The organism is Microvirga sp. jy35 (assembly GCF_056148915.1).
Genome location: NZ_JBWBEW010000010.1, coordinates 1 through 57,671, shown reverse-complemented (window position 1 = coordinate 57,671; position 57,671 = coordinate 1). Strand labels below are relative to the sequence as shown.

Here is a 57,671-nt window from a genome sequence, read left to right as displayed (position 1 = left end):
GCTGGCTGGACGCCTGCGGTCGCTCACCACCGCGGGGATCACCGGCTTCCGCTGCCTTCATTGGGACAGGGTTCCCGCATCCGCATTGAGGCGCTTCATCGCTGACGTCAGAGGAGATGCGTCCGAAATACGCTTTCTGGCCTGGACTCCCGGCACGAATGTTCAGGCGAGGCAAGCGCTCCATGGAGCGGGTTTCGATGGGACATTTTCTTCGCTGCGTTGGTGGGACCTGAAGGAAAGCTGGATTACGGACGAGCATGAGCAGCTGAGAAGCATCGGCTACGAGATCGCTTTTCCGGAGGTCCCATTCGACAAACGCATCACCCATGAGGTTGAGCCTCTCGATGTGCTGGAGCGGCGCGCCACCCGCGCCTTGCAGCTTGCCGCTTCGGTAGGGGACGGCCTCCTTGTTCCCATGGGCTTCGAGTTCGGCTGCCGGGACAGGTTCGACCCGGCCCGCGGCGATGGAATGGGGCTGAGAGGGTTGAGAGAACGAGGGAGCCTCGATCTCACGGGAGAGGTCCGCGCGGCGAACCAGTTGCTCGCTCAGAACATAGGGAACTTCGTGCGCAAGCCGGTGAACCTCGTGGTGGGGCAGGCGTCCCCGGTGACCGCTTTGCTGAGGATCGATGCAGAGGATGTGCGTCAAAGCAAGGCAGCCCGCCTGATCATCGCAAATTCCGATCTCCGCCGGACAGCACAGGCCACAGGTGCGTTTCTGGCGTCGGAGAGCGGCGCACCGTTCATGCCATTCCGCGAGGTGGGTGAAGGAGGCCTCGAACTCACCCCGACCAGTGTCGTCAAACTTCAGCCAGGCGAAGTCCGGATTCTCGAAGGGCATCCGCCGAGGCCGATCCGAGGGGCAGTGCCGGTACCGGCTGTCGAGCAGGCCATCACGGCACCGCGGCTCGTCATCGAAAATGTGACGCCCGCCGTCGATGGCGGCGAGTTCCCGGTCAAACGGATTGTCGGCGAGGTGGTCCGGGTCGAAGCCGACATCTTCGGTGACGGTCACGACCCTCTCGGCGTCGCGCTGGCGTGGCGGGCCGTGGATGAGGAGCAGTGGCGTGAAACCCGCATGACCTTCCTGGTCAATGATCGCTGGAGCGCGGAATTTCCGCTGGAGCGGCTCGGCCGTCATGAATTCGCCGTCCTGGCCTGGCGCGATCCCTTTGTGATCTTCCGATCAGAACTGGAGAAGAAATACGCTGCCGGTCTCGACGTGACCCTGGAGCTGGAGGAGGGGCGCCTTCTGGTCGAAGAGGCGAGGGCTCAAGCCCAGGCCGACATCGCCGAACGCGTCCGCGCTCTGGCCGATAGGCTCGTGGAGGCCGATTACGACGCGCGTCTCGACATCCTTCTCGCGCCGGAGACGTCAGACATCATGACGGCTGCGGATCGGCGGCCGTTCATGGTGCGCTCCCGGGTGATCCCCGTCGATGCTGAACGAACGGCGGCCGGGTTCGCAAGCTGGTATGAGCTGTTCCCGCGCTCCATGAGCGATGATCCCAATCGGCATGGCACATTCGATGACGTGATCCGCAAGCTTCCCTATATCCGCGACATGGGATTCGACGTTCTCTATATGACGCCGATCCATCCCATCGGCCGAACGCACAGGAAAGGACGCAACAACAGCCTGACGGCCGGTCCGGACGATCCGGGAAGCCCCTATGCCATCGGTTCCGAGGCGGGCGGCCATGACGCCATTCATCCCGAACTCGGCACCTTCGAGGATTTCCGCCGTCTCGTCGCGGCTGCAGCCGAACATGGGCTGGAACTCGCGCTGGACATTGCGGTACAGGCCTCCCCGGATCACCCTTGGCTGAAGGAGCATCCGGACTGGTTCGACTGGCGGCCGGACGGAACGATCAAGTACGCCGAGAATCCTCCAAAGAAGTACGAGGATATCGTCAACGTGGATTTCTACGCCAAGGGTGCGATGCCGTCCCTCTGGATCGAACTGCGTGACACCATTCTGCTCTGGGTCGAGCAGGGCGTGAAACTCTTCCGGATCGACAATCCCCATACGAAGCCATTTCCCTTCTGGGAATGGCTGATCGGAGAAGTGCGCCGCGATCACCCTGACGTCGCCTTCCTCTCGGAGGCCTTCACGCGGCCGAAGATCATGTACAGGCTCGCCAAGATCGGCTTCTCACAATCCTATACCTACTTCACGTGGCGCAATGAGAAGTGGGAGATGGCGGAGTACTTGACCGAACTCTCGCAGACGGCGCCGAAGGACTTCTTCCGCCCTCATTTCTTCGTGAACACGCCCGATATCAACCCGGATTTTCTGCAGAATGCGCCTCGATCGGCCTACCTGATCCGCGCGGCGCTTGCGACGACGCTTTCCGGGCTGTGGGGAATGTACAGCGGCTTTGAACTCTGCGAAGGCCGTCCGGACGCCAAGAAGAAGGAATACGCCGACAGCGAGAAGTATGAGATCCGCGCCTGGGATTGGGATCGGCCCGGCAACATCATTCGCGAGATCTCGCTTCTGAACAGGATCCGGCACGACAACCCGGCCCTGCACTCCCACCTCAACGTCTCATTCCTCACTGCTTGGAACGACAAGATCCTCCTCTTCGAGAAGGCGACCGCCGGGCGTGAGAACGTTCTGCTCGTGGCCGTCAGCCTCGATCCCCACAACGTGCAGGAAGCCGACGTAGAGTTGCCGCTCTGGAAGTTCGGTCTCTCGGATCACGGCTCCCTTTCCGTCGAGGATCTCACGCGTCAACACCGCTTCACCTGGTCGGGAAAGCATCAGCGCATCCGCTGCGATCCGGGCGAACTTCCCTTCTCGATCTGGCGCATTGCCCCTAAGGACCAATGAGAATGCTCAAGAAGAACGATACGTCCATCAAGAGCGAAACGTCCCCTGGAAATGATCCTTTCTGGTATAAGGATGCGATCATCTACCAGCTGCATGTGAAGTCGTTCTTCGACGCCAACAACGACGGCATCGGAGACTTCGCAGGCCTGCTCGCCAAGCTGGACTACATCGCTTCCCTCGGCGTCAATACGATTTGGCTGCTGCCTTTCTACCCGTCGCCGCGGCTCGACGACGGATATGACATCGCCGAGTACCGCGACGTCAGTCCAGACTATGGCACTCTGAAGGAATTCAAGACCTTCGTGCGTGAGGCCCATGCCCGAGGGTTGCGCGTCATCACGGAGCTGGTGATCAACCACACCTCCGACCAGCATCCCTGGTTCCAGCGCGCCCGCCAAGCAAAACCCGGCTCCCGCGAACGGGACTTCTATGTCTGGTCCGATACGGATCAGAAGTACCCCGAGACCCGGATCATCTTCCTCGACACCGAGAAGTCGAACTGGACCTGGGATTCGGCGGCAGGCGCCTATTTCTGGCATCGCTTCTATTCGCATCAGCCGGATCTGAATTTCGACAATCCGCGTGTTCTCAAGGAAGTCCTGAGCGTCATGCGGTACTGGCTCGACATGGGCATCGACGGGCTGCGCCTCGATGCTATTCCATATCTCGTGGAGCGGGAGGGCACCAACAACGAGAATCTTCCCGAAACCCACGAGGTTCTCAAGAAGATCCGTGCAGCACTCGACGCCAGCCATCCGGACCGGATGCTCTTGGCGGAGGCCAATCAGTGGCCGGAGGATACGCAGGAATATTTTGGCGACGGTGACGAATGCCACATGGCCTTCCATTTCCCGCTGATGCCGCGCATGTACATGGCCATCGCGAAGGAAGACCGCTTCCCTATCACGGATATCCTGCGCCAGACGCCTGAAATTCCTGAGAACTGCCAATGGGCGATCTTCCTGCGCAACCATGACGAGTTGACGCTCGAGATGGTGACCGACGAGGAGCGCGACTACCTCTGGAACACTTACGCGGCAGACAGGCGCGCACGCATCAATCTCGGTATCCGTCGCAGGCTGGCGCCTCTCATGCAGCGGGACCGCCGGCGCATCGAGCTGATGAATGCGCTTCTCCTGTCCATGCCCGGAACGCCCGTCGTCTATTACGGCGATGAGATCGGGATGGGAGACAACATCTATCTCGGCGACCGCGACGGTGTCCGCACCCCCATGCAATGGTCGCCGGACCGCAACGGCGGCTTTTCCAGAGCGGATCCGGCAAGCCTTGTGCTCCCGGCGATCATGGACCCGGTCTATGGTTTCGAGTCCGTCAATGTAGAGGCGCAGAGCCGTGACCAGCACTCGCTTCTGAATTGGATGCGTCGCATGCTGATGCTCCGCCGCAATCATCACGCTTTCGGCCGTGGCACCTTCCGTCTTCTCTATCCGGCGAACCGCAAGGTCCTGGCCTACTTGCGCGAACACGAGGACGAGACGATCCTGTGCGTTGCGAACCTGTCGCGGACGCCGCAGGCGGTTGAGCTTGATCTGTCGTCATTTGCCGGTCGGGTTCCGGTAGAGATGACAGGCCCGTCGCCTTTCCCGCCCATCGGCCAGCTGACCTACCTGCTGACCCTTCCGCCATATGGCTTCTACTGGTTCCAGCTGACGACGGAAGTTGAGAGTCCGCAGTGGAGAACGGCTCCTCCGGAGCAGTTGACCGAGTTCGAAACCCTGGTTCTGCGAAGCGGCTTGCAGGCAGGTATGGAAGAGAGGCACATCCAGCTGATCGCCCAGAACGTCCTGCCGACCTATCTGCCGATCCGGCGCTGGTTTGCTTCCAAGAACGAGACGCTGCATGAAGCACGCATCCCGTGGACTGTCCCGATGCCGTTCGCCGACGATGTCCTGATGGCGGAGATCGAGGCGAGCGTCGGCAAGCGCACGGAACGCTACTTCATGCCGTTCGGCATCGCATGGGAGAGCGACGGTGCGCTGCCGCTGCCTCAGCAGCTCGCCTTGGCCCGCGTCCGCAGAGGACCTAGAGTGGGCTTCCTGACCGATGGCTTCGCCATCGACCGATGGGCGCAGGCGGTCCTGCAGGCCTTGTGCGAGAGGTCCAGAGTGGAGACCCCGGATGGAGAAATCCGGTTCGAAGGCACCCCCGAACTCGACTGCATGCAAGTCACATCGGATGCTCCGATCCGCTGGCTCTCGGCTGAGCAGTCGAACAGTTCGCTGATCATCGGCGACCTTGCGATGATCAAGCTCGTACGCCGCGTGTTCGGCGGCACCCATCCGGAAGCGGAGATGACGCAGTACCTGACGAAGATCGGCTACCAGAACTCGGCCCCGCTCCTGGGGGAGGTCCTGCGGGTCTCCCAGGATGGGGTGCCTCATACGCTTGCGATCGTTCAGGGGGCGATTCGCAACCAAGGCGACGCCTGGAACTGGATGCTCGAAAACCTGAAGCGCACCCTCGACGAGTATGAGTTGATCGAGAACGAAGCGGTCCCGGAGGATGGGATCTTCACCACCCTCGAGAACTTCGCCGAAGTCGTAGGACAGCGCCTCGGTGAGTTGCATGTGGCTCTGGCGGCAGAGACGGACGATCAGGCCTTTGCACCGGTCGAGGCTGGGGCCGGAGAGATCGATGGCTGGAAGACGAGGGCCCGGGAGCAGCTCGTATCTGCTCTTGATATCCTGGATCGTGTCCGTGGAGATCTGGATCCTGAAACCGGTGCGCTCGCGGATAGCGTTCTGAAACGGCGTGACGAGCTGATCGCGGCGGTCGACCGGCTAGCGGAAACAGGCCGTGGAACGCTCCTGACGCGGATCCATGGCGACTTCCATTTCGGCCAGGTTCTTGTCGCGCAGGGCGATGCCTATATCATCGACTTCGAGGGTGAGCCCGTGCGTGAGCTGGAGGAAAGGCGTGCGAAGACAAGCCCGCTCCGCGACGTTGCCGGATTGCTGCGCTCTCTCGACTACGTGGCCGTCACAGCGTCGATGCCTGACGAGGATATCTCCTCCCCGCAGTTCCGCGGCATCCGGAGCTCGCTGCTCAAGAACTTCTACTCAGGAGCCCAGAAGGCTTTCCTAGACGCTTACTGGGATGCCACTGCTCAAGCCCCGCAGCTTGGGCTCTCGCCCGATCGGCGCGGATCGCTACTTGACCTCTTCCTGCTGGAGAAGGCAGCTTACGAAGTGCAATATGAGGCTTCCAATCGTCCGAAATGGCTCGCGATCCCGCTCCAGGGCTTGTCCGACATTGTTCATCGCCTCGCCGAAGCGGGTCGTGGAGGACATGAATGACGCCCGGACGTGACGATCTCCTCGCTGGCATCGAGCCAGGCAGTGTTGAGGCTTTGGTCGAGGGGCGACATGGGGATCCGTTCTCGATCCTCGGTCACCATCCTGCGGGCAACGGCAGCCTCGTCCGGGTTTTCATGCCGGGTGCCAAGTCCGTCGAGGTTCTGCGCCGGGAGACGGATGCAGAGGCTGAACGGCTCCATCTCGTGCATGCAGATGGGCTGTTTGCCGGCCGCCTCGATCACCAGGCCTCCTACAGGCTACGGGTCCATTGGCCTGATGCCATTCAGGAAATGGAGGATCCCTATAGCTTCGGAATGCTCCTCGGAGACCTCGATCTGCATCTGATCGGGCAGGGCACTCATTACGAACTCGGCTCCGTGCTCGGCGCGCAACCCATGACCATCGACAGCGTGCCCGGCGTGCGTTTTGCAGTCTGGGCTCCCAATGCCCAGCGCGTTTCCGTGGTGGGAGATTTCAACAGCTGGGACGGACGGCGCAGTCCCATGCGGCTGCGCCGGGAGGCGGGTATCTGGGAGCTCTTCATTCCCCGTCTCGGCCCCGGCGAGCGCTACAAGTACGAGGTGATCGGGCCTCACGGACAATTGCTGCAGCAGAAGGCCGATCCCGTTGCCCGTGCGGCAGAGGCCGCTCCCGGCACGGCATCCGTCGTTGCTCGATCGGAGCCTTTCCCGTGGACGGATTCTGAATGGATGAGCGGAAGAGCCGCGCGTCAGACAGAAACCTCGCCTATCTCGGTCTACGAAGTCCATGCCGGGTCGTGGATGCGGCTGGAGAAGGAAGGGAACCGCAGTCTTGACTGGACCGAACTGGCGGATCGCCTGATCCCTTATGTGGCCGGTTTAGGATTCACCCACATCGAGCTCCTGCCCATCACCGAATATCCCTTCGGAGGCTCCTGGGGCTATCAGCCGCTCGGCCTCTTCGCCCCCACTGGCCGCTATGGGACGCCGGAAGACTTCGCGGAATTCGTGAACCGCTGCCATGAGGCTGGGCTGGGCGTGATCCTGGATTGGGTTCCGGCCCATTTTCCGACCGACGTCTGGGGCCTTGCGCAATTCGACGGAACGGCTCTGTACGAGCATCAGGATCCCAGGGAAGGCTTCCATCAGGATTGGAATACCCTGATCTACAACCTCGGCCGCAACGAGGTGAAGGGCTTCCTGATCGCCAGCGCGCTTCACTGGCTGGAGCGCTTTCACATCGATGCGCTTCGGGTGGATGCCGTCGCATCGATGCTCTATCGCGACTACAGCCGCCAAGCGGACGAGTGGATTCCGAACAAGTACGGCGGCAGGGAGAACCTCGAGGCCATCGAGTTCTTCAGGCACCTGAACAGCATCGTCGCCCACCGATGCCAAGGGGCGATCACGATTGCGGAGGAATCCACCGCCTGGCCCGGCGTGACCCGGCCGCCCGAGGAAGGCGGGCTTGGCTTCACCTTCAAATGGAACATGGGATGGATGCATGACACGCTCCACTATGTGGAGCAGGATCCCGTCTACCGGAGCTACAATCACGGCGCCTTCACGTTCGGCATGGTCTATGCGTTCTCCGAGCGCTTCGTCCTTCCGCTCTCCCACGATGAGGTTGTGCATGGGAAAGGATCGCTGATCCGGAAGATGCCGGGCGATGAGTGGCAGCGGTTCGCAAATCTCCGAGCGTATTTCGGATACATGTGGGCCCATCCCGGCAAGAAGCTTCTCTTCATGGGGGGTGAGATCGCTCAGGAGCGGGAATGGAATCACGACGCCTCGATCTCATGGGAGCTTCTGGACGATCCGAGGCACAACGGGGTTCAGAGGCTCATCCGAGATCTCAACCGCGTCTATGCTGCCGAGCCAGCCCTCCACGGCACTGACAGCGACCCCAATGGCTTCGCCTGGGCGGTGGTGGATGATTCCGGGAACTCTGTCTTTGCCATGCTGCGGTTGGCGCGGGATGGGAGTTCGATGATACTTGCTGTCAGCAACATGACTCCCGTTCCGAGAATGTCCTATCGCATCGGAGTGCCGAGCTCAGGGCTCTGGCATGAGATTCTCAACACCGATGCGGGCATCTACGGAGGCGGCAATCTCGGGAATGGTGGCGTTCTGCAGGCCGAGGAGGTTCCCTCCCACGGGCGCCCCTTCTCCCTGAGTCTCGTGCTTCCACCCTTGAGCACTATTCTGCTGCGGTGGGGTTAGCCGATCTTTGAATGCTTGAACCGGCGATGCTCATTAGAGTGTTGCTTGCCGCTGACGATGCGTGATTTGAGGGTGCTTCCTAACCCTCAGAAGACGTCGTCTTTCTGGAAGCATGGAACCGCCCCTTCGTGCTCATGGAACGAGAACGTGCAGCGGTGTTCGAGCGCGAATCCGGCAATGCGTCCGAGCGCCTCCTGCGAGTCATATGAAAGCGTGACTTCGCCGAACATCTGTGCCAGCACATCCTCTGGAACCGTGAGGGTCGCTCCAGGATCCATATTGTCAAGCTTACGAGCCAGATCCTCTTTGGTCATCCAGACCTCCATGTCTGCTCCCCATGATAGCTGATTTCTTGTGGGAGAACGAAAAAGCGGGTTCGTGAACGGCGTCTGCCTGAGGCAGCAGCGTATTCGATAGGAAACATGTTCGCACACCCGGCATTGACCCCGCGTCTGAAGGAGAGAAACCATCATGACCCAGGACAAAACCGGACCAGATGCGACGCCTCGCATCGGACTTGATCTCGGGCGTCAGATTTTTGATGAACCCAATGGTAGCCGCCCCAAGGATCAACAATCAGGCGCCAGCGAGGAGAACATCCGCCAGAGAGCCTACGAGATATGGGAGAGCGAAGGCCGGGCCGGCGACCCGCAGGATCACTGGTACAGGGCAGAGCGCGAACTGAACGAAAGCCACCAGGAGCAGTCCTTAGCAACTTCGGAGGAGACCTCCCCGGATGCGACTGTGAGCGCAGTGCAAGCTGTGAGTGAACAGACTGGCGGAGAAGGGGCCGCGCAGAAGAAAGCCCGCCGTAAGCGCACCACCTAGAAGTTCAAGCCCAGGCCAAATCCGGCACGTGTCAGTCACGGGTGCTGTCGTTCGGCATACGCCCCCGGGCGACGATGCGCCGTCTAGCGTCTGATCCTGACAGGGCGGACAGGCGGCAGCGGCGCCCGTCCGGCGCCGCCTCTATCTGGCTTAGGCTTAGGAGGCGGCAGCGGTACTTCCTTGTCATAGGCCAGCTTCCAGACGGCTCTCCTGTTCCCGCGCCGTCCGGCCGCGAGTTCACCGGCAATCCATCGGGTCATCAGCGGTGCGGCGACGCTCGTGCCGTTCATGGCAGTGACGGAGCCACTGTGTGTTCCAGCCGCGAGAACGCCGGATTGGACGGTCGAGTCGTCGCTCACCGTCAGCGCGTCGGGCCCGCAGCGATGGGGCCAGGTGGCGCCGGCCGGCTTCGTGATCGGCCCGCCGGCGGAATAGGCGGGCGGCCGCAGCTCACTGCGCAGCAGGCCGCCGATCACGATCGTGTCCTTGCCCGTGGCGATCGCGTTCATCGAGCCTGAGCGCTTGACAGGGCATGCTGGATCGTCCTCCTCCAGTGGGCGGCCGTCATGGCCGTAGATCTCGTAGCTGGGAACATCGAAATAGGCTTGCCGCCCTCGGCGCGGGTAGCCGACAGGCGCATCGTCCCGCTGAACCCAGGCTTCGATGGTCTCCGGCGGCGACAAGGCCAAGTTGTTCAGACTGAGGTTCCACAACCCCGCCGGCACAACCGGATCGGTGGGAACGGGAGAGTTCTCCGACTCGATCCGCAGGGTCGGCTGAAGAGAGATCAGGAACATGCCGCGTTCCGAGGGCGCAGGGAAGAAATGGTATCTCGCCTCGCAGAGCACCTTCCCGTCCACATCGTATTGGAGAATATAGGTGTCGTTCTCCTCCAGCGGAGGACTGGCGTCGCCCTGCGGGGTCGTGATGGTCAATTCCACACGGTTCCCTGCAGCGGCGGAGGTCGGGAGCCAGACCTCGACGAAACTTGGCGTAAGATCGTCAGGCAGCATGCGCAGGGGCAGGGTCGTCTGCTCGCCTGCGGCTTGGAACGAGACCGTCGCGTGGGCACGCGCCAGATGGCTGTTGCCAGAGGGAATGACGACCCGCATCGGCTTGTTGCCAGGGATGGTGTTGTGCTCGCGCAGGATCTTGTCGAAGGCCAGTTCGATCTCGTGCGTGCCGTCATGAGGGCCGGCGAGCAGCCCATAGCTGAAATTGACCACGACCGGCAGGCTCCGACCCGGCCCCGCAATCGCCTGGGCTCTGTCGCGGATGTACTCCAAAGCCTTGACGGCATAAGGCGCAAGGCTGGCGCCGGACGAGTCGGCTGTTGTTGCAGTGGGCAGTTGAACGCACACAATGCGCCAGTCCGGTGCCTCATCAGGATCCCATCCGCAGGCAAGATCCATCACATGGGCGCCGTGAGAGGCGCGCCAAGCCACGCTCTTGCGACCATCGCGTGTAAAATCGGCAACTCCGGCGCGACGGTAGATCTCATCCTCGTCGATGAAATTCCCGTACCGGCAGGTCACCAGAAGGTTGTCGATTTCTGTCTTGGGAATCTCGAAACCGTTATCGTACCCGATCGGCACGTTACCGGCGGGGCCGTGCTGCACCCACACATACTCGACTCGGGTCGTGCCGTCGGGCTTGCGGAAGCGTTCGTGGGCAAAGGGTATGCCGTCGTCGATGATGCCGATGACGACGGTGCGCGGTGTCACACCCGGCGATGGCGATTGAGGCGGGCGAACCTCTTCATAACTACGGTGCGCCACGGACGAGGAGGGCAGGGGCGGACCGATGGTGAAGCGCTCCAGGCTTTCGAAGAAGCGCCGAAATTTTCGGCTTTGGATCAGCCGAAGCGTTTTTGTGAGGGGCAGAAATTGGACGTCGAAGGGCTGCGCGTCACGAGGCGGCTGCTCCGGCATGTCGGGGTTTTCAGCCGCACTTCGCCAGAGCGCCCAAGCCTCTTCATCCCATTGCGGCGTCTTGCGGCGCAGAAGGATCGGAACGCTCTGTTCCTTGACGGACGGCAGCCGGAAGTCCTGCAACCCCGGCCCGAGAGCCCAAAAGGAATAGGGGTCGACGACGGATCGAGGAATGGGATCGATCTTCGGCTGCACGCGCTTCCAGGCCATGGGACGCTCCTGCTTTCAAGATGTGGAAGGGCCACTTACTCCCATTCCGCCATCGCCTTGTCCCAGAGCCAGGCGAGAACATAGGATTGGTGCGCCGGATCGATCGCCTGATCGTTGGCTTCGTATTCCACGGAGTAGCCCGCGGCCCCCTGCATCGACGTGAGCTTCTCCGTTGTCACGTCGTAGAGCTCGTGCCAGATGAAGTCGGCATCCTCAGGATACTTCTCTCCCTCGAAACGCCATGCCCTGTATCCGGCCGCGCCGCAGCAGCGATTGACGAAGTACTCGCCGAGCGTCAGGCCGAGGACCGCACCGGCGGCACTGTCCACGGGAAAATGCACGCCTGCGATGGTCCGGTTGATGGCGATCCTCGCTGCGAGACGAAGAAGCTGGGTGCGCCAATCCGTGCTGTCGTACCCTGGCCTTCCGGAGGCTTTCATCAATTTCCACAGCACAAGGGCTGCCGCGAACGCCTCCGTAGCGTGCCCGCTCGGAAGCGCTCCATGGGCCGGTGTGACGATCAGCGGTTGGATCTGCGGGGAGTATTCGAGCGGCCGGCGACATGCGAGACCCTGCTTCACTCGAAGGTGCACGAAGAGCGCCAGCCGCAGGACGGCCGCCAGAAGTTCCAGGGTATGGGGCGTACGGTCCGGGTGGAGTTGGGCGACGGAGCTCAAGAACGTGATGCCGCCGCCGATCTGCGCCAGGATCTCGCTCTGCCGATCAGGACGGAGCTCGGCATAGTTGTTCACCAAGGTGAGCTGTGCCTCGAAGACGGCGTCTGTCGGACGGGCCATCAGGATGAGGGGCTTGTACACCGGTGCAGGAGCATTGGCTCCCACAGGCGCTGGGACCTCGAGGTGCCAGACCGCCATGTGGCGCGGATCCATGGTGGCATCTTCCAGCGTGAAGCCGAGACGGGAGACCATCTCCGCATCGATGACAGCAGCACGGACCCAGGGAGACCAGAGATCGAGATTGTCGCTGTCCTCCAAGTCGAGCTGATCGGGGATGGAAGCCGGTGCGCGCCATTGACCGACGATCCCGTCCCGGCTGCGGATGAGAGCATCGCTCATGAGGGGTGAGTCGTAAACACCACCGCCCACGCCACCCACGCCACCCACGCCTCCAACACCCCCGACGCCGCCAACGCCACCCACCCCTCCGACACCACCTATGCCCCCAACACCGCCCACTCCGCCGACCCCACCGAGAGGGCCGATCCCTGCTGATAAGTAGCTCACGTTGGTCCACTCCCTGGTTATCGAAATCCGCCGCTACTCAGGTACCCCCGCCTGGTGCAGCACGGACGCCCATTCTTCCCCCGTCTTGTATCCGGCACTGGGCGAGCGCTCCCGCCAGCTGCGGATGGTGAGATGCGGCTCAAGCTGCATGAGCCTTTCCACCGTGCGGCGAGCATCGTCGTGATGCCCGAGCTCCCACTGGGCGATTGCCATGGCGCGCAGGGTGGAGGTGTGGGTGCAGTTGGATTTCAGTGACCGCTGAGAGAGCTTCAGGGCGCGGTCGAATTGATGAGCCGCGAGGTGAGCGGTCGCGGCAAGCGAATCGTAGAAATAGCGGTGAGGATCGAGCGGCGACAGCTTCCGTGCCCTCTGCGTGCAACTCACAGCCTGCTGCCCTTCATCCTTGAACGCGTGAAGTGTGCCCTTGAGCAGCCAGGCGAGGGAGTCGTTCGGATTGTTCAGGAGAGCGAGATCGTAGCGATCCATGGCGACGTCGAGCTTTTTCAGGAGGTTCGTATGGACGAAGCCGTCGATGGAAAGCGCCAGGGAGCATTGCGGATCGGCATCCAAGGCCTGCTTCGTGCTGCGCAGGGCGAGTTGAGCGTCCTGCCGGGGATCGTCCGACCATCCTTGCTGGACCCGCAGGACGTGCCACTTGGCAAGCCACGCGCGGGGAACAGCCTGACGCGGTGCCCGCTCGATGAGAGCCTCGAGGAGCCTGCGCGCCTCATTGAAATCGTAAGGAGAAAGGCGATGCATCAGGGCTACGGCTGCGAGCAGCAGCGTATAACTTTTCAAGGTTGGCAGAGCCTGGGACTGTGCCCGCTGCAGCTCGCTCACCATGACGGCAGCATTCACATTGGCTGCGATCTCATCGATCAGGTCCCGTTTGCCGGAGATGATACCGCTCAAATTGCCCTTATAACGGGCCGACCATGCAACCTGGCCGGACTTGGCTTCGGCGAGCTCAACTTCCACGATGATCTGCCGGCTTCTGATGTGGTAGAAGCCGGACAGCACGTAATTCGCGTTCAAATTGACACTGACCTGGCTCAGGGACGCCTCCCTGCCTCGGAAGACGGTTGTCGACAGTCGCGATATGACGTGCAGCTCTGGAGAGCGCGAGAGGTCCTGAATGAGTTCCTCCGCAAGAACCTCACCCAGGACGTGATGCGCGTCCTCGGGATCACGCGTCGTGAAGGGGACAACGGCTAACGTCGGAAGCAGATCTTCCAAGGAGGATGCCGCCTCGATCACCGGTCGCGGCCCGGGTGGCCCCACCCGGTAAGCTCGCACGGGCTGCGGCATGTGCTTGAGATAGCATTCGCCGAGATCCTCGATATCTGCGTCGAGATCTGCCGTGAGGCGGTCGCGCACATTAGCCGAGATGACGATTTCGCCAGGACCTGCAAGGGTGAGGATCCTTGCCGCCCGGCTGACACCACGCCCGTAGAGATCGGCCTGATCGATGATCACATCGCTGATCTCGATCCCTATCCTGAGCATGATCTGCTGGGCTGAGGGAATTGCCTGGTTTTGCCGACTGCGTTCCTGCTGGATCGAGAATGCGGCGGAAATGGCCGACCGGACGTCGTCGAAGTCCAACAGCATCCCGTCGCCCAGGCCTTTCGTGAAGTGCCCATTGTGATCAGGAAGGATGCGGCTCCGGACGTGCTCGACGAAGGTCAGCCAACGGGAAATGAACTCCGACTCGTCCTGCTCGACGAGGCGGACGGATTCGACCACGTCGACAATCAGAACCGCCCGCTTGGCTCGTACGGCGGCGGGGAAGGGATCTTCGGATTGGTGGCCGATCTGCATCGAAAAAAGCTCGCAACATTGTTCCTGCCCACAGGGTGGCTCGCTGATGTAACAGACGATGTTGGAAGTCTTTTTGTTTAATCCTAACGCAATCAGGCTCGGTTTGACAGTCCAGGAGTGAGTACCCAACCTTCCTTCATGACGCGACTGAAGAGTTCTTGGCTCGTTAGGACAATATCGGTTGGCTGCGGTGCGTCGCTCTCTGGTGAGGCTCTGCCGATATGAAAAGGCCCGGCATCTGCCGGGCCTTTTCATCCGAAGACGTGATCAGTTGGCGCTTCGTGTGCCACGCTCCAGGACCAGGCCTGCGGCCGTGCGGGCTGCGAAGCCTTTCCAGTAGGTATGCTCGGGCTTGAACGAGCCGTCCTTGTTGGCTGCAAAGACGCCTTCTCTTGCCCGCTCCACGGGCAGATCCAAATAGCTCCCGAGTTCCGTGTCTGCCTTGACGTAGCGCCCCAGGAAGGCCGTAACGAAGTGCTGGGTGATGTTGTTCATGCGCACCGTGTCCCACACCGGGTCGGCATAGTGGTTGAAGGGCGTCGAATTTCCACCTTCCGCGGTCTGCCAGCTTTCGACCGGTGCCGGAATCGGGGCCGCCGCGTTGTGGTTGGCATTCTCGAAGGTGAGCATGTAGCGGTCCGCGTTGGTGGTGCCGGTGTAGAGCGCACGCACGCCCTTTTCATAGCCGGAAACATCATCCTTGCTGCCGGCCACATAGAGGATCGGCGTCGTGACCCCGGCGAGTCCCTCCTGGTTCCAGAATCCGCGCTGCATGCCCCAGGGGGCGATGGCGACTACGGCCTTGATGCGCTCGTCCCGCAGCTTCCTGTGGGTTTCGGACCCGGCCAAATGTACGGACAGCATGCCAGCCGGCACACCTGAATCGTAGGCGACTGCTTCCTTGGTGACACCGGCCCCGGCGGTAATCACCGCCCCGTATCCGCCCATCGAATAGCCGATCAGGCCGGTTCGTGAGGTATCGACCAGTCCATTCAGGAAGTGTCCGTTCTCCTTCGACAGTTGATCGATGGCGTTGAGCACGAAAACCTGATCGAGGGGGCGGTTGATCAGAGTCGACCCGAACTTGCCCTGGTCCGTGTAGGTGGAATCCGCATGATCGATGGCTGCCACCGCATAGCCCTTCGTTGCGAGGTTTTCCGCAAGGTGGCTGAGCAGGAAACGGTTGCCCGGGTAGCCGTGACTGATGATCACCAACGGGTAGAGGCTGCCCGACGCCTTCTTGGGATGGGCATCGCGCACCGCTTTGCCATGGAGCGTGACCTGGGTCTTGCCGTCACGCAGGAACACACCGGCATAGTCGCCCGATTGCTTTCCGCCCGTCTCCGCCGGATACCAGACTTCCAGAGTAAGCTTGCGGTCGTAGCGCGGAGGCTCCTGTCCGGCTGCTGCCTTCAGGACGTCGATCTGATTCTTGTTGATCACATCGATGGTGCGGACGCCGATTCCATGCTCGCCATGCTTGGCCAGGGCCGGCGCGTCAGGACGGATCAGATCGATGCGATTGTGATGGGTCAGGTCCTGTGCGGATGAGGGAGAGGGAATGGCAAGCAGGATCAAGGTCGCCAAAGCTGCACTTCTCACGAGGGTTCCTCCTGGATGATTTGTGGATGCCGAACCGGCAGGGTGCTTCCGGAACGCCGATCATGCACCGCCCTGTGACACGATGAAGACGTGTCAGGCGGAATCTGCCGCTCCCTGCGGCGCGAAGAATTTGTATTGTGAGTTGATCAGGGCCTCCGATCCGGCTTTGGACACATCCGCATAGTACCATTGCCTCAGCGCGGCCGAACGCGAGTAGAGCCCAAGTTCGACCCGGCGATCCGGCATCGCATGTCGGAGACGCTGCTGAAGCCCTTCTCGTGTGCCATCTCCTCGGCGCTCCGCGGCTGGCCCGTCTTCGGGCCGAGAACAGGTGGCATCGGTGTCGGAGGATGAGAGGCAAAATCCCTTCCAAGGATGTCCAGGACTCGAAGGAGCGGGTTCTGAGTTAGAGGTTAGAGCACGAGACATCTCTGCTGGCATGTAGGGGCCATATTGGCCGAGAGTGATGTCACATATAGCGGGCGCCGGGTCTAAATTAAGAGACTGTTAACAATGAAAAAGGACGCTTCGAAGTGAAGCAATGTTCCATTGGCAAGACAAGGCAGGACAGCCGCGTCGCGATCGCCTATCGTCTCCGGGAGCATAGCAAGTGGCAGGGGCAGACATGAGCATCGAGGATCTCAAGGCCAAGGTTGCGCGTGAGTTCGGGACGCCCGCTGTGGTGGTCGACCTGGATGTGGTCGAGCGCAACATCGGCAGAGTGCAGGGGCTGTGCGATGCGGCCGGTGTAGCCAACCGGCCTCACATCAAGACCCACAAGAGCCCCGTGATCGCCTCCATGCAGCGGGATGCCGGCGCTCGGGGCATCACCTGCCAGAAGATCGGCGAGGCTGAAGTGATGGCCGAGGCCGGGCACGACGATATTTTGATCGCCTACAACATCCTGGGCGAGGAGAAGCTCGCCCGTCTCGGCAGGCTTCTGTCCCGGACGAAGGTGACCGTCGCAGCCGACAACCCTACTGTAGTGGCCGGCCTGCCGGAGGCTGCCGCCATCGCCGGGCGGGAGTTGGGGGTGGTGGTGGAGTGTGACACCGGGCGCAAGCGGGCTGGGGTCGAGACGGTTGCGGAAGCCGTGGCTTTGGCGAAGCACATCGCATTGCGCCCGGGGCTTTCCTTCGCCGGGTTCATGCTGTACCCGCCGGAAAATGCCATGGACGAGACGCAGGCCTTTCTGGATGAGGCCGTAGCCGGGGTCCGCAGCCTCGGTCTCGAGCCCGAGATCGTGTCATCCGGCGGGACACCCAACCTCCTGAACCTGGGCAGGATCAAAGGTGTGACCGAGCACCGGGCCGGGACATCCGTGTTCAATGACCGGATGATGCTGGCAGCAGGCGTCGCGCAGCTGCAGGACTGCGCGCTGACTGTCTACGCCACCGTGGTGAGCCGGGCTGCACCGGAGAGGGGCATTGTCGATTCAGGGTCGAAAACCCTGACGAGCGACACCGGCGGGCTGGAGGGGCATGGCCTCATCCTCGAACATCCCCAGGCCAAGATTGCCCGCTTTGCGGAAGAGCACGGCTTCCTGGATCTGTCAGGCTGCAATGATCGTCCGAATGTCGGCGACGTGGTCCGGATCGTTCCCAACCACGTTTGTGTTGTGGTCAACATGGTCGATCGTCTTGTTGCGGTGCGCGGCAATGACATCATCGGCGAACTGCCTGTCGCGGCGCGTGGGCGTCTGACATGATGCCAGCCTCATGTCAGGCGAAGGCCGTGCGCAGACGAGATGAACTCTAACGAGCCGCGCCTGCTGGAGCGCCACCCACGGACTGAACGGAGCGGGCTCCCGACTCGATCCCGGCGGCGAGACTTTTGCGAAGGTCACGCCCATTCAACCAGGCATGGAGAAAGCCGGCATTGAATGCGTCGCCGGCACCGGTGGTATCGACGACCTCGATGCGGAGCGCTTCAGCACGGACTATCTCCGAATCGTCGGACGCTATGGCGCCTTCATCCCCGCATTTCAGCACGACCAGGGGAAAGCTCTCCCGAAGTCTTGCCAGAATGACCTCAGGCCTGCTCTCGCCGGTCAGCGCCCGCCCTTCCTCGAAGTTCGGGCAGAAGATATCGATCCCTTTGCAGGTTTCGAAGAACCCAGGATCCTGCCGGATCAGCAGATCGTCCCAGCTCGGGTCGAGGGAGATTGTCAGCCCGCAATCCCGAGCCATGGGGATGACCTCGGGTATGTCATTGAGCGTAGCAAACTCCGCGATGTGCAGATGGGTTACGTCGGGGCTCGAAAGGGCCCGCTCCAGGTCGGCAGGCCTGGATCCGCTGGCGCGACGGGATACGAAGGCCCGCTCGCTGCCTCTGACCAGCGCCACGGTGGGCTGAGGGCCGGCATCTTCAGAGCGCTCCACGAACGAAAGGTCGATGCCGCTGGCGGCAAGTTCCTGTTCAAGCGCGCGTGACAAGGGATCCAACCCTAACCGAGAGAGAAGCGCTGCCGGTCGCTGGAGCGCCGAGAGATGGGCGGCCGTGATATAGGCTCCACCGCCGGCGGCAATCGTCACATCCTGAGCGAATCTTTCCCGGCCCAGCGCCGGCATCTCGCTCAGGCCTGTGAAGATGATGTCGCAGTAGGTTCTGCCAAGACACAGGACCTTGCTTCTCCCGGTGTATGCCGCATTCATCGAGCCGCCAGGGCCTTTTCGGTCGACTTGTCGAAATAATACAGCCGGTCAACCGGTGCATGAAGGGTCATATGCTCGCCGACCTTGGGGATCAGCCGGCCCGGCGCCAAGCCGATGATGGTCTGCCCGTCATTCTCGATGTGAACAAGTGTTTCGGAACCCAGGGTTTCCACGACGACCACGGTGCCTGCCAGGGTCAGACCTGTTGCATCGCCTCCGGCCGGCATGAGATCCTGAGGACGAACGCCGACGAGGATCTCGGGTGTCGTCGCCACAGCTGCCGTCGCCGGCAGGATCCCGCCGGCTGCCAGCTCGATCCGGCCATTTCGAACAGCAGCTGGGAGCAGGTTCATGGTCGGGCTGCCGATGAATCGTGCCGTGAACACATCGACTGGGCTCTCGTATAGCTCCAGCGGAGAGCCGACCTGCAGGATCCGGCCATCTCTCATCACAACGATCCGGTCCGCCATGGTCATGGCTTCCACCTGATCATGGGTCACGAAGACGGAGGTCGTGCCGAGCCGGTGATGGAGGCGTTTGATCTCGATACGCATTTGAGTGCGAAGCTGCGCATCGAGGTTCGAAAGCGGCTCATCGAAAAGGAAGGCCGATGGATCGCGGACCATGGCGCGTCCGATGGCGACGCGCTGGCGCTGCCCGCCTGACAGGGCGGAAGGGCGGCGCTCCAGAAGCTGGGTAAGCCCCAAGGTTTCGGCAACCTGCTCGACGCGGGCTCGCTTTTCGCTCTTCGAGAGCTTGGAGCGGTAGAGACCGAAGGCGATGTTGTCGGCAACCGTCACATGCGGATAGATCGCATAGTTCTGGAACACCATGGCGATGTTCCGCTCCTTGGGCTGGAGATCGTTCACCACGCGCCCGTCGATGCGGATCTGGCCGCCACTGATCTCCTCAAGACCCGCAATCATTCTGAGCGTCGTGGACTTGCCGCAGCCTGAGGGGCCGACCAGCACCACGAACTCGCCGTCCTGTATCGCAAGATCGATCCCGTGAACCACGGTGGTGCGCCCATAAGCCTTGAACAGGCGATCGATTTCAATGGTCGCCATCAGCGATCTCCGAGAAGTGCGATGAAACGGGAATGGAGATCTTCAGATGACGCCGCCTCACGCACTTGGGCTGCCTTCATCCGCGCCTTGATGCCTGAGATTTCTTCACCATAACCGGCAAGAGCCTGCGCGAGAGCCTGGGGTCCAGGGCCGCCGAAGCGATCACGGACAGCGACGAAGTTTTCAGGGGAAACGATCTCTGCAAAGCTCTCCCGTCCCACGGATGGCACGCGACCTGTACAACGCTTGAACGCTGTCTCGAACGCCTCGTAGCCATCTGTCCCTATGTCGCCGCCCGCGCTGACAACGGAGCGGGACACTTCGGCTGCGATCTCGTGAGCCTCCCGGAAGGACAGGCCTTCCAGGCGCACGAGACTGTCGGCGAGTTCCGTGACCGTGATGCAGCTGCGGCGGATGTTCTGGCGAACCCTGTCGGGATTGATGTGAAGGGCCGGAACGAGGGCAGCAAGCAGGTCGAGGACCCGTCCGCCGCTCTCGAAGGCGCCATAGCCGAAGCCCTGGCTCTCGCCCTCGCTGTCATTCATATCCGTGAAGGGCGTGTTGTGCATGATCGTGAGCATGGCCTGCGCCCGCCCGACCGTCTGCGATGCAAGATGGCGCATGTGCTCGATGGGAACGGGATTGCGCTTCTGCGGCATGATCGAACTGATCTGCACGAAAGCGTTGGGCACGTAGACCTGCCCGACCTCGAAGCTCGTCCAGAACTGCAGGTCCTGGATGAAACGGCCGAGATGCAGGAAGACGAGGTCGATCGCCGAATAGGTTGAGGTGATGTAGTCGATGGAGGCGATGCAGCCATAGGAGTTCTGCAGTGGACGGCTGAAGCCGAGGAGGTGCGCCATCAGGTTCCGGTCGATGGGGAAGCCGCTGGTGGTGATGGCGGCAGCACCCATAGGGCTGCGGTCCACGATGTCTCGGGCGGCCTCCAGACGGGCGATGTCGCGCAGCAGGGTTTCCAGAACGGCCGAGAGATAGTGGCCGAAGACGGTCGGCTGCGCAGGCTGGCCGTGGGTGTAGGCGACGATGAGGGTTTTGCTTTCCCTCCGGGCGACGGAGGCCAAGGTTTCGGCCAGGCGCACCAGGCGCTCGAGCAGAGGATCGATCCTGTGTTTGAGGCCGAGCTTGAAGAGGGTGTGGTCGATATCGTTGCGGGATCGTGCCGTGTGAAGGCGGCCTGCGAGATCCGGCCCCAGGCGGGCGCGAAGCTGCTTGTCGATGAGGAAGAAGAAATCCTCCACCTCACCGGTATAGCTGAGGCTGCCGACATCCACCTCCCTGTCGATGGCGTCGAGAGCCTGGGCGATCGGGCGGGCCTGCTCGATGGTGAGAATGCCGGTCTCGTAGAGCATGATGAGATGGGCCCGGTCGATCAGGCGGAAGCCTTCCACGTGATGATCACGGGCACCATCGAAGAGCGGGCGAAGCACGGTTTCCTTGTAGACCGGGTCCGGGAAGACGGAGGTGTCGTTGAAGGTGCCTGCAGTCATCGGCTTTAGCCTTTAAGTCCGGCGAGCATCACGCCCCGGACGATGTAGCGCTGGAGGAACAGGAAGAAGATGAGAGTGGGAAGGGTCGCGATGCTCGCACCCGTCATGATCTTTTCCCACTGGATCGACTGCTCAACGGCGAAGCTCGAAAGGCCCACGGGCAGGGTGTAGAGCTCGGCGCTGGTGGTCACGATGAGCGGCCAGAAGAACGCGGTCCAGTTGCCCAGGAAGGTGAAGATCGCGAGCGCCGACAGGGCAGGAGTGACCAGTGGCATGGCGATCTTCCACCAGATGGTGAATTCGTTCAGCCCATCAATGCGTGCAGCTTCGAGGAAGTCGTCCGGCACACCCTCGAAGAACTGTTTCATCAGGAACGTGCCGAATGCCGTCATCATACCCGGGAACATGATGCCCCAGTAGCTGTCGATCCAGCCGAACTGGCTTGCCATCAGATACCAGGGCAGAACCAGCATCTCGGTCGGGATCATGAGGGTGGACAGGATTGCGATGAACACGATGTACCGGCCCCGGAACCGGAACTTCGCCAAGGTGTAGCCGACGAGGCTGTCGAAGAACACATTGGAGAGGGTGACGATGATCGCCACGATCATCGAGTTGATGAACCAGCGGGTGAAGCGGCCGTCGCTCAGGATCTCGACGTAGTTGTCGAGGGTCGGCGCCTGCGGAACGATGCGCAGATCGTAGACCTGAGAGGCATCCTTGAGGGACGTGGAGAGCATGAAGAGCAGGGGCGTCACCATGATGACGCCACCGATGAAAAGCAGCGTCCAGGCGATGATCCTGCCGGGTCTGACGCGTGACATGGGAAGTGCCCGAGAGGCGGAGGCGTCTTTCATCAACGGTCCCTCATGAGGCGCAACTGGACAACGGAGATCATGAGCAGGATCAGGAACAGCACGACGGTCTGGGCTGCCGCATATCCCATCTCGTAGGAGCTGAAGGCAGTCTGATAGATCATCAGCACGAGAGGCTTGGTGGAATTCAGCGGACCGCCCGGATCGTTCGTGTTGATGTTATAGACCTGATCGAAGATGCGCAGGAAGCCGATCGACGAGAACACGACGAGGAAGACCAAGGTGGGTTTGAGCAGAGGGATCGTGATCTTGCGCAGGATCGCACCTTCCGACAGGCCGTCGATACGGGCCGCTTCGTAGTACGTGACCGGAATTGCGCGGAGGCCCGCGAGGAAGATGATGATCTGGAAGCCGAGCCCTGCCCAGATGGCCGGCGCCAGCACGGCCGGCAGCGCCTGCGTGGTCGAGCGGAGGAACGGCTGCTGGGGTATTCCGAAGCTCGAGAGGATATCGTTGATCACGCCGATGGGAACGGGCTGATAGAACCAGCGCCAGACCCAAGCCATCGCGGCCGCCGTGGTGAGAAACGGGAGGAAGTACAATGCGCGGATGAACGAGTGCATGAAGCGCACACGGTCGAGATAATAGGCGACCACGAACGAGATCAGCAGGCTGATCGGCGTGCCGATGATCAGGTACATGAAGGTGTTGCGGAATACCTGCCAGAAGAGCGGGTCCGCATAGAGCCTCTGGTAGTTCTCCAGCCCCACATAGGAGGCTGGTCGTGTGATCGTCCAATCCGTCACGGACAGGTAGAAGGCCTGGAAGGTCGGCCAGAACCGGATGACGATGTAGAAGAGGAGGGGAACCGCGAGGAAGCCCCAGGCCCATATCAGCCGTTTCTGGCCGAGGCTCATCCTCAACCAGAGGCCGCCGGAGGCGACCTCACGATCTGCAGCAACGGACATGTGCTTCGTCCCCGCGGAGCTTGGCTCAGCGCTTTGCGCGGTCGAGGATGGCCTGCTCGGCTTCCGCCGCCTTGGCGAGCGAGGTTTTGGGATCCTCGTTGCCGATCAGAACGCGGTTGGCCATGTCGATGGCAACCTGGCGCTGGGCTGCCTCGTCCTTGAAGAGGGTGGTATGGGCGTATTCCAGACCCTTCAGGAACGGTCCATAGATCGGATGAGCGATGTTCTCAGGAGTCAGGGCGGCTGTGCGGCGCGCCGGCAATTCGCCGACGACTTCCATCCAGACCTTCATGGCCTCGGGCGAGGAGACGTACTTCAGAAACTTCTCGGCAGCCGCCAGCTTCTCGCCCTCGGCCTTGGTGGTGATCGCATTGGCGAAGTAGCTGGCGTAATTGCTGCGCACGCCTTGCGCATTGGCCGGGAGCTCCGTCACGCCCCATTCGAAGGCCTTGATCGTGCCGAAGGAGCCGAGACGGAAGGTGCCGTCGATGGTCATGGCGGCAAGGCCCGCACGGAAGGCAGCCTGCCCTTCGTCCATGAAGCCCGCCTGGCCGACCTTATGCTTCTTCTGCAGATCCGTGTAGAAGGTCAGCGCCTTCAGACCTGCCTCGTCGTTGTAGGACACCTTTGTATCGTTTTCGGTGTAGGGGACGCCACCGAACTGACGGATCAGGACTTCGCGCCACCATTGGTGATCCTGCCCGCCCATATCGAGGGTCATGCCGGCGGAAATGATGTTGCCGCTGCTGTCGCGCTTGGTGGTCTTTTCCGCGGCGGCGACCAGCTCATCGATGGTCTTCGGCGGATTATTCGGATCAAGACCCGCATCCTTGAAGGCCTTCTTGTTGTAGAACAGCGCCAGGGAGCGCACGGCGGTCGGCAGGCCGTAATACTCGTTCCCGCGCTTCATCGCGCTCACGATCGGGAAGAAGTCACGTTCGATGTCGGCGCCCGGGAACGCTTCCGCGCGGAGCGGGCGGATCATCTTGCCGGCAATGAAATTGTCGGTCCAGCCGTAGAAGAGCTGCACCACGTCGGGGCCCTGACCCGCAAGGATCGCGGCGGCAACCTTCGTCTGGTAGTCGGCGTAGGGGAAGGTCGTCTGCTTGACCTTGATGTCTGGGTTCGCCTCCTGGAACTTGGCGATCAGCTGGTTCATGGCCTTCACGCGCGTGTCGAACACGTACTGCCAGTATTCGATCTCGACCGCCTTGGCTCCGGTAGTGGCTAGAGTGGCGAAGCCCAGGGCGACGCTCGCAAGCATATGACGAAAACGCATATCCCTCTCCATGATCTCAGGCGCCGAGCGCCCACGCTTCTCTGGTCGCGGCCTTCTGGAGGACCGTTCCGAGTGCAAGGCTCCCTTAGAGTGAATGACCTGTCAATAAGATAATTCACTTGAGTTATTCATTGTCTCACGCCATCGTTGTGCGGTGGAGTGGTGGAGATGCCGAGAAAATCCAAAACCGGGGCGCGATCGACGATCGGAAGCAATCCGGAGCGGAACCGCTCCCATAACCGCCGTGTGGTGCTGGACGTCGTTCGTCAACTGGGACCGGTCGGGCGCATGGAGATCTCGCGCCACGCCCATCTGAGCACACAGGCTGTTTCGAATATCGTCGATGAACTGGTCACGGACGGGCTTCTCATCAAGACCGGACGGCTCAGGGCCGGGCGCGGGCTGCCGCCGATTCAGTTCGCAGTCAATCCGAACGGCGGCATGACCGCCGGCATCGAGATTGCGGCCGATCATGTCTCCACTCTTCTTGTCGACATGGGGGGCCTTGTCCGTGCGCAGCGCAGTGTTCCCATCCAGCGGAACGATCCCGGGACGGTGCTCCCGGTCATCAAGGCGGAGATCGCGGCCGCACAGGCGCAACTGAAGTCGCCTGCACCTCAGCTCCTCGGCGTCGGCGTCGTGATGCCCGGTCCCTTCAATGTCGAAGGTATGACGTCTGTCGGACCCACGACTCTGTCGGGCTGGCTCGACTTCGACGCAGTCGCCGGCATCGGGCAGATGCTCGATGTTCCCATCACCCTTGAGAACGACGCCACGGCAGCGGCCGTGGGCGAGCGTCTTCATGGTGCGGCCAAGGAGCTGAGGAACTTCTGTCTCATCTATTTCGGTCAGGGCCTTGGTCTGGGAGTCATGATCGACGGGCGCCCGTATCGTGGGGCCAATGGCAATGCCGGCGAGATCGGACACGTGCTCGTGGAGAAAAGCGGGCGCCTCTGCTCCTGCGGCCAGCACGGCTGCCTCGAGGCCTATGCCTCCATCCAGGCTTTGACCGAGCGCCTCGCCGCGGCGGGGGTCCGGGGGGCCGATTATGCACACTTGGAACGGCTGCACCGTGAGAGGCATCCGGTCGTCACGGCGTGGGTCCAGGAGGCAGCCGACTATCTCGCGCCTCAGATCGCCATGCTCGAAAACCTCTTTGATCCGGAAGCCATCGTGATCGGAGGCGCTCTCCCGCCGGGCCTGCTGGAGGACCTGACACAGGCCATGCAGCCGCTCCCCCTGTCCGTGGCCCACCGTCGGAATCGGAGCGAAGCGCGCCTGATTCATGGGCGGACAGGACGGTTTACTGCAGCCCTGGGCGCTGCTGCCCTGCCGCTCCTCGAGACGATGACCCCACGTCTCGACACGGCTCATGCGGCCCGACGTGAACGACAGAACGAGGAGATCTCCCTTGCTGGATGACCACAGCCGTCTTTCTCGCGCCATCCATCAGCCGGCGCTCGTTCGCCTGCATCGTGCGCTGAGCCGGCTGCAATCCGTGCTGACCGTCATGAACACAGGGGCCCATCCCGACGATGAAATCAACGGCATGCTGGCGGCCCTGCGCTTCGGCTATGGCATGCGCGTCGTCGTCGCCTGCTCCACCCGGGGTGAGGGCGGCCAGAATGCCCTCGGCCCGGAGCGCGGCGGCTTGCTGGGCGTTCTCCGGACAGCCGAGATGGAGGAAGCCGCACGGCGCATCAATGTCGACGTAGCTTGGCTCGGGCACGGGCCCGAGGATCCGGTCCACGATTTCGGCTTCTCCAAGAATGGGGATGATACGCTCAGGCGATGGGGCGAGGAACGCATTGTCGAGCGCCTTGTCCGCGCTTATCGCAAGTATCGGCCCGACATCGTCATCCCGACTTTCCTGGATGTGCCAGGACAGCACGGCCATCACCGTGCGATGACACGAGCCGCCGAAAAGGCGTTCGTCATGGCCGCCGATCGCGCCGCATTTCCGGAACATGCGGAGCTGGACCTCCAGCCCTGGCAGGTTTCGAAGTTCTACCTCCCTGCATGGTCGGGGGCCGGCTATGCCTATGACGACGAAGCGCCTCCGCCGCCGGAGACGCTCAGCCTCCAGGTTGCCGGCCGTGATGAGGTCACGGGTCTGGCGTATCGTCAGCTCGGCGAGTGGTCACGCGCGGCACATGCGTCGCAAGGGATGGGTGTTTGGCGCGACAATCCCATCGATCGGTGGAGTCTCCACCTCAAGCTTCGCGCCGGCGGTCCAGCCGGGCCGGAAGGCGACATCCGCGATCACCTGCCTGCCAATCTGGCCAGCCTTGCTGCTTCGTCGGACTTGGCAGGGGCTGCGGTCACAGCCCTGCGGGGAGCACAGGAGCATCTCGACACGGCACTTGCGGCGTTCCCGAACCGCGGGAGAATTGGCCGGGAACTCGGGCAGGCAGCGCGTCTGATCGAAGAGGCTGGGAAGACCATGGGTCAGGAGCAGTCTGACCGCATGAGGCATCGCCTCGATCGCAAGCTGCGGGAGATCGATGCCGTTCTGTTCGAGCTGCATGCAAATGTGCGTGCAGGTTTCAGGGGCGGGTGTCATCCGGGAGCGAAGGTGGCTCTGGACATTCACGTTGACGCGCCAGGACTTGAAGATGTTGCGGTCGTGCCCCGGCTCCCGATCGGTGTCGAGGCGATGGAGACGGCGAGTGGGGCGGGGCGTTCGGAATATGCCGTTCTGATCCCGGCATCGGCGTCTCATACGGGCAACTATCCTGAGGCTTACGACTCTATGGGCGGTAACGGTGATGGCTGTGTCATCGTGTCGGCTCAGGTGGAAGGGCGAACCATTCACGTTGACGTCGATCCCGAGGTGTCCTTGAGGATCGGCCCCTCGCAGTCCTTGGTGATCGATCCCGCCACGGTCGTCCTCAAGACCGGCGACGAGCCGTCCGGCATACGAGTCAAAGCTATAGGGGCTGAGCCCGGCGAGTGGCAGGTACCGGCCGGCTGGGCCGTTCGAAAGAGTGACGCCGATTGGATCGTCGATCCGCCACAGCAGGCCAGCGCGGGTGTCTCAACGCTCATCCCGATTGTGGATGGGAGACCGGCAAGCCAGGTCCAGCCCGTTGCATACGCACATATACGGCCAACCTCCTTCGTCACGCCGGCTGAGATCAAGATCCTGACCGTCGACGTTGCACTGCCGGAAAACGCACGGATCGGCTATATCGGGGGCGGCAGCGACAATGTGGGTGCCCATATGCGCCGCCTTGGTCTGGATGTAGTGGAACTCGGCGAAGCCGAGCTGAAAGCCGGATCCCTATCTGAGTACACGACGATTCTCGTCGGCATCTTTGCGTTCGGACTGAGGCGGGACCTGCAGGCTGCCACGACACGGTTGCACCGGTTCGTGGACGATGGGGGTCATCTGGTGACGCTCTATCATCGTCCGACCGATGCCTGGGATCCCGATCACACGCCGCCACGCAGGCTTGCCATCGGGTCGCCGTCGCTGCGGTGGCGCGTAACCGATCCTTCGGCTCCGGTAACCGTTCTGCAGCCCGCTAGCCCGCTGCTCACCTACCCAAACCGTATCGCTGCGGCAGACTGGCAGGGTTGGGACAAGGAGAGAGGGCTATATTTCGCGTCCGACTATGATCTGGCTTATGAGGAGCTGCTTTCCCTGAGTGACCCTGGCGAGAGGCCTCTCAGGGGTTCTCTGGTTTCAGCCCGCATCGGACGGGGACGCCACACCCATGTGTCCCTCGTGTTGCATCAGCAACTGGACAAACTCGTTCCCGGGGCCTTCCGGCTTCTCGCGAACCTGGTTCAGCACGCCTAGAACAGCATGACAGCTGACGTGGGCAGCGCCTCGCAGGAACCGGCCGTCCCGCTCTGGCACAGCGCAGGATGGCTGCTGCTCGATATGGCGCTGGTCACGACGATGCAGGCCATCGTCAAGATCCAAGGTGAAACCTATCCGGCCGTCCAGCTTGTTTTCCTTCGGTCTCTTGTGGGACTCCTGACGGTGGCGCCGCTTGTCTGGCGTCACCGCGCTGAACTGACAAATCTGTCGAATCTCCGCGACCATCTGGTACGGGTCGGGTTCAATTCGGCGGCACTCACCCTCAACTTTGCGGCCTTCGCGGCTCTTCCGCTCGCGTTGGTCACCGCCATCGGCTTCACCCGGCCTCTCGTGCTGATGGTTATGGCGGTCGTTTTGCTCGGGGAAAAAGTGAGCAGGACCCGCTTTGTCCTGGCGGGTGTGGGTTTCGTCGGCGTCCTGATCATGGTGCGGCCGGACTCCATTGCATGGAATGCGGGATTGCTCGCCGCGTTCGGATCCGTGATCTTCGGTTCCATGGCAGTGGTGCAGACCAGACGTCTTGCCGGTGAGAGCACCATCGTGCTGATGCTGTTCTACACGGTTGGGCTCACTTTCCTGACTGCGATCCCTGCTGCCATCGTCTGGGTTCCGGTTCCCTGGGCCGGGGCGCCAACCGTCGTCCTCATCGGTGTCTTGGCGCAGCTCGGCCAATATTGCTGGCTCAGAGCCTACCAGAAGCAGGAAGCCAAGTTGCTCGCTCCGATCGGATACCTGTGGATCCTCTTCTCCGGTCTGACAGGCTGGCTTTTCTTTGAGGAGATCCCCACTCTGTCGCTGTGCATCGGTGCCGGAGTGGTCATCCTGACCACCGTGCTGGTTACGCCTGTCGAGCGTTGGTTCGAGGGCCGGCGAGCTTCCTAGTATCCTGCAAATGCCGCCTCTGATGGAGGCGAGCCTACTTGAAGGGCCATGTCTTCCGATCATTTACATAGGCTGGTCGAACGCCGCAGATGAACGGCGTCAAGCGGGAGGCCGCCCCAGATGAGCGATGAGCCGAAGATCAAGCCATATCCCGGTCCTGCGGGTGGATGGGGATCCGTCCGTTCCGTCGAAAGCATCCTGGCAAAGGAAGGGCGCCTCGTCAGCGGCAACGCCATTCTGCTCAAGCAGAACAAGCCTGACGGTTATGCCTGCGTGAGCTGTGCCTGGGCGAAGCCCGCCGACCCGCATCCCTTCGAATATTGCGAGAACGGCGCCAAGGCCACCGCCTGGGAACTCACCACAAAGAGGGTGACGCCCGAATTCTTCAGCAAGCACACCCTAGCCGAACTGCGGACGTGGTCGGATCACGACCTCGAGGAAGCCGGTCGTCTGACCCACCCGATGCGGTATGACAATGAGTCCGATACTTACGTCCCGGTCAGCTGGGACGAGGCTTTCAAGGAGATCGGCCAGGAGCTGAAGGGCTTCGATCCACGTCAGGTGGTGCTCTACGCCTCCGGCCGTGCGTCGCTCGAGACATCCTACATGTGGGCGCTCTTCGCCCGGCTCTATGGCACCAACAACCTGCCGGATTCCTCCAACATGTGCCACGAGAGCACCTCCGTGGCGCTGCCGGAGAGTATCGGCGTTCCTGTCGGCACGGTGATCCTCGACGATTTCGAACTGACCGACTGCATCCTGTTCTTCGGACAGAATGTCGGAACCAACAGCCCGCGCATGCTGCATCCGCTGCAGGAGGCGTCCAAGCGCGGCGTACCCATCATCACCTTCAATCCCCTCAAGGAACGCGGCCTTGAGCGATTCACCAATCCGCAGGCTCCCACAGAGATGCTGACCGGGTCTGAGACCCGCATTTCGTCGCAGTATCATCAGGTGAAGATCGGCGGCGACGTCGCGGCTCTCATGGGGATGGCCAAGATCCTGATCGAGACCGACGATAAGGCACGGGCCATGGGAGGAAGGCCAATCCTCGACCATGCCTTCATCGCCGAGCACACCCACGGCTTCGAGGAGTTCGCGCAGGCCGCCCGCCAGGCTCGGTGGCCTGAGCTGGAACGACGCTCCGGCCTCTCCCGCTCGACCCTAGAGGCGGCGGCTACGGCCTACGCTCGGGCGAATGCCGTCATCGGCATCTATGGCATGGGACTCACTCAGCACAAGGCAGGTGTCGAGAACGTGCAGATGCTCGTGAATCTGCTGCTCTTGCGCGGGAATATCGGCAAGCCTGGCGCCGGCATCTGCCCGGTGCGCGGCCATTCCAATGTTCAGGGACAGCGAACGGTAGGCATCGCGGAGAAGCCTGAACTCGTGCCTCTCGACAAGCTCAAAGAGCAGTATGGTTTCGAGCCGCCGCGCTGGAAGGGCATGACCACGGTGGAAGTCTGCGAAGGGATCATCAAAGGTGAGGTGAAGGCGTTCGTCGCCCTCGGCGGGAATTTCGTGCGCGCCGCTCCTGAGACGGCCGCCCTGGAGGAGGCCTGGCCCCGCATCCGCCTGTCGGTGCAGATCTCCACGAAGCTCAATCGCAATCACCTCATTCCAGGCGAAGTCACCTATATCCTTCCCTGTCTCGGGCGGATCGAAATCGACGAACAGGCGACAGGACCTCAGGCCGTGGCGGTTGAGGACTCGACCGCCTGCATCCATGGCTCCAAGGGCATTGCGAAGCCTGCGAGTCCGGATCTCCTGTCCGAGCCGCGGATCGTGGCCGAACTCGCGAAGGCAACCCTTCCGCTCAATCCCAATGTGCCGTGGGACGAATGGGTTGCGGATTATGCCCGCGTCCGGGATGCCATCGAGGAAACCTATCCCGAGGATTTCCGCGCCTTCAACGAGCGCATGTGGAAGCCGGGCGGCTTCCACCGCCCCATAGCAGCGCGTGAACGTCGCTGGAAAACCAAGACGGGCAAGGCCAACTTCACCGTTCCGCAGAGCCTCGAGGCCGATCTCGGAATCGCCGAGACTGATCGCGACATCTTCAAGCTCATGACAGTGCGCTCCAACGACCAGTTCAATACCACGGTCTATGGCTACTACGACCGGTTCAGGGGCGTCAGGGGCACCCGCATGGTGCTCTTCATGAACCGCAACGACATCGCCCGACTGAGCCTCCAAGAGGGAGACACGGTCACTCTCACCACTGCCGTCGACGACGGCGTCGTGCGGCAGGTGGGCGGATTGCGGGTCACGCCGTACGACATTCCCGAAGGATGCTGCGCGGCTTACTATCCCGAGTGCAACCCCCTGATCCCGGTCTGGCACCATGCGGACAAGAGCAAGGTCCCGGCGGCGAAATCGATTCCGATCCGCATTGCGCTCCAGCAGAAGCAACTGCCGGAGGCTGCGGAATGAGCCTTCACCTGGAACCGGTCATCCGCCTGCCGCAGACCAGCGTCGACAAGGGGGCGTTTGCCGCCGGGGAGCGCGTGCTGCCGGAAGAGACGCCGGTGGCCCTCACTTATAATGGGTCCACTCATGCGGTGATGATGGCCAGTCCCGCGGATCTGGAGGACTTCGCCCTCGGCTTCAGCCTGTCCGAAGGGATTATCACCACGCCGGCTGACCTGACCTCCATGGAGATCGTCGAACACGACCTCGGTTGCGAGGTCAGGATGTGGCTTTCGGAAACCTGTGGCGGAGCGTATCGGACCAGGCGGCGTGCCATGGCAGGACCGGTCGGGTGCGGACTATGTGGGGTGGATTCTCTGGCGGAAGCGGTGCGGCCAGCCCCGAGAGTCGCCGGCACTCTCCAACTGCCTCCCGGGGCCATCGCGGCCGCCATGGCCGATCTGTCGAGGGCGCAGCGGCTCAACAGAGAGGCGAGGGCCATCCATGCCGCGGCTCTGTGGCGCCCTGGACCGGGTTTGATCGCGATCCGTGAGGACGTCGGACGGCATAATGCCCTCGACAAGCTTGCCGGAATCCTCGCGAAGGCCAACGAATCCTGCTCCGCCAGCATGGTGCTTCTGACGAGCCGCGTATCAGTCGAAATGGTGCAGAAGGCGGCCCGCATGGGTGCCCCGATCATTGCTGCGATTTCCGCTCCTACGGCCCTGGCCGTCAGGGTCGCGGATGGCTGCGGGCTTACCCTGGTGGCCGTGGCGCGCGAGGATTCCTTCGAGGTCTTCACCCATCCCGAGCGCGTCCAGCGTCTCGGGTCCTGAGTGAAAAGCGGCGCTGAAGGGCGGGGAACGATCGGGCGCCGAACCGATTGTCCCACAGCGAAGCTTCTCCTCGGGCGCGGAGCCTGACACAACAAAGGGTGCGCGGCACGGGCGATGGCGCAGCTTTTCACACCGGCAGCAACCACCCTGTTCCGGGTGGTTATCGTGCTTACGGGCCTGGGACTCGTGGGGGCGGGCATAACCGCTTATCTGTGGGCCCGTGCGGACAGCACCTGGAATATCGGCAAGCCCGCGCCCCAGCCAGTCCCGTTCCGGCATGATCTTCATACGGGCCAGCTCGACATCGATTGCCGCTACTGCCACTCGACCGTCGAGCGCGCAGCCGATGCGGGCATGCCGCCGGCCCAGACCTGCATGTCCTGCCACTCCCAGGTCTGGGTGGGAGCGAGCGTTCTTGAGCCCGTCCACTCGAGCTTTGCCCTTGGACAACCGATCCAGTGGACCTCGGTGCACCGCCTGCCGGATTACGCGTACTTTCATCACGCAGCTCACGTGACGAAGGGTGTCGCCTGCGAAACCTGCCATGGCCGGGTGGATCAGATGCCCAAGACAGTGAAGACCGAGACCCTCTCCATGGGCTGGTGCCTGGACTGCCATCGCGATCCGGTGCCGCAACTTCGCCCCCGCGAGGCGGTGTTCGCCATGGGTTATGAGCCTCATGGCGATGAGTTGCCTGAGGATGTCCGCGAGTTCTACCGGGAGGCCTCCCGGCGTCTTACCAGCTGCAACACATGTCATCGGTAGGTTCGATGGGCGAGGGAACGACAATCGATCTCGAAGCCTTGAGGGCTCGACTCGCAACCGAGGAGGGGCCGCGTCTCTGGCGCAGTCTCGAGGAACTCGCGGACGTGCCGGACGTGCGCCGCTACGTGGAGGCCGAGTTCCCCGACATCGTGCAGGCTTCGCAGATCGACCGCCGCACCCTGCTCCGGCTGATGAGCGCCTCGCTGGCACTTGGAGGGCTGGCGGCCTGTAACGGCGGCGAGGCGGGAGCAAAGGCACCGCTCCTGTCGCAGAGCCACAACATGCCGGGCTATGTGCCGGGCATGCCGGTGACGATCGCCACCTCTGTGGCCCTGAACGGCTATGGGACGGGCGTGCTCGTCAAGGCTCAGGAGGGGCGGCCGATCAAGATCGAAGGAAACCGGCTTCATCCCGCAAGCCTCGGTGCGACCGACGTGTTCGCGCAGGCCGAAATCCTCTCGCTCTACGATCCCGACCGGTCGGACGCTCCGCTCCAGGGGGGTGCGCGGAGGTCCTGGGAGGAGCTTACGAGCTTCATCCGCCCAGTGCGCAACGAACTCGTGGTCGACGAGGGCAGGGGTCTTCACGTCCTGATGCCGCCCACGTCTTCACCGACCCTGCATCGGCTCGTCGGGCAGGCGCGTCAGCTGTTTCCGCATGCGCAATGGCATGTGTTCTCACCCCTCGACGACATCAATCGGCAAGCCGCCGCCACGGCTGCCTTCGGGCAGGACGTGGACGTCGTCCATGATCTGACACAGGCCGATGCCATCGTGACCCTGGGAGGCGATCTCTTTGCAGAGGAGCCCGGTCATATTCGCTACGCGGCCGACTATCAGGCGCGTCGGCGGGCACAGGACCGAGAGCTTCCCCGATTGTTCGCTGTCGAAACGCGTCCGAGTCTCGTCGGCGCCCGTGCGGACGAGCGGGTCCCACTCCGTCCACGGGACTTTGACACCTTCGCCGAAGCGCTGGCGGCATCGCTCGAGAGCGGTACTGCAACCCCGTCCGGCTCCCATCCCGCCATTGCGCGACTGGCCGATGAACTACGCCGCGCGGGAGCCCGCAGCCTTGTTGTGGCAGGACGCGAACAGTCCGCCCGCGTTCATGCGCTTGCGTTGGCCATCAATGCGCGCCTCGGCGCCTTCGGCACCACGATCCGGGTCATTCAACCCGTGCGCGCTACCGTCGGCGAGGTTCGGACACTCGGTGATCTGGCAGGAGCCATTCGCGCCGGGCAGGTCTCGCGTCTCATCGTTCTCGGCGGCAACCCCGTCTATACCGCGCCGGCGGATATCGACCTTGCAGTGCTCATACGGCGCGTGCCGTTGTCCCTGCATCTCGGTCCGTATCGGGACGAAACGGCTGCCGTCTGCACCTGGCATGTGCCAGAAAGCCATCCGCTCGAAAGCTGGGGGGATCTCAGGGCGTTCGACGGAACGGTTGGACTGTGCCAGCCGACGACGTTTCGCTTGAAGCCGGGACTGAGCGCGGCGGAATTCCTTGGGCTCATGGCAGGACAGAGCGCGGACGGGCAAGGCCTTGTCCAGTCCACGTGGCGCGAAGTCTGGGGCGATGCCTTCGAAGAGCGGTGGTTGCGGTCCCTGGAGGATGGCGTGGTCGAGGGCTCGGCGCTTCCGGCCATTGATGCGGCTGTCCAAGCGAACTTCAGCCCGGAGCCCGCCGCGCAAGCGTCGACCACGGGGATCGATGTTTCGTTCGCGCCTGACCCGTCGGTCTGGGACGGCACCTACGCCAACAACGGCTGGCTGCAGGAACTGCCCAAGCCCCTGACGAAGCAGGTCTGGGGCAATGCCGCTCTGATCGCGCCGGAAACCGCGGAGATCTTCGGGCTCGCATCGGGCGATGCCGTCGACCTGTCCGTAGGCGGGCATACGGTGAGGGTGCCTGTCTGGGTCCAGCCCGGCCACGCGCCCGGCGCCGTAACGCTGCCCCTCGGCTATGGCCGTCAATCGGCCGGGAGGATCGGCAACGGCATCGGCTTCAATGCATATTCCGTCCGTTCCTCCGATGCACGATGGACTGCCACCGGAGAGATCCGGAGGGTGGGAGAAAAGATCCCGGTCATCTCCACGCAGCAGCATCATTCACTGCAGGGGCGGGACATCGTACGCGTGGTAGGGCCCGGAGAGGCCGTGCCTCCTGAGCCCGCGCATCCATCCATATATCCCGAATGGCCCTACAAGGAACATGCCTGGGGCATGGCCATCGATCTCGATGCCTGCATTGGCTGCAATGCCTGCGTGATCGCCTGTCAGGCTGAGAACAACATCGCCGTTGTCGGCCCTGAGGAAGTGGCGAGAGGGCGCGAGATGCACTGGCTCCGCGTCGACCGGTATTACGGCGGTGATCCGGCGGCGCCCGACACCTATTTTCAGCCGGTTCCCTGCATGCATTGCGAGAAGGCGCCCTGCGAGGTCGTCTGCCCGGTGAACGCGACGGTGCATTCCTCCGAGGGCCTCAACGACATGGTCTACAATCGCTGCGTCGGCACGCGAACCTGCTCGAACAACTGTCCATACAAGGTGCGACGCTTCAACTTCCTCGATTATCAGGGCACCGTCGTCTCAGCCCCGTTCGAGGCCATGAATCCTCATGTAACGGTCCGCGATCGAGGCGTGATGGAAAAATGCACCTTCTGCGTCCAGCGGATCGGGGCAGCGCGCGCCGATGCCCGCGTCGAGGATCGGCCCCTGAACGATGGCGAGGTCATGACGGCCTGCCAGCAGGCCTGCCCGACGCAGGCCATCGTGTTCGGCGACATCAACGATCCTGACAGCGCCGTGAGCCGCCTTAAGCGGAGCCCGCGCAACTATGCGCTGCTGGGATCGCTGAACACCAAGCCCCGCACCACCTATCTGGCGCGCATCGAAGACAAGAGGGAGAACGGATAGGCGAATGAGCAGCGACGCCCATGCAGTAACGAGCCCTGTGGCCGATGTTCCTCTCTCCCCGCATTTCGGCCGGGCGTGGTGGCTCGCGCTACTGGCTGCCGGTGGACTTGTCGCGCTCCTCGGCTACACGCTCATCTCCGTCACGATCGTCGGAGTCGGCGTCTGGGGCGTGAACATCCCATACGTCTGGGGCTTCGATCTCATCAACTATGCCTGGTGGATCGGCATCGCCAACGGGGCGAGCCTCTTTGCCGCCACCCTGGTCCTGCGCCGGCATGACCTGCGCACGGCGGTCAACCGCTTCGCGGAGGGCGTTGCTCTCTTCGCCGTCATCTGCGCCGGCATCTTCCCGATATTCCATCTCGGACGCCCATGGCTGTTCTACTGGACGTTTCCCTATCCGGCGACCTTCGAGGTCTGGCCGCAGTTCCGCAGCACATTGACTTGGGACTTCTGGGCCATCAGCACCCATGTGATCGTCACGAGCCTCCTGTGGTATGTCGGCCTGATCCCTGATCTGGCGACCCTGCGCGACCGCGCCAGGCGCCCGATCGCGCAGCGGATCTATGGCGTCTTCGCCCTCGGATGGCGCGGCTCCGTACGCCACTGGGCCTATCACCAGAGAGCCTATCGCCTCGTCGCCATCCTGGTGCTGCCCCTGATCCTCATCATGCAGACCACGGTTGCCTTCGAGTTTGCCGTGACCCTGGTGCCCGACTGGCACGAGACGCGCCAGCCGCTCCACTTCGTGGCGACTGGCCTGGCGCAAGGTCTTTCCATCGTGCTCCTCGTCGCGGTGCTCATCCGCTGGGGTCTGCGGCTCGATCGCTACATCGACCAAGGCGACATCGACATCCTGGGGAGGCTGGTTCTCGCGAGCGCCCTGGTGTCGGGCTATCTTTATATCGATGAGATCGCGGCCGCCGTTCTGTCGGGTGGACTGACGCAGGAGGCAACCTTCACCCGGATCACAGGTCAATATGCGGGACTCTATTGGACAGCAATCGTCTACTCTGTCCTGATCCCGCAACTGTTCTGGTTCAGGAGCGCCCGCCTGAGCACTGTCGGCGGGGTGTTTGTCGGCATTTCCATTGGCGTCGGCATCTGGTTTGACCGCTTTTCCGTCATCGTCGGCGGCCTTGAGACCGATTATCTCCCATCCATCGGGCGCGGCTACAGTCCGACCCTGCCGGAAACAGGCCTGTTCCTGGGAACGATCGGCTTATTCGCAGCCTTTCTGTTGCTTTTCGTCCGCTTCCTGCCCGTAGTCTCCATGTTCGAGACGCGCCATGATGAGCACGAGGAGAAATCCTCATGACGCAACAGCCCTATGGCATCATGGCGGAGTTCAAGACCCCAGAGGCACTCATAGAGGGCGTCAGAACTGCCAAGCGCGCCGGCTATACGAGGCTCGACGCGTTCAGTCCATTCCCTCTCCCTGATCTGGCCAGGGAACTCGGTATTCGCACGACGGTGATTCCCTGGATTGCGCTCATCGCAGGGCTCGCAGGAGCTTTCATTCAATATGGTTCGCAGTACTGGATGAATGCGGTTGACTACCCGCTGAATGTCGGCGGGCGGCCGCTCAACAGCTGGCCTGCCTTCATCCCCGCTTCGATGATCGTCGCGATCCTCTGGGCAGGCGCTGCGACCTTGATCGGCCTGCTCCTGATCCTGCGGCTGCCGCGCCTGCATCATCCGGTCTTCGCGGTGACGGGTTTCGAACGTGCCTCAGAAGACCGGTTCTTCCTCTGCATCATGCAGGATGACCCGATCTTCGACAGCGCCACCGTTCGTGAGTTCTTTGGAACGCTCTCGCCCCTGGCGGTCCAGGAGGTCTCCGAGTGCGGTTAGCGGCAGCCATCGCGAGCATGCTCCTTCTTGCCGCCTGCGATACCGGAACGGAGGAGCGGGAGGCCGTCGCTTCCACGCGCACCGTGCAAAGGGGCTATGTGCCCGTGCCGCCCGGTTCCATCGCGAGGGGGACGTCTGCTCAGGCTGCCGCACTCGCACCGCCGGGGCCGGAGCGAACGCCCGCTCTGCTCGCACGGGGCGAGGAGCGCTTCCGGGTCTTCTGCACCCCCTGTCATGGCGTGAGCGGCCGCGGGGACGGGCCTGTGGTATCCCGTGGGTTTGCTCCGCCGCCTTCTTACCACGAGGAGCGCCTTCGGGCACTGACGCCCGAACAGATCGTGCAGGTGATCACCCAGGGCAGGGGCCGGATGTTCCCCTATGCCGACCGCGTTCTCCCGGAGGACCGCTGGGCGATCGCCCACTACGTCAAGGAGCTGCAGGCTCGCGGCATCGGGGCAGCATCGGGGCAGGGGGTCGCCAACCCATGAGCGCAATGGAGGCCCTCTACATCGTCTTCGTGGCCCTTGCGGGCATTGCGATGGGTAGCCTCGTGGTGCTGATGATCGGGCATCTGATGAATGAGCACTGGCTCGCGCCGGTGCGAACTGAAGCTGAAGCCGCGGCTCTGACATTCCCTCTGCTTTTGCTCCTCGGCATCGTGCTGGCGTTCGGTCTCAGCGAACTCTTCCCCTGGGTCGGCAGGCCTGCCGGCCTGCCTTCCGCTCGGGCTAGCCTCCTGAGCCCAGGCTTCTTCATGATCCGGAGCGCTGCCTATCTCCTGATCTGCACGGGGCTGGCTTATTGGTTGACGCATACCCGGCACCTGCGTCGAGCCAGCGCGATAGGCCTCGCGTTGCTGACACCGGTGATGACCTTTGCAGCCTATGACTGGGTGTTGTCGCGGGAGCCGCAATGGTGGTCGAGCTTATTTGGATTCGCCTTCGGCTTGGGGCAGGTTCTTGCTGCTCTTGCGAGCGCCATCCTGATCACGCTCCTCAAGACCGAGCCTGCCTCTCCCGAGCGCATGGCGAGCCTCGAGCGCGCGCTGCTGACCCTGCTGTTGCTCACGGCCTGGACATGGTTTGCGCAGTTCCTGATCGTGTGGCTTGCGAACCTGCCGCATGAGGTCGCGTGGTACCTGAGGCGCTCCACTGACGGGAACCTGATCCTCCTGGGGATTTCCTATGCCCTCATGCTCGCCGCCATCATCGTCCTCGTGCCTTCCGGGGTGAGCCGCATCGCGATGATCTTGGGCAGCGCGCTGGCGCTGCTGCATCACAGCACGCACATGATCTGGGTTCTGCAGCCGCGGGGAGAGCCTTCCTGGCTCGGTCTTGGGTTGATCCTCGTTGTCGCCGCTCTCTGGATCGTCACCTACGCGGCCGTAATGCGCGTTCTTCCAAGCTATGCCGAAGAAGCGGCGGAGGAGCCTTAGCTCCTAGGCGCGTTCCCTTCGGGATTCGGAACGATCCGGCGCGTGCGGATATCGCTTTCGGAGTGATTGGCCGGGGGGATCGGGAAGTCGGCTGCGGACTTGTCATCATCGCGCAACGGAAGAGGCGGATCGGGCGGGTAGGTTCGCATTCCTTCGCGTCCCAGAGAATACAGATAGGCGGCGATGTGGCGCGCCTCTGCCTCGGTCACGCCCTGCGCGGGCATTCCGGTGGTAGGCTTCAGGGCCACGGGATCCATCAGCCATGCGATCAGGTTTCTGGGCGTGTTAGGCAGGAAACCGGCGAGGAGGTGCTGCTGGGCGTAGCTCTCAAGACGTGGTCCCACTCTGCCCCGGGCCCCGCGGACATCCTCGATCGTATGACAGGTGCCGCAGCCATAAGCCTGAATGAGCGCATGTCCCTGCTCCGGCTCACCGTCTACGATCATGAGGCGAGAAGACTCTTCCTGAGTGTCACTGCACGCGGAAAGCCCAGCAAGGACAATCAGCGTCAGGGCTCGGAGAAGGGGGCGGACGATCATCGGCTCTGCTTCAGGATATTGTAGGGGCAACCGGCGAGCGTCGTGTCCGTTCCGCCCCAGGCGGCGTCAGGAGGCGGAGCGCCATGATGAGGCCGGCGGCAAGATAGATGGCGCACATGGGAAGGGACATGATGGCTCCTGCCAATTGCTGATCCTCCAGAGCCGTCAAGCCCCAGCCCATCGTATCGGGTGCATGATACAGGGCCTCGCGTGCGAAACTGAGAAGGGCGCTCAGGAGGCCGCTCTGGAGCAGGGTGACGAAGCAGGCGATGAGTGCGGCTGCTGCGGCCTCCCGTCCGGAATGGGCCTTGATTACGGCGCGCCAGAACAGAAGCGCCGTGCCGAAGAACATGACGTGCTCGAGCCAGTGCAGTCCGTCTGAGGCGACCGCGGCATCGAAGAGCATCGGACTGTGCCAAACCCACAGGGTAGCCATGTGGATCAGGGCCGCCGGGACGGGCCTCCCTAATGGCGAGAGGGTCGCCGTTAGGGACTGGAACGGGCCATGCCGAATCATGCCGCGCCGCCAATGCACAGGCAGCGCCCAGATCCATGCGACCTCGGGCTTGCCGAGGACGAGAAGCGGCGGAGCGACTGCGATCAGGAGGATGTGCTGCACCATGTGGGCGGATAGCAAGGCTGTCGATGCGGCTTCGAGCGGCGACAGGAGGGCGATGACGAGAACGATTGCTCCCAAGGTGAAGCAGACGATCTGGCGTACACCGAAACCCGGCAGAAGCCGTCCGAGGTCCCGCCGCAGACGCCAAGCACCCCGGACAAAGAGCAGGCACAATGCGAAAAGGGGGATCGTGATCAACGGATCCGCATGCCATGCTGTCCAGAGCTCTTCGGCAGAATGAGGGGTTGTGCCGTGGGCATGGGCAGGGAACGCGAACGAGAATGTGGCAAGGACGGCCGCGAGACCTAGTTCGATCCTGAGGGGCCTGTTCAGGGATGCCTTTCGGGAACCAAGTCTCACGGCCAAGCTTTTCCGTTCAATGCATGCAGGAATAACCTAGGGCGGATGGACCACGAATCGACCCTGATGCGCCTCCGAGGGCGGCTGAACCCCGTTGCGATGCGCGCGATGGGTGGGCTTCCGTGGACGCTGGGGCTCGCAGGCTGCAGCGGCGTACAATCGGCCCTTGATCCGGCCGGGGGCGATGCCTGGCAGCTCTACTGGCTCACCGTCATCATGACGGTGGGGGCTACCCTCATCTTCATCTTCGTGACAGCCCTGCTGCTCTACGCGATCTTTGCCCCGCCTGAGCGTCGAGGTTGGCTCGGGACCCGCAGGACCATCGTCTATGGCGGGCTGGCCTTTCCGATCGTGATACTCTCTCTGCTTCTTCCCTATGGGCTCATCGTCATGCGGGACACCGATGTCCCTCAGCCCGGCGCGCTGCAGATAGAGGTGATCGGCGAGCAGTACTGGTGGCGGGTGCGCTATCCGGCCGAAGGCGATGAGGCGGAGTTCTCGACGGCGAACGAGCTCGTTGTCCCAATCGGACGGCCGATCACTGTTTCCGTAACAGCAGCCGACGTGATCCACAGCTTCTGGATCCCGAATTTCGGCGGCAAGATCGACATGATCCCGGGGCGGATCAACCGCTTCAACTTCACGGCGGATCGGCCCGGGGTCTATCGCGGCGTCTGTGCCGAATTCTGCGGGGATCAGCATGCCCGCATGGCCTTCGACATGTTGGCGATGGAGCCCGATGCGTACGATGCATGGCGAAGGGCCCAGGCGCAGCCCGCGCCCGCGCCGGCAATCCCGCTGGTCGCAAGAGGCCGCGATCTTTTCCGAAGCGGCGGCTGCGGCTCCTGTCACGTGGTGCGCGGCACTGAGGCCAATGGGCAGTTCGGGCCGGATCTCACCCACATCGGAAGCCGGCGCACCATCGGCGCAGGTCAATTCCCGAACAATGTCGGGACGCTGGCCGGCTGGATCGCCAACGTCCAGCACATCAAGCCGGGAGCGAAGATGCCGTCCTATGGTTCGCTCACAGGTGAGGATCTGCGGGCCCTGGCCAGCTATCTGGAGAGCTTGAAATGAACGCACCCGAGCTCCCGAAATCGTTTGAACGCCGGGAGATCGAGCTGCCAAACCCGGTGCCGCGGCCGGAAGGCGAGTTCGAGGCGCTCAAGAAAGCCTGGGAGCCGCCACGCTGGCTGAGCTTCGTTACCGCCGTCAACAACACCTATGTGGGCCTGTGGTATGTGGGAACGGCCTTCCTGTTCTTCATCCTGGCCGGGATTCTCGCGCTGATCATGCGCGCGCAGCTGGCGGCGCCGGAAAGCGATCTCGTCAGCCACGATCTCTACAACCAGCTCTTCACCATGCACGGCACGGTGATGATGTTCCTCTTCGCCGTTCCGGCCGTGGAAGCGGCAAGCGTCTATCTCCTGCCGAACATGCAGGCAGCCCGCGACCTGCCGTTTCCGCGCCTTTCGGCCTATGCCTTTTGGGCCTATTTCGTAGGTGGACTGGTGTTCTTCGGCACCATCTTCTTCGGGATGGCGCCCAATGGGGGCTGGTTCATGTATCCGCCGCTCACCAGCACCAAGTACTCGCCTGCCGAGAACGCCGACTGGTGGCTCCTCGGCATCGGCTTCATCGAGATTTCCGCCATCGCGGGGGCCATCGAGATCATCGTGGGGGTCATGAAGACTCGCGCGGTCGGGATGAGCCTCGATAAGCTGCCGGTCTATTCCTGGGCGATGCTGGTTTTCGCCGCCATGATCGTCATTGGTTTTCCGGCGATCATTCTCGGCACGTTGCTGCTCGAGATGGAACGGGCCTTCGACTGGCCGTTCTTCATCACCGAGAGGGGCGGGGACCCGCTGCTGTGGCAGCACCTGTTCTGGTTCTTCGGCCACCCGGAGGTCTACATCATCTTCCTGCCGGCCACCGGCATGGTGTCGATGATCGTGCCCACCATGGCGCAGACGCCGCTGGTAGGATACCGCCTCGTGGTGCTCGCCCTCATCGCCACGGGCTTCCTTTCGTTCGGCCTGTGGGTGCACCACATGTTCGCAACCGGGCTGCCGAAGATGTCCCTCGGCTTCTTCTCGGCTGCCAGCACGGCGGTGGCGGTTCCGAGCGGCATTCAGGTCTTCGCCTGGATCGCAACCATCGCGTCCGGGCGCATGAAGCTGACGACCCCGTCGCTCTTCATTATCGGTTTTCTTTTCATCTTCACCCTTGGTGGCCTCACGGGTGTGATGGTCGCCATGGCGCCGTTCGACTGGCAGGCGCACGACAGCTACTTCGTCGTGGCCCACCTGCACTACGTGCTCATCGGCGGCATGGTGTTCCCGCTCTTTGCCGCCTTCTATTACTGGGTCCCGGTGGCGAGCAAACGGGCCCTGTCCGAACGGCTCGGGCGATGGGTTTTCGGCCTCATGTTCCTCGGCATGAACGTGACGTTCCTGCCCATGCATCTCACCGGCCTGATCGGCATGCCTCGGCGCGTCTATACCTACCCAGTCGGCATGGGATGGGACGAGCTGAACCTCGTCTCCACCATCGGAGCCTTCATGCTCGCCGCGGGCGTTGCGCTCTTCCTGTTCGACATGGCCCGCAATTTCCGGTTCGCTGGCGAGGACAATGCCGGGAATGTGTGGAACGCCGGCACGCTCGAATGGCTGCCGAACGGCAATTATGCCACGCGCAGCATTCCAGCCGTCGTCAGCCGTGACCCTCTCTGGGATCAGCCCAACTTGTCGAAGGATGTAGAAGATGGCCGATATTACCTGCCGGGAACCGCCACCGGAGGACGCGAAGCGCTGGTGACGAGCCCCTTTGATGCTCGGCCCCAGTATATCCTCCAGATCCCCGGACCCGGTTGGCAGCCGGTGCTCGCTGCGGTGTTCACGGCGGCCTTCTTCCTGCTCCTGACCGTTAAATTCGTGTTCACGGCGACGATCTGCGGTGTTCTGGCGGTCGGATGCGTGATCTGGTGGCTTTGGGAGACCGATCCCGGGCCGATCTGCCCTCCGGCCGATATCGGCGGCGGCATCGTCGTTCCGGTCTACGTCACAGGGCCGATGAATCATTCCTGGTGGGCGATGATCGTCCTCATGGTGGTCTCCGGCATGGTCTTCACCTGCCTGATCTTCTCCTATCTCTTCCTCTGGCTCGTGAACCCGGGAGCATGGCCGCCGCAGGGCGTTCGGCTTCCTGACTGGATCTGGCCCGCTCTAACCGCTCTCCTTTACTGCGCCAGCGTAGTGCTGATTGCCGTCGCCAGCCTGCAGCTGCGAGGCGAGGATCGGCGCAAGCCGCGCTCGGTGCCCTTGCTGATCGGGCTGGCCCTGCTGGTCGTGGGCGGTGCGTCGGCCGTTGATCTCTGGGCGCAATGGCGAACAGCATTGAGCCCCTCCGCCCATGCCTATGGGGCTGCTGTCTACGCGATCATGTCCCTGCAGATCTTCTTCGTTCTGACCACGCTCATCATGGGCCTCTACACCATCGCACGCTGGCTCGCGGGCAAGCTCGACAGCGTGCGCCGGACAACCTTCGATAACACCATGCTGTTCTGGTACTACACTGTAGGCCAGGGCCTTGTCGGCCTGCTTGTAGTCCATGGCTTCCCGCGGCTGACCGGAGGCGTCTGATGAGCGGAACACGGACGCTTCAGGTGCTGGTCATGCTCGGCGGCATGATTGCCTGGGCTTTTCAGTTCACGATTATCTACGCCGTGACATCGACTCTGTGCGGGCGCGGCTGGGCGGACTTGACTGTGTTAGGATTGGGCATCGTGCAGGCCACCATCATCGTGTCGACCCTGTCGGCTCTCGTGCCGACCGTCCTCCTGCTCCTGATGCTGCTCCGGGCATACAGGCATTCAGACCAGACGGATGCTCCTGCCGCGGCGCTCTTCATGATGCAGGTCGGGATATTGATCAACGCCCTATCCCTCGTCTTCATTCTCTGGCAGGGCGCTCCCGCACTGAGCCTGCCGGCCTGTGCCTAACTTGCGCGCTCCATGCTGTTGCAATCGATGCAGATTTCCGCCGGGGTGCTGGATCAGCATTCCCGGCGGAACGAGCAGGTCTCAAGCGACGGGCATCAGAAGATGAAGTCGCTGCCGCCGAGATCGGAAGCGTCGACGCCCTTCAGAACCATCACGCTGAAATTGTGCCAGATCACGGCATCATTACCGGCCTGCCATATGGAGAGATCGGACAGACGGTCGACACCGGAGAGGCGACTGACGTCAATCTTGTCCTCACCGTCACGGAAGTCAGTGACGGTATCGTGGCCGGAGCGTTCGAAGACGAAGATGTCCTTTCCCGTGCCGCCTGTCATCCCATCCTTGTCCTTGCCGCCTATGAGGACATCGTTTCCAGCGCCACCTTTGAGGATGTCTTGGCCATCGCCCCCCTTGAGGATGTTGTTGCCTGAATTCCCTGTCAGGCAGTTGTCGCCTTCGTTTCCGGTGCCGTTGAGATGTTGCGTTCCGACGAGGGTCAGGTTTTCCACGTTCTTACCCAGAGAGTACGAAATGGAAGCCTTCACCGTGTCGATGCCGTGGCCGCGGCTTTCGACGACTTCATCCTTGCGGTTGTCGACCTCGTAGGTGTCATTGCCCTTCTCGCCCCACATCCAGTCTGCCCCGGTGCCGCCGCGAAGGAGGTCGTCGCCGTCACCGCCGTACATCCTGTCATTGCCGGCCTTGCCGTCCAGGCTGTCGTTCCCCTTGAGGCCATACAGACGATCGTGGCCGTTGCCGCCAAAGAGGTTGTCGTGTCCATGGGTTCCCTTGACCTCCAGATCCTTCGGAGGCTGAGGCGGTGTCGGTACTTCGGGCTTCGGTTCGGAGACATCCTGGACGTTGATCGTCAGCGTCTCGGAGTAGGAGCGGCCGGTATTGTCCGTCACCTTGATGGTGATGTCGTGGGAATTGGCCGCTTCATAGTCCAGCTTGGCTGCATCCGCCACCACGAGCTTGTCGCCGACGATCTTGAAGAGCCCCGCCGACGGTCCGGACAGGGTGTAGGTGAAGGTATCTCCCGCGTCCGCATCGACCGCCGAGAGGGCGCCGACAATGGTGCCGGCCGCAGAGTTTTCCTTGATCGACCTGTTCGAAAGGGAGATATCCGTCGGGGAATGATAGACCGGTTCCTCGCGCGGAATCCGGCTGCCGCTGGTCTGGCCGCCCGATGAGGCCTTGAACACATTGGACAGGCCCGTAATGCCGGTATTGCGCATGACGATATCGGCGAAGGTCTGTCCGCTGTCCTCGAACAGGCTGTCGTCGAGGATTTCGAGGTAGTAGAAGCGGTCGCCATCCTGCAGGCGCTCGAGCTGCTCGAGGAACAGATAGCCGAAGGTCGAGCCGAGCTGCCCTTTGGTGGGCTTCTCCGCCAAGCCGCCGACCCACAGATCCATGGCCCCGAAGCCTTCCGGATAAGCCTCCTTGAGCTGGTTGATGAAGTCGTCGGTCAGTCCGTTCCGCTTCTGGAAGTCTTCCCAGCCGGAATAGGGCCGCAGACTTGCGATCCCCGTCTTCTCATAGAGCTGCTCACGAACGGAGTTGAAGGGCGCAATTCCCGTATCCCGCCCTCGGAAGATATTGAGCGCAGCCAGATCAAGCGGTCGGCCGACGAGCTGGTTGCGCAGGGCGTTGACAACATCCACGTCGATGGCTTGGTGTGCGACCCCGGTTGCTCCCAGAAGAAGTTCGTCGATGCCGAGCTCTGCCACCTTGTCCGGGCTGAGGAATCCCTGCACAAGGGAAATATCATGCATCTGGCCGCCGGCGTCCTTGTAGCTCACTGTCTCGTTGAGCATGGAATGGCCGAAGCGATATCCGACGTGAGCGAACTCCGCCGAAATGGAGGCATCGACGGCAGGATTGTACCCGTCGAAGCCGTGCTCGTTTTCACCCGGCTCGATGCCGCCTGCCATTGCATCGGCGAATTCCGTGAACACCACCCGCTGGTACTCCGCGGTATTGATGATGCGGGCAGCCTGGAAATACTCCTCCTCGGACCATGCGCCGCTGGTGCGTGACTTGAGTTGATCGACCCAGAAGTTGTGGTTGCGTGCCCAGATCGTATGCATGGACGTGAGCATGACGTTCTCGTTCGCCCGCCCGTCGCCGGTGATGTAGTAATGACCCATCTTGTCGAGGTCGTACCCATTGGAAGGGATATTCCCGACAAAGGACGGTATGAAGTCGAGCAGCAGGGCATGGCCAGCGCCGTCGTAGTTCGAGATGTCCGACGATGTCAGCTCCTGGCCATGAGTCATGATGCGGTAATTTTCGCGGAGATGGTTGAGGGTCGGCAGCAAGGCACGGCCGGATCCGTCAATCTCCCCAGTGAGCATGTAGGCCGTCTGTTTCGGGCCGTTTGGACCCTGTTCCCACTTCCGCAGGAGATCCGTGACCTGCTCATGGGAACCGTAGACCTGATTCTGATCTACGTGCGGCGAGGTCATGTTGACGTGCTGGGCCGCGATCTCATCGCCGCTGTTAGGAACGCCGTCGGGATCGATACCGGTGCCGGGCGCGTAGTTCGCACGCGATGCAGTGATCGGGAAGCCGTCCGAGCCGATCTGCACAACACCCGGCTGGCCCTTCGGGACGAAGTCGAGGCCATGATCGAAGTACTGGCCGAAGAAGGTCAGGAAGGCACTGCCGCCGAATGCATTCGGCATGCTCTCCTCGGCTCCGTCGCCATCGTTGTCCTGATTGGAGATGATGTCGGAGATCGCGCGGGGCGTGTTCAGCGTCGTGCGTATGCCCGTCGCGCCATCGGTGTAGTACGGATCCGTCAGTCGGATGAACTGTTGTCCGGCAGTACCCCAATTCGGGTTGCTGCTGTTGTTGCCGTACCCGCTGGAATCACGAATCTGCCCTGTACGGACGAGCTGAAGAATGTCCCGAAGGTCCTCGTTGTCGAGTTGCAAAGCCATCGCACTCCCTCCGCGTTTGGCCGAATGGTGCGCCTATGCTGAGAGGCAAACGTCTGGAAGGCTAGTTGGGCTGACGTCGAGCGGGCGAAGGTCTGAGAGGAGGTTGGACGAAAGTCGGGAGGGGTATTCCGGGTCCATGAGCCCGAAGGCTCAGTCCATTTTGACGAGCCCTGGTCATCGCGAAGTCCCGCGATGACATTAGATGGCTTGATTACGAAAATCCAAGGGACTGCCGCGAATCGAACGAGCAGCGAGAGCGCTGTGTTGAGCCTCTCGCCTTCATTGCAGCATGCGCCTGTCTTCCACCCGCATCATTGAATTGACTCAGGAGAGGGACTGCTGCTGGGGCATGTGATTGGACATCATCAGGGCGGCTTCTACGCGGTTGCGGACGCGCAGCTTCTGGAGAATGTTGGTCAGATGATGCTTGATGGTTTTCTCGCTCAAGTCGAGGGTGTTGCCGATTTCCTTGTTGCTGCGGCCCTGGACGAGGATGGAAAGGATCTGCCGCTCGCGAGGCGTAAGGTGCGGAAGATTCGGACTGCTGGCCTTGACCTCAACATATTGGGCAGGGCCTGAGCGCATGAGCAGTTTTGCCGCAAGGTTTGGCGAAATGAAGCTTTGTCCCTGGCCGAGCATAGCGACGGCCTGAAGCAACTCGGCACGGTTGGCACCCTTCAGGATGTAGCCGCGAACCCCCCGTTTCAGAGCCGCATAAACATGCTCCTCCTCAGCAGTCTCGGCGATAAACAGAATGCCGATATTCGGGTTCTGCTGAAGAATCGCCTGAATTGCATCCAGCCCCCGATCGAGAGTCCCGGTGTCGATCACGACAACATCCGGAATATGTTCCTGCGCAAGCAGGATCGCATCCTCGATCGTAGACCCGTGGCCGACAATCACGATATCCGCCTGCGAGCTCAAGGCGAGGATCACGCCGTCGCGGAAGAGCGGGTGTTTGTCCACCACGCAGACACGCATGCCTTCTTTCATTGGAGCCCCCCAGTTCCAATAGAGTGAGTCAGATGGCTCAGGGAAATATTCATCCACCAATTGATGCTGTCAGAAGCACCGCCATTAGTCCTAGGATAATAAATCCTTAAGATGCTTAGCAATAACTATAAATTGTGGGGCTGACGTCATACCTTCCCCTTAGGTACTAGCTCGAAAGGGGTAGGTGGGCGCAGGGGGTCCGGGGGATCCTGAACGCGTCAGACCGCATAGAATAGGACAGCAGCCGGGCCCCATCGTGCAAAACATGACTCAGGGGGGCAAGGCCCTGGCAACCCGATCCGGGGAAATCCCTCACCGGATGGCCTGCGTCACTGGTTCCTGCTGGAAGTCCGCTCCGCGGCGATCATGGCCGCTTCCACCCGGTTCCGCACGTGGAGCTTCTCCATGATGTTGGTGACGTAACCCTTGACCGTCTTCTCGGTCAGACCCAGCTCGTCGCCGATGAGCCTGTTGCTGAGACCGCGATGGATCAGCAGCAGGATCTGCTCTTCTCGGCCGGACAGCTCGGGAAACCTGCCCGTCGTCTCTCTCGTATCAACTTCCTCGGCGCCTCTCGACATGATGAGCTGCGCGGCAAAGCTGGGGGAGATATAGCTCTGACCTTTGCTGACCACGCGAACCGCATTGGCCAGCTCGGAACTGCTCGTCCCCTTTAGCAGGTAGCCGCGGGCCCCCTTCCTGAGGACGTTGCGCACCTCATCCTCGTCATCGACGACCGTCAACATGAGTGTCCTTGTGGAAGGACACCTCAGAGCGATCTTGGCAACCGCGTTGATGCCGCCTCCTGGCATGTTCATGTCCAGCAGGAGCACATCGGGAGACTGGCCAAGAGCGATCTGGTAGGCATCGTTCGCAGTCTCCCCCTGAGCTACGACTTCTATGTCTGTTTCGGACTCAAGGGCGAATACCACCCCATCGCGATAAAGAGGGTGGTCATCCACAACCCCCACCCGGATCTTACGCTGCATCACACATCTCCAACGCGAGGGGAAGGGAAGCCGTGATGCGTGTTCCCGCATCCGGTGCGCTCTTCATTGTCACGTCCCCTCCAATACTCTCAATACGATCCCAAAGGCCTGTCAGGCCCAGCCCCGGTCCACGCATGCTTGCGCCGATATCGCCGATGCCCGGACCTTGATCTGCGACCTCAATCATGATGCGGGCGCCATCCCATGCAATGTCGATCCGTTGCCCTCGGCCGCCTGCATGCTTGAAGGCGTTGTTCAGGCCCTCCTGGATAAAGCGACATAGAGCAATCTTGACGAACTCAGGCGCCTGCTCCGGAATTTCCTTAATAGTGCAGTCGATGGTTGTTCCCGTCCTGCGTTCATGGGTTCGGATCATGAACATGAGCGCTTCCTTGAGGGTCATGCTCTGAACCTCCGGGAGGAGCAGTCCCTTGCAGATGTTCCGGATATCGCCAAGCGCATCCGAGAGGGCTTTTTGAATCCTATGCAGGTTGTCGCGCTCCTGCGGCGAGCCCTTGATCTTGTCGAGGCGCAGGAGCGCCAGGCTGATCAACTGGGCGATGCCATCGTGAAGATCATACCCCATTCGGCGGAGGAGGCGCTCGTTGTCTTCGGTTGCCTTGCAAGCGGCTCGCTGAATGCGTTCCTGCAGAAGACGGTTTTGCTGAAGGAGCTCGGACAATTGGGAGACCCTCTCAACCAAGGCCTGGCGTTGCCGATCGATGATCCGGCCGCTATGGGCGACGATAACGAACAGGCAACCCATCATGTTCAAGGTGATCAACGCAGTCGCAAGCCAGATCTGCCACTTCGAGGCAACCAGCTCCGAATCCAGCGCGCTTATACCTTCATGCAACTCCACCACCGCGATAATCGATCCTGTTGCCCGATCGCGAACCGGTACAAAAGTCTTGATAACAGGGAGACCGTCATCGTCGAACTGTACCTGAGCGGCTCCGGACCATGCTTTCGACGCAAAGGAGCTTTCTGGCAGTTCTCGGCTGCCGATCTGAGTCCCGTCGCTATAGGCGAGAAGCCCGTCCCGTTTCCAGATCCTGAAAGATGCCACTTCCTCGCGAAGACCAGAGTGATCAACAGCGTGCTTGAGATCTTCAATCCTCGCCGGTGAGAGCTGATCGCTTGAGGCGAGTTCCTGAATGTGAGGAGTAATGAAATTGTTGACCGAAAAGGCCGCTGACGCAATTTTGACGGTGGTTACGCTCTTCTCGATCCGCCAGGACACCAAAGCGCCCATGGAAATCATTCCGACCACCATCACCGCAAAAGCCATGACGAGGAATTGCCCGGAAAGAGTTTTCCCGCGCGTGTGCATGCCCTCTGGAGCATGATCAAAGCTTCTGTCATTCGAAGCGAACAAAGTAGCAGTCCCCCAGCCCTCCGAACCTTGGCACCCGTTTGAGCAGCCAAGGCAAAGGACTTCATCAAAGTAGATCTTGGTACTCCAACAGGTAAATATTATCCCAAAGAGGTAGGGCCGCCGGGCTGTCTCGCATATTGTCCTAGCCCGTCGTCAGTGGCTTGCATCAAGACCTGCAAATTCATAGGCTTATCGTCAGAAGCGAGACACTCAGGCTGATGCGTGCTTCAAAGGGCGATCGGCAAAAGATAAGACCATAGTCGGTACACCGACCAAGGTCCAAGGTGACCAGGAGACCATGATCGGACCTTGGTGCCGGCACCGCTCCTAGGACTTCAGACCCTGTAGTTAACGATCCATAAATCTGACCAGAATGTGTCCAGGTGCCGCCAACATTACGGCACCAAAACCGGAGGGGACAGCTATGGTCAGTCTTGTTAAGCACGATCTCGAATTCATCCTGAAGCAGATCAAGATTGCAGAGGCGCATTCCAGCGGAACGCCGCTGTCGCAGATCTATGTTGACGCGAATGGGAATGTCGTGTCTGCGAACGCACCCGGTGCAGTCCTCGCAATCAGTGATCCGCTTGTTCCCTACGGTCTCCGTACCGTCGACGGCAGCCTCAACAACTTGTCCCTCGATCGCGACGGGTGGGGCTCTTCCGATAACCCGTTCCCTCGGATCACGGATCCATACTGGCGCGACGAGGATGACGATGCGATGCCGCATCCGAACTACGTGCCTGGCGACGCCACAATCCCTGATGGTGCTGGCCCATTGGTGGATCAGAACAACAATTATGGTCAGTCGGGCAGCGTGGTCGATGCAGACCCGCGTCTCATCTCCAACCTGATCGTCGATCAGACTCTGGGCAACCCCGCAGCGGTTTATGCCGGTCTGGTGCATGCCGGCTTATCCGGTGCAGCCCTTTCGGTTGCGATGGACGCAATCAATGATGCCTACGCGCCTGTCAAGGATGCAGCCATCGCCCGGGCTGCCGCCAATGCAGCACGAGATCCAGCTACCGGTGCCCCGAAGCCGGAATGGGCGCAACTCAATGATGCGGCACTCGCGAAGGAAGCTCTTGCTCCTGCCGCACTCGCTGCCGCGAAGACTGCCGCAGCAGGTTACGGCATCGAAATGCAGGGGAACACCGTTCTGCTACCCAACGTAGCGCCGGACGAGGGCCTTTCGGCTCCTTACAATTCCTGGTTCACCCTGTTCGGTCAGTTTTTCGATCACGGGCTCGATCTCGTGGCCAAGAAGGGTGGCACGATCTATATCCCGCTCAGCCCGGACGACCCGCTCTACAATCCAGCGAGCCCCCGCACTAACTTCATGGTGCTGACCCGCACCGATACCAATGCCAACAACACAACGACGCCTTGGGTCGATCAGAACCAGACCTATGGCTCTACCGCATCGAAGCAGTTGTTCATGCGTGAATACGAGATGGACGAAAGCGGAAAGCCGGTTGCCACGGGCGACCTGCTTGAAGGGTCCCGCGGTCTTGCGACTTGGGCAGACGTTAAGAAGCAGGCATTTGAGAAGCTTGGCTTCGAGCTGACTGATGCTGATGTCGGCAATATCCCGATGTTCGCGATGGACCCTTACGGCGAATTCATTCGCGGTCCGAACGGGCTGCCGCAGATCATCGCCGGGTTCAAGCCTGATGGCTCCCCCTACTTGGTGGAAGGCAATCTCACCACACCGGTCAATCCGTCAGCAATAGATCTGCCCGACGGTACTCAGCTGAAAGGATCCGGCACGACCATCATCACCATCGCTCCAGGACAGACGGTTGGCGCGGTTCGCACGGATCACGCTTTCCTGGATGACATCGCTCATGCGGCCAACACCGTGAACGATCGCGGCCAGAAGATGTATTCTGACGCGAATGGCACAATCGGCATCAACGCCACTCCGATCGGGAACCCAGGTTATGCAGAGGGTGGCACACCCGGATCCGAGCCTTATCCGGCCCTGAACCCGGCCTTCGACTCCCAGCAGCCGGTGAGCGATGCTAACCCGCGCTACATCGCTGGAAACCTGCCCTATTTGGCGGTCAACTCCGCTTTCATCGCTAACCAGCCGATCAGCGCGACCAATCCGCTCTATGTCCAGTCGGCGACGCCGTCGGCTGGTGCCAACGGGGACTTCAATCCCGCCCAGCCGGTGAGCGCGACGAACATGCCCTTCGTTGCCCTGAACAGGCTCTACGACGACGAGATGCTCGATGCGCACTACATCACTGGTGATGGGCGCGGCAACGAGAATATCGGCCTCACCGCCGTCCACCATGTCTTCCACTCCGAACACAACCACCTGGTCGAACAGGTGAAGGATCTGGCCCTGGCCTCGGGCGACCTCGCCTTCCTGAACGAGTGGCTGCGCGTGGATGTAACTTCATTCCCCACCGCCGAAGCCGACATCGCTGCTTTGAAGTGGGACGGGGAGCGGCTCTTCCAGGCAGCACGCTTCACGAACGAGATGGAATACCAGCACCTTGTGTTCGAGGAGTTCGCCCGCAAGGTGCAGCCTGACGTTGATGCCTTCGTGTTCAACCCGCAGACCGATATCGACCCGGCGATCTTCGCCGAGTTCGCACACGTGGTTTACCGCTTCGGTCATTCGATGCTCAACGAGACGGTTGACCGCATCAATGCTGATGGCACCCGGTCGGACATGACTTTGTTCAGCGCCTTCCTCAACCCCCTGGCATTTGGGTCCGACACGATCGATCATGATGCCGCCGCTGGCGCCATTGTGCGCGGCATGACGGCTCAGCATGGAAACGAAATCGACGAGTTCGTTACGCACGTTCTGCGCAACCAGCTGGTCGGTATCCCGCTCGACCTCGCGGCGATCAACATCGCTCGTGGCCGTGAGACGGGCATGCCGCCGCTGAACGAGGCTCGCCGGCAGTTCCAGGAAATCGCAAACGGCGACACGCAGCTGGAGGCATACACGAGCTGGACGGATTTCGCCCTGAACCTCAAGAACCCTGCTTCGATCGTCAACTTCATCGCGGCCTACGGCACACACAGCACGATCACTTCCGCTAAGACAGTGGAGGCGAAGCGCGATGCTGCGATGCTGCTGGTCTTCGGTGGCGAGGGTGAACCTGCAGACAGGCTCGCCTTCCTCAACGCTACAGGCTCTTATGCCGGTGGTAAGCTCGGTGGTCTTGAGGATGTTGATCTCTGGGTAGGCGGCCTAGCCGAGAAGAAGATGGCGTTCGGCGGAATGCTGGGTTCGACCTTCTCCTTCATCTTCGAGCTGCAGCTCGAGAACCTGCAGAACGCGGATCGGTTCTACTACCTGTCCCGCGTCCAGGGTCTCAACCTGCTCAACGAGCTGGAGAACAACTCGCTTGCCAAGATGGTGCTGAACAACACCGATCTCGGCGAAAGCGGCTATGCGCTGCCCGGCGACATCTTCTCGGTGCCGGATCAGGTCCTGTACATGGACAAGTCCAAGCAGCTGCTCTTTGGCAACGGCGAAGACCCGAAGCACGACGACCCCTATCTCCAGGCGATCAGCAAGCTCGTCGAACGCATTGACGGCAATAACGACGGCATCGCCGAGTATCTTCGCGTCAACAGCAACGACCATTATCTCATTCAGGGCACCAACGCGGCTGAGAAGATCGTGGCCGGAGGCGGCGACGACTCGGTTTGGGGCATGGACGGCAATGACACCATCGAGGCCGGTTACGGCGTGGACAAGATCCATGGCGGCAAGGGCGATGATATCATCACCAACTCGGGCACGGATATCGGCGAAGTCGATATGCTGCACGGCGAGGAAGGCAACGACGTCATCCACGGCGGCTCCGGCCTGGCGCTGATCTTCGGCAATCAGGGGAATGACTTCATCATCACCGGACCGGACGGCAAGGAGGCTTTCGGCGGAACAGGCAACGACTTCATCCTCGGTGGCGAGGGTGGCGACTTCCTGCTCGGCAACGAGGGCGACGACTGGCTCGAAGCAGGCAATGGCTTCGACACCACCGCCGGCGACAACTCGGAGTTGTTCTTCAACTCCACCATCATCGGCCACGACGTGATGTTCGCCGGCCAGAACGAGCATGATTTCGACGCCGAATCCGGCGACGACATCATGGTTCAGGGCGAAAGCGTCATGCGCAACGAGGGCATGTGGGGCTTCGACTGGGCAATCCATAAGGGCAGCAACGAGGCCGCCGATGCCGACCTCCTGCGTCCGATCTTCACCACCGACCAGCAGGACATCCTGCGCAACCGCTATGATCAGGTCGAAGCCTTGTCCGGCTGGGACAAGAACGACGTCCTTAAAGGTGACGACCGCGGCTCGGCGGTGGATGGCGAGGGGGAGGTCGAGGGCACACCCGGCCTGGCGGGTGCGGAAGGCACCATGGCCAAGCAGGAGCTTACTCAGGCCGGCGTCGACCGCATCGACGGAATGCGTGCTCTCCTGGGCGACTGGGTCAGCGCACCGACGGCGGGCGATCGCGAAACCCAGATCGCTTTTGACGACGGCAACATCCTGCTCGGCGGCGGCGGCTCAGACGTCATCGAGGGCCGCGGCGGCAACGACGTGATAGATGGAGACAAGTGGCTGAACGTGCGCATCAAGATCGAGGCGAACGGGCAGACGTACACGGCCGAGAGGATGGGCGGTAAAGTCTATCTTGCCAGCGACTTCGTGGAAGGCGTGCTCAAAGCGGGTGCGGTTGCGCAGTTCGGCAGCAAGACGCTCGACGCGCTCATGCTCAACGCGACCCTGAATCCGGGCCAGCTCTCCATCGTCCGTGAGATCGTCAAGGACAATGGCATCGGTGACACGGACGTCGCGGTGTTCTCGGATGTATCTGAGAACTACACCTTTACGCGCGGCACGGACGGATCCTACATCGTCTCCCATACGGGTTTCGATGCGGGCAACGCTCCCGGCGGCGCCAACCTGGTCTCCGACGGCACAGACAAGCTGTGGAACATCGAGCGTCTTCGGTTCGCTGATGGCGAGTTCGATATCGGTCAGTTCTTCAACACGCCTGCGACCGGCAACGTGACGATCAGCGACATGACCCCGACCGAGGGGCAACCGCTGACCGCAACCCCTGTCAGCATTGCCGATGCGGACGGGATCGCCAGTGCGCTCAGCTACCAGTGGCAGGTTTCTGAGAACGGTGGAGCAACCTGGAGCAATGTGGCGCGTGATTCCAACAGCGCGTCGTTCACTCCTTACGAGAGCCTCCTCGCTGGCAGCCAAGTGGGTGACATCCTGCGAGTTGCTGTCAGCTTCACCGACGGCAAGGGCAATGTGGAGACTATCTACTCTGCATCGACAAGTGTCGTGGGCGATGACTGGAATGCCATCCCTTTCCTGGCAAACACCTTCAATGGTACGGCCGGCGACGACATCGCCGATGGAACCAGTGGCATCATCTTTGGTGCCGGTGCCAGCGACACGCTGAATGGCAACGGCGGCAACGACACGCTGAACGGCGCAGGCGGCAATGACAACCTCAACGGCGGGGCAGGCAACGACCGGCTCGACGGCGGCGGGAATACGGATACCGCCGTGTACGCCGGAGCAGTCGGGCAGTTTGCCCTGGGCTCCAGCGGCACCAATCTGGTTGTCACCGACCTGACCGGCGCCGAGGGCACTGACACGCTCAGCACCATCGAGACGTTGCGCTTCAACGGAGTGAACTATGGTGTCGCCCTGGGCACCACCGGCAATAACACTGTGAACGGTGCAAGCGGCGCCAACGGCTCGCAGGCGGTGTTCGGCCTTGCCGGCGACGATACCCTCAACGGCGGAGCTGGCAATGATCTGCTGGTGGGCGGTGCAGGCAACGATGTCATCAATGCCGGCAACGACACGGATACCATCTACTGGACGGCTGGCGACGGCCGCGACCGGATGGATGGCGGCGCCGGTACAGACACGGTGAAGATCATTGGCGACGGCACAGCCGAGACCTACCGCATCTACTCGCGGGCGGCGGCTGATGCTGCCGGCTTTACGGGCTTGAACGCTAACACGGAGATCGTGATCACCCGCAACGGCACCAATAATGCCTCGATCATCGCCGAACTCGACAACATCGAGGAGATCGTGATCAATGGCATGGGCGGTGGCGACACCTTCATCCCGGTCGGGACCTTTGCCGGCACCAGCCTGCTGACCAGCACCATCACCCTGGAAGGAACCGATGGGAACGACACGGTCGACATCACGTCGCTGCAGTCGGCTCACCGGATCGTGTTCAAGTCCAATGGCGGCAACGACGTCATCGTCGGAACGCTGCGGGACCAGGACGTGATCGAGCTGGCGCCGGGTCTCACCGTCGGGAGCTACACCAAGACGGTAAACGCGAACGGCACCACCACCCTAACCAGCGACGATCACTCGATCACCTACAAGAGCGATGGCAACCCCATCCTCAAGGAGCGTGAGATCGAGGATGAGGACGAAGACGAGGATCACGACGACGACGAGCATTACGGCACCGACAAGCCCATCATTAATGACGACCGCTTCACGATCAAGAAGGGAGAAACTCTCCAACTGACCGCAGCCCTGCTGCTCGCCAACGACTACGATCCTGACAACGGTGATCTCTCGATCATTGAGATCGACGAGGA

Annotated in this window: 37 protein-coding genes (1 of these 37 running past the window's edge); 20 read left to right on the top strand and 17 right to left on the bottom strand. The window is 61.8% G+C overall.

Going from position 1 to position 57,671, the window contains the following annotated elements; genetic code table 11:
• The 3 genes in view from AC0QTX_RS10270 to glgB are tightly spaced (at most 2 nt apart) and all read left to right on the top strand, a layout consistent with a single transcriptional unit that may run on beyond the window.
• Positions 1-2,836, top strand: partial view of a maltotransferase domain-containing protein gene (locus AC0QTX_RS10270; protein ID WP_474603741.1) — the 3' portion only. It extends 449 nt beyond the left edge of the window; 2,836 of the gene's 3,285 nt are visible here — the last part of the coding sequence; its start codon lies beyond the left edge, outside the window; the stop codon is at positions 2,834-2,836.
• Between the two features lie 2 nt (positions 2,837-2,838).
• A complete protein-coding gene (gene treS / locus AC0QTX_RS10265) occupies positions 2,839-6,153 on the top strand; it encodes a maltose alpha-D-glucosyltransferase (RefSeq protein WP_474603740.1) in 3,315 nt (1,104 codons plus the stop codon).
• Positions 6,150-8,357: a 1,4-alpha-glucan branching protein GlgB gene (glgB, locus tag AC0QTX_RS10260; RefSeq protein WP_474603739.1), complete on the top strand. Its 2,208-nt coding sequence runs from the start codon at positions 6,150-6,152 to the stop codon at positions 8,355-8,357. The genes treS and glgB overlap by 4 nt, the downstream gene beginning before the upstream one ends.
• A gap of 86 nt (positions 8,358-8,443) precedes the next feature.
• Here the strand turns inward: glgB and AC0QTX_RS10255 are convergent, their stop codons facing one another.
• Entirely contained in the window at positions 8,444-8,671 is a 228-nt protein-coding gene (locus tag AC0QTX_RS10255; RefSeq protein ID WP_474603738.1) for a hypothetical protein, read from the bottom strand.
• 157 nt (positions 8,672-8,828) lie between these two features.
• Between AC0QTX_RS10255 and AC0QTX_RS10250 the strand changes: the two genes are divergently transcribed.
• Positions 8,829-9,185 (top strand): DUF2934 domain-containing protein, encoded by a 357-nt coding sequence (locus AC0QTX_RS10250; RefSeq protein WP_474603737.1) that lies wholly within the window; start codon positions 8,829-8,831, stop codon positions 9,183-9,185.
• A gap of 83 nt (positions 9,186-9,268) precedes the next feature.
• Here the strand turns inward: AC0QTX_RS10250 and AC0QTX_RS10245 are convergent, their stop codons facing one another.
• From AC0QTX_RS10245 to AC0QTX_RS10230, 4 genes are all read right to left on the bottom strand, one after another.
• On the bottom strand, positions 9,269-11,326 hold the full coding sequence (locus AC0QTX_RS10245; RefSeq protein ID WP_474603736.1) for a S8/S53 family peptidase: 2,058 nt from the start codon (positions 11,324-11,326) through the stop codon (positions 9,269-9,271).
• Between the two features lie 35 nt (positions 11,327-11,361).
• The gene (locus AC0QTX_RS10240) at positions 11,362-12,570 is read right to left on the bottom strand and encodes a phosphatase PAP2 family protein (protein ID WP_474603735.1); all 1,209 of its coding nucleotides are present in this window, start codon (positions 12,568-12,570) and stop codon (positions 11,362-11,364) included.
• A gap of 33 nt (positions 12,571-12,603) precedes the next feature.
• Positions 12,604-14,391, bottom strand: coding sequence for an adenylate/guanylate cyclase domain-containing protein (locus AC0QTX_RS10235; protein WP_474603734.1), 1,788 nt, complete (start codon positions 14,389-14,391; stop codon positions 12,604-12,606).
• 267 nt (positions 14,392-14,658) lie between these two features.
• A complete protein-coding gene (locus AC0QTX_RS10230) occupies positions 14,659-15,993 on the bottom strand; it encodes an alpha/beta hydrolase family protein (protein ID WP_474603733.1) in 1,335 nt (444 codons plus the stop codon).
• Between the two features lie 625 nt (positions 15,994-16,618).
• Here AC0QTX_RS10230 and AC0QTX_RS10225 point away from each other — a divergent pair.
• Complete coding sequence (locus AC0QTX_RS10225; RefSeq protein WP_474603732.1) at positions 16,619-17,701, top strand: D-TA family PLP-dependent enzyme; 1,083 nt, start codon at positions 16,619-16,621, stop codon at positions 17,699-17,701.
• A gap of 46 nt (positions 17,702-17,747) precedes the next feature.
• Here the strand turns inward: AC0QTX_RS10225 and AC0QTX_RS10220 are convergent, their stop codons facing one another.
• The 6 genes from AC0QTX_RS10220 to AC0QTX_RS10195 are packed head-to-tail and all read right to left on the bottom strand — an operon-like array spanning position 17,748 to position 24,284.
• Complete coding sequence (locus tag AC0QTX_RS10220) at positions 17,748-18,647, bottom strand: carbohydrate kinase family protein (protein WP_474603731.1); 900 nt, start codon at positions 18,645-18,647, stop codon at positions 17,748-17,750.
• A complete protein-coding gene (locus tag AC0QTX_RS10215) occupies positions 18,644-19,714 on the bottom strand; it encodes an ABC transporter ATP-binding protein (protein ID WP_474603730.1) in 1,071 nt (356 codons plus the stop codon). Before AC0QTX_RS10215 ends, AC0QTX_RS10220 begins: the two co-directional genes overlap by 4 nt.
• On the bottom strand, positions 19,714-21,222 hold the full coding sequence (gene argH, locus AC0QTX_RS10210) for an argininosuccinate lyase (protein WP_474603729.1): 1,509 nt from the start codon (positions 21,220-21,222) through the stop codon (positions 19,714-19,716). Before argH ends, AC0QTX_RS10215 begins: the two co-directional genes overlap by 1 nt.
• A 5-nt stretch (positions 21,223-21,227) precedes the next feature.
• Positions 21,228-22,079: a carbohydrate ABC transporter permease gene (locus tag AC0QTX_RS10205; protein WP_474603728.1), complete on the bottom strand. Its 852-nt coding sequence runs from the start codon at positions 22,077-22,079 to the stop codon at positions 21,228-21,230.
• Complete coding sequence (locus AC0QTX_RS10200; RefSeq protein ID WP_474603727.1) at positions 22,079-23,005, bottom strand: carbohydrate ABC transporter permease; 927 nt, start codon at positions 23,003-23,005, stop codon at positions 22,079-22,081. Before AC0QTX_RS10200 ends, AC0QTX_RS10205 begins: the two co-directional genes overlap by 1 nt.
• A gap of 25 nt (positions 23,006-23,030) precedes the next feature.
• A complete protein-coding gene (locus tag AC0QTX_RS10195) occupies positions 23,031-24,284 on the bottom strand; it encodes an extracellular solute-binding protein (protein ID WP_474603726.1) in 1,254 nt (417 codons plus the stop codon).
• 168 nt (positions 24,285-24,452) lie between these two features.
• On the opposite strand from AC0QTX_RS10195, the gene AC0QTX_RS10190 reads away from it, so the two are divergent.
• The 11 genes from AC0QTX_RS10190 to AC0QTX_RS10140 all read left to right on the top strand — a co-directional run bounded on the left by AC0QTX_RS10190 (position 24,453) and on the right by AC0QTX_RS10140 (position 39,209).
• Positions 24,453-25,706: an ROK family transcriptional regulator gene (locus AC0QTX_RS10190; protein ID WP_474603725.1), complete on the top strand. Its 1,254-nt coding sequence runs from the start codon at positions 24,453-24,455 to the stop codon at positions 25,704-25,706.
• Complete coding sequence (locus AC0QTX_RS10185) at positions 25,696-28,089, top strand: PIG-L family deacetylase (protein WP_474603724.1); 2,394 nt, start codon at positions 25,696-25,698, stop codon at positions 28,087-28,089. Before AC0QTX_RS10190 ends, AC0QTX_RS10185 begins: the two co-directional genes overlap by 11 nt.
• 6 nt (positions 28,090-28,095) lie before the next feature.
• Positions 28,096-28,995, top strand: coding sequence for a DMT family transporter (locus AC0QTX_RS10180; RefSeq protein WP_474603723.1), 900 nt, complete (start codon positions 28,096-28,098; stop codon positions 28,993-28,995).
• A gap of 120 nt (positions 28,996-29,115) precedes the next feature.
• Positions 29,116-31,428: an FdhF/YdeP family oxidoreductase gene (locus tag AC0QTX_RS10175; RefSeq protein ID WP_474603722.1), complete on the top strand. Its 2,313-nt coding sequence runs from the start codon at positions 29,116-29,118 to the stop codon at positions 31,426-31,428.
• On the top strand, positions 31,425-32,240 hold the full coding sequence (gene fdhD, locus AC0QTX_RS10170) for a formate dehydrogenase accessory sulfurtransferase FdhD (protein WP_474603721.1): 816 nt from the start codon (positions 31,425-31,427) through the stop codon (positions 32,238-32,240). Before AC0QTX_RS10175 ends, fdhD begins: the two co-directional genes overlap by 4 nt.
• Before the next feature lie 114 nt (positions 32,241-32,354).
• The gene (locus tag AC0QTX_RS10165) at positions 32,355-33,005 is read left to right on the top strand and encodes a cytochrome C (RefSeq protein WP_474603720.1); all 651 of its coding nucleotides are present in this window, start codon (positions 32,355-32,357) and stop codon (positions 33,003-33,005) included.
• The gene (locus AC0QTX_RS10160) at positions 32,993-35,920 is read left to right on the top strand and encodes a TAT-variant-translocated molybdopterin oxidoreductase (RefSeq protein WP_474603719.1); all 2,928 of its coding nucleotides are present in this window, start codon (positions 32,993-32,995) and stop codon (positions 35,918-35,920) included. Before AC0QTX_RS10165 ends, AC0QTX_RS10160 begins: the two co-directional genes overlap by 13 nt.
• Before the next feature lie 4 nt (positions 35,921-35,924).
• Positions 35,925-37,238, top strand: a complete 1,314-nt coding sequence (nrfD, locus tag AC0QTX_RS10155) for an NrfD/PsrC family molybdoenzyme membrane anchor subunit (RefSeq protein ID WP_474603718.1) — start codon at positions 35,925-35,927, stop codon at positions 37,236-37,238.
• Positions 37,235-37,774: a DUF3341 domain-containing protein gene (locus tag AC0QTX_RS10150; RefSeq protein ID WP_474603717.1), complete on the top strand. Its 540-nt coding sequence runs from the start codon at positions 37,235-37,237 to the stop codon at positions 37,772-37,774. The genes nrfD and AC0QTX_RS10150 overlap by 4 nt, the downstream gene beginning before the upstream one ends.
• Positions 37,765-38,262 (top strand): c-type cytochrome, encoded by a 498-nt coding sequence (locus AC0QTX_RS10145; protein ID WP_474603716.1) that lies wholly within the window; start codon positions 37,765-37,767, stop codon positions 38,260-38,262. The genes AC0QTX_RS10150 and AC0QTX_RS10145 overlap by 10 nt, the downstream gene beginning before the upstream one ends.
• Complete coding sequence (locus AC0QTX_RS10140) at positions 38,259-39,209, top strand: hypothetical protein (RefSeq protein ID WP_474603715.1); 951 nt, start codon at positions 38,259-38,261, stop codon at positions 39,207-39,209. Before AC0QTX_RS10145 ends, AC0QTX_RS10140 begins: the two co-directional genes overlap by 4 nt.
• On the opposite strand, the gene AC0QTX_RS10135 is transcribed toward AC0QTX_RS10140, so the two are convergent.
• Together AC0QTX_RS10135 and AC0QTX_RS10130 are read right to left on the bottom strand one after the other, a co-directional pair.
• Complete coding sequence (locus tag AC0QTX_RS10135; RefSeq protein ID WP_474603714.1) at positions 39,206-39,655, bottom strand: c-type cytochrome; 450 nt, start codon at positions 39,653-39,655, stop codon at positions 39,206-39,208. The two genes, AC0QTX_RS10140 and AC0QTX_RS10135, sit on opposite strands and share 4 nt — an antisense overlap.
• Before the next feature lie 103 nt (positions 39,656-39,758).
• The gene (locus AC0QTX_RS10130; RefSeq protein ID WP_474603713.1) at positions 39,759-40,727 is read right to left on the bottom strand and encodes a cytochrome c oxidase assembly protein; all 969 of its coding nucleotides are present in this window, start codon (positions 40,725-40,727) and stop codon (positions 39,759-39,761) included.
• 45 nt (positions 40,728-40,772) lie between these two features.
• On the opposite strand from AC0QTX_RS10130, the gene coxB reads away from it, so the two are divergent.
• The 3 genes from coxB to AC0QTX_RS10115 are packed head-to-tail and all read left to right on the top strand — an operon-like array spanning position 40,773 to position 44,727.
• Positions 40,773-41,804: a cytochrome c oxidase subunit II gene (gene coxB, locus AC0QTX_RS10125; RefSeq protein WP_474603712.1), complete on the top strand. Its 1,032-nt coding sequence runs from the start codon at positions 40,773-40,775 to the stop codon at positions 41,802-41,804.
• Positions 41,801-44,368 carry a cbb3-type cytochrome c oxidase subunit I gene (locus tag AC0QTX_RS10120; RefSeq protein ID WP_474603711.1) on the top strand — a complete coding sequence of 856 codons (2,568 nt, stop codon included), beginning with the start codon at positions 41,801-41,803 and terminating at the stop codon, positions 44,366-44,368. The genes coxB and AC0QTX_RS10120 overlap by 4 nt, the downstream gene beginning before the upstream one ends.
• Positions 44,368-44,727, top strand: a complete 360-nt coding sequence (locus tag AC0QTX_RS10115) for a hypothetical protein (protein WP_474603710.1) — start codon at positions 44,368-44,370, stop codon at positions 44,725-44,727. The genes AC0QTX_RS10120 and AC0QTX_RS10115 overlap by 1 nt, the downstream gene beginning before the upstream one ends.
• Before the next feature lie 95 nt (positions 44,728-44,822).
• Here AC0QTX_RS10115 and AC0QTX_RS10110 read toward each other — a convergent pair whose 3' ends face one another.
• The 4 genes from AC0QTX_RS10110 to AC0QTX_RS10095 form a co-directional block, all read right to left on the bottom strand.
• On the bottom strand, positions 44,823-47,675 hold the full coding sequence (locus tag AC0QTX_RS10110) for a peroxidase family protein (protein WP_474603709.1): 2,853 nt from the start codon (positions 47,673-47,675) through the stop codon (positions 44,823-44,825).
• 324 nt (positions 47,676-47,999) lie between these two features.
• Complete coding sequence (locus AC0QTX_RS10105; RefSeq protein WP_474603708.1) at positions 48,000-48,668, bottom strand: LuxR C-terminal-related transcriptional regulator; 669 nt, start codon at positions 48,666-48,668, stop codon at positions 48,000-48,002.
• Between the two features lie 329 nt (positions 48,669-48,997).
• On the bottom strand, positions 48,998-49,657 hold the full coding sequence (locus AC0QTX_RS10100) for a response regulator (RefSeq protein WP_474603707.1): 660 nt from the start codon (positions 49,655-49,657) through the stop codon (positions 48,998-49,000).
• Positions 49,647-50,990, bottom strand: coding sequence for a sensor histidine kinase (locus tag AC0QTX_RS10095; RefSeq protein WP_474603706.1), 1,344 nt, complete (start codon positions 50,988-50,990; stop codon positions 49,647-49,649). The genes AC0QTX_RS10100 and AC0QTX_RS10095 overlap by 11 nt, the downstream gene beginning before the upstream one ends.
• A 469-nt stretch (positions 50,991-51,459) precedes the next feature.
• Here AC0QTX_RS10095 and AC0QTX_RS10090 point away from each other — a divergent pair.
• The coding region (locus AC0QTX_RS10090; RefSeq protein WP_474603705.1) for a peroxidase family protein at positions 51,460-57,671 on the top strand (6,212 nt) is incomplete at its 3' end.

Bases quoted from the DNA above. Each gene is read 5' to 3' on its own strand.
- AC0QTX_RS10135 (WP_474603714.1), bottom strand. From the start codon at position 39,655: ATGATCGTAGACGGTGAGCCGGAGCAGGGACATGCGCTCATTCAGGCT.
- AC0QTX_RS10100 (WP_474603707.1), bottom strand. From the start codon at position 49,657: ATGCAGCGTAAGATCCGGGTGGGGGTTGTGGATGACCACCCTCTTTAT.
- AC0QTX_RS10255 (WP_474603738.1), bottom strand. From the start codon at position 8,671: ATGACCAAAGAGGATCTGGCTCGTAAGCTTGACAATATGGATCCTGGA.
- AC0QTX_RS10105 (WP_474603708.1), bottom strand. From the start codon at position 48,668: ATGAAAGAAGGCATGCGTGTCTGCGTGGTGGACAAACACCCGCTCTTC.
- AC0QTX_RS10165 (WP_474603720.1), top strand. From the start codon at position 32,355: ATGGCGCAGCTTTTCACACCGGCAGCAACCACCCTGTTCCGGGTGGTT.
- AC0QTX_RS10120 (WP_474603711.1), top strand. From the start codon at position 41,801: ATGAACGCACCCGAGCTCCCGAAATCGTTTGAACGCCGGGAGATCGAG.
- AC0QTX_RS10215 (WP_474603730.1), bottom strand. From the start codon at position 19,714: ATGGCGACCATTGAAATCGATCGCCTGTTCAAGGCTTATGGGCGCACC.
- glgB (WP_474603739.1), top strand. From the start codon at position 6,150: ATGACGCCCGGACGTGACGATCTCCTCGCTGGCATCGAGCCAGGCAGT.
- argH (WP_474603729.1), bottom strand. From the start codon at position 21,222: ATGACTGCAGGCACCTTCAACGACACCTCCGTCTTCCCGGACCCGGTC.
- AC0QTX_RS10175 (WP_474603722.1), top strand. From the start codon at position 29,116: ATGAGCGATGAGCCGAAGATCAAGCCATATCCCGGTCCTGCGGGTGGA.
- AC0QTX_RS10220 (WP_474603731.1), bottom strand. From the start codon at position 18,647: ATGAATGCGGCATACACCGGGAGAAGCAAGGTCCTGTGTCTTGGCAGA.
- AC0QTX_RS10180 (WP_474603723.1), top strand. From the start codon at position 28,096: ATGACAGCTGACGTGGGCAGCGCCTCGCAGGAACCGGCCGTCCCGCTC.
- coxB (WP_474603712.1), top strand. From the start codon at position 40,773: ATGGACCACGAATCGACCCTGATGCGCCTCCGAGGGCGGCTGAACCCC.
- AC0QTX_RS10250 (WP_474603737.1), top strand. From the start codon at position 8,829: ATGACCCAGGACAAAACCGGACCAGATGCGACGCCTCGCATCGGACTT.
- fdhD (WP_474603721.1), top strand. From the start codon at position 31,425: ATGAGCCTTCACCTGGAACCGGTCATCCGCCTGCCGCAGACCAGCGTC.
- nrfD (WP_474603718.1), top strand. From the start codon at position 35,925: ATGAGCAGCGACGCCCATGCAGTAACGAGCCCTGTGGCCGATGTTCCT.
- AC0QTX_RS10110 (WP_474603709.1), bottom strand. From the start codon at position 47,675: ATGGCTTTGCAACTCGACAACGAGGACCTTCGGGACATTCTTCAGCTC.
- AC0QTX_RS10160 (WP_474603719.1), top strand. From the start codon at position 32,993: ATGTCATCGGTAGGTTCGATGGGCGAGGGAACGACAATCGATCTCGAA.
- AC0QTX_RS10140 (WP_474603715.1), top strand. From the start codon at position 38,259: ATGAGCGCAATGGAGGCCCTCTACATCGTCTTCGTGGCCCTTGCGGGC.
- AC0QTX_RS10150 (WP_474603717.1), top strand. From the start codon at position 37,235: ATGACGCAACAGCCCTATGGCATCATGGCGGAGTTCAAGACCCCAGAG.
- AC0QTX_RS10245 (WP_474603736.1), bottom strand. From the start codon at position 11,326: ATGGCCTGGAAGCGCGTGCAGCCGAAGATCGATCCCATTCCTCGATCC.
- AC0QTX_RS10190 (WP_474603725.1), top strand. From the start codon at position 24,453: ATGCCGAGAAAATCCAAAACCGGGGCGCGATCGACGATCGGAAGCAAT.
- AC0QTX_RS10235 (WP_474603734.1), bottom strand. From the start codon at position 14,391: ATGCAGATCGGCCACCAATCCGAAGATCCCTTCCCCGCCGCCGTACGA.
- AC0QTX_RS10200 (WP_474603727.1), bottom strand. From the start codon at position 23,005: ATGTCCGTTGCTGCAGATCGTGAGGTCGCCTCCGGCGGCCTCTGGTTG.
- AC0QTX_RS10095 (WP_474603706.1), bottom strand. From the start codon at position 50,990: ATGCACACGCGCGGGAAAACTCTTTCCGGGCAATTCCTCGTCATGGCT.
- AC0QTX_RS10115 (WP_474603710.1), top strand. From the start codon at position 44,368: ATGAGCGGAACACGGACGCTTCAGGTGCTGGTCATGCTCGGCGGCATG.
- AC0QTX_RS10225 (WP_474603732.1), top strand. From the start codon at position 16,619: ATGAGCATCGAGGATCTCAAGGCCAAGGTTGCGCGTGAGTTCGGGACG.
- treS (WP_474603740.1), top strand. From the start codon at position 2,839: ATGCTCAAGAAGAACGATACGTCCATCAAGAGCGAAACGTCCCCTGGA.
- AC0QTX_RS10205 (WP_474603728.1), bottom strand. From the start codon at position 22,079: ATGAAAGACGCCTCCGCCTCTCGGGCACTTCCCATGTCACGCGTCAGA.
- AC0QTX_RS10195 (WP_474603726.1), bottom strand. From the start codon at position 24,284: ATGCGTTTTCGTCATATGCTTGCGAGCGTCGCCCTGGGCTTCGCCACT.